The 57,671-nt window shown below is 72.6% G+C and carries 5 protein-coding genes (2 of these 5 running past the window's edge); all 5 read left to right on the forward strand.

Annotated elements, in window-relative coordinates:
* On the forward strand, positions 1-899 hold the final stretch of the coding sequence (locus FFT09_RS23375) for a type I polyketide synthase (protein WP_244231418.1). 37,981 nt of this gene lie to the left of the window's left edge; only the last 899 of its 38,880 coding nucleotides appear in the window; its start codon lies off the left edge, out of view; it ends in the stop codon at positions 897-899.
* 246 nt (positions 900-1,145) lie between these two features.
* On the forward strand, positions 1,146-11,189 hold the full coding sequence (locus FFT09_RS19210; protein ID WP_138383531.1) for a type I polyketide synthase: 10,044 nt from the start codon (positions 1,146-1,148) through the stop codon (positions 11,187-11,189).
* A gap of 6 nt (positions 11,190-11,195) precedes the next feature.
* On the forward strand, positions 11,196-34,958 hold the full coding sequence (locus FFT09_RS23380) for a type I polyketide synthase (RefSeq protein ID WP_138383532.1): 23,763 nt from the start codon (positions 11,196-11,198) through the stop codon (positions 34,956-34,958).
* 45 nt (positions 34,959-35,003) lie between these two features.
* Positions 35,004-50,597 carry a type I polyketide synthase gene (locus FFT09_RS23160; RefSeq protein WP_208544457.1) on the forward strand — a complete coding sequence of 5,198 codons (15,594 nt, stop codon included), beginning with the start codon at positions 35,004-35,006 and terminating at the stop codon, positions 50,595-50,597.
* A 2-nt stretch (positions 50,598-50,599) separates the two neighbouring features.
* Positions 50,600-57,671, forward strand: the 5' portion of a protein-coding gene (locus tag FFT09_RS19245; protein ID WP_138383533.1) for a type I polyketide synthase. Its footprint extends 3,734 nt past the window's final position; 7,072 of the gene's 10,806 nt are visible here — the first part of the coding sequence; it begins with the start codon at positions 50,600-50,602; its stop codon lies off the right edge, out of view.

Consider the following 57,671-nt stretch of genomic DNA (forward strand, 5'->3'; position numbering starts at 1 on the left):
GGGGCTCCGGGCTCCAGGCCGCGTACGCCGCCGCCAACGCCTACCTCGACGCGCTGGCCCAGCAGCGCCGCCGACGCGGCCTCACCGCCACCGCCGTCGCCTGGGGCCCCTGGGCCGACGGTGGCATGGCGGACGGTGACGCGGGCGAGCACCTCGTTCGCCGTGGCCTGCCCGCGATGGCACCCCGGCTGGCGATCACGGCGATGCACCGAGCGATCAGCGGCGACGACCCGCTCGTCGTCGTCGCCGACGTGGAGTGGTCGCGGTTCGCTCCCGCCTTCTCCGCCGCGCGCGCGTGGCCGCTGTTCGAACAGCTGCCCGCCGCGCGGGCGCTGGACGGTCTCGGCGGGACCGAGCCGGACGGTGACCACGTCGCCGCGCTGCGTTCCCGACTGGCGGGCATGACGGCCGACGACCAGCACGAGCACCTGCTCGAGCTGGTCCGGGCCGAGGCCGCGGCCGTGCTCGAATACGCCGGTGCGGAGGAGGTGCAGCCCGATGCCGTGTTCCGCGAGCTGGGCTTCGACTCGCTCACCGCGGTCGAGTTGCGGGGCAGGCTCATCGCCGCGACCGGGCTGAGCCTGCCTGCCGGGCTGGTGTTCGACCACCCGAGCCCCGACGCTCTCGCCCAGCACCTCAGGCAGGAACTCGCGCCCGACGCCGCGTCGGACGCCTCCGGTCTGCTCGCCGAGCTGGACCGGCTGGAGGCGGGGCTCGGTGACGCCGCACCCGACGAGCTCACCAGGGCGAAGGTCGCCGTCCGGCTCCAGGCGTTCCTCGCCAAGTGGACGGGTGAGGCGGGCAACGGCGACGACCCCGGGGTGATGGACACGCTCGGGGACGCCTCGGACGACGAGATCCTCTCCTTCATCGACGGTGAGCTGGGCCGTGATACGTGACCTGCTGACCGGGACCCGCTGACTGGGGGCGGGGCCGGGACCTTAGGGGTGTTGGGCGTCCGGGGCATCACATAACTTTCCCTACGTCGCGATGAGGGGCCGGCCCGGAGAGTCCGGTGCCGTGAAGGCGGTGTTACCCCCGTGGTTACCGAGCCGTCCGGAAGTGGTGTCCGGCGAGCCCGGCAACCCTGCCCGTCGCGGAAACCGCGATGCACGCGCTGTGCTCGGTCGACTCGGTGGGGTTGAATGGCGAACGAAGAGACTCTGCGGGACTACCTCAAGTGGGTCACCGCGGAACTGCACCAGGCCAGGCAGCGAGTGCGGGACCTGGAGGCGGGCGAGAGCGAGCCGATCGCGATCGTGGCGATGGCCTGCCGGTACCCGGGTGGCGTCGACACACCCGACGACCTGTGGCGGCTCGTGACCTCGGGCACCGACGCGATCGCCCCCTTCCCCGGTGACCGGGGCTGGCAGCACCAGCTCGACTCGATCGGCGCGCGCGAGGGCGGTTTCCTCGACGACGCGACCGGTTTCGACGCGGAGTTCTTCGGCATCTCGCCCCGCGAAGCCGTCGCCATGGACCCCCAGCAACGGCTGTTGCTCGAACTCTCCTGGGAGGCGATCGAGCGCTCGGGTATCGCTCTGGCTCCCCTGCGGGGCACCAGCACCAGCGTGTTCGCGGGAGTCACCAGCCAGGACTACGCCGGTGTGCTGAGCCAGTCGCCGGACGGCTCAGCCGGACACGCGATGACCGGAACCTCGCCGAGCATCGTCTCCGGACGGATCGCCTACGCGCTGGGGCTGGAGGGCGGGGCCGTCTCGGTCGACACCGCCTGCTCCACGTCGCTGGTCGCGATGCACCTCGCCGCCGCGGCGCTGCGGCGCGACGAGTGCTCACTGGCCATCGCGGGCGGGGCCAGCGTGATGGCCACCCCGACCGCGTTCCTCGGTTTCGACGAGCAGGGCGGGCTCGCCGCGGACGGCCGCTGCAAGCCCTTCGCCGCGTCCGCCGACGGCACGTCGTGGAGCGAGGGCGCGGCCGTCGTGCTGCTCGAACGCCTCTCCGACGCGCGCAGGGCGGGCCACCAGGTGCTGGCCGTCCTCCGCGGTTCGGCGGTCAACTCCGACGGCGCGTCCAACGGTCTCACGGCCCCGAACGGACCGGCACAGCAGCGCGTCATCCTCTCGGCACTCGCCGACGCCACCCTGTCACCCTCCGAGGTGGACGCCGTCGAGGCGCACGGCACCGGAACCGCGCTCGGCGACCCGATCGAGGCGGACGCGCTGCTCGCCACCTACGGTCAGGACCGCCAGGACGACCGGCCGTTGCTGCTCGGCTCGGTGAAGTCCAACATCGGCCACGCCCAGGCTGCGGCCGGAATCGCCGGCGTGATCAAGATGGTGCTGGCCATGCGGCACGGCGTGCTGCCGCGAACACTGCACGTCGACGCCCCGACCCCGCATGTGGACTGGAACTCGGGCGGGGTCGAGCTGCTGACGGAGCAGGTGCCGTGGCCGGAGACGGGCGGGCTCCGGCGCGCCGGGATCTCGGCGTTCGGCATGAGCGGGACGAACGCCCACCTCATCCTCGAACAGCCCTCCGACGAGGACTCCGACGGAAACTCCGACGAAGACTCCGTCGTGCCGCCGGTGCTGCCCTGGGTCATCTCGGCGCGAACGGATGCCGCGCTGCGGGAGCAGGCGGAACGCATCAGGTCCTACGTGGAGGACACGAGCCCGCGTGCCGTGGACGTGGGTGCCGCCCTCGCGAGCCGCACGCCGTTCGAGCACCGTGCCGTCGTCTTCGAACCCGGCCAGCTCGGCACCCTCGGCAGGGGCGCCGTGCGTGGCACGGCGTCGGCGGGGCGAACGGCCTTCCTGTTCACCGGGCAGGGCGCGCAGTGGAGCGGGATGGGCAAGGGCCTGTACGAGGCGTTCCCCGCGTTCGCGGAGGCGTTCGACGCGGTGTGCGCGGAGCTGGACGGCCCGCTCGGCAGGCCGGTGCGGGACGTCGTCTTCGACGGCGGCGAGCTGCTCGACCAGACGGCCTGCACACAGGCGGCGCTGTTCGCGTTCGAGGTGGCGTTGTTCCGGCTCGTCGAGTCGTGGGCGGCGACCCCGGACTTCGTGCTCGGCCACTCGATCGGCGAGGTGGTGGCCGCTCACGTGACGGGCGTGCTGTCGCTGGCCGACGCCTGCACCCTCGTGGCCGCCCGTGGCAGGCTGATGCAGGCGCTGCCCTCCGGCGGAGCGATGGTGTCGCTGCGGGCACGCGAGGACGAGGTCCTGCCGCTGCTGACCGACGGGGTGTCGCTGGCCGCGGTGAACGGGCCCGACTCCGTCGTGCTGTCCGGTGACGAGGACGCCGTGGCGGCGCTCGTCGCACGGTTCGCCGACCGGAGTTCCAAGCGGCTGTCGGTCAGCCATGCGTTCCACTCCCCCCGGATGGACGGCATGCTCGACGACTTCCGCGCGGTCGTCGAGGGCCTGTCGTTCGGTACGCCGACGATCCCGCTCGTGTCCAATGTGACCGGTGAGCTGGCCGGGCCGGAGCTGGGCACCGCCGACTACTGGGTCCGGCACGTGCGCGAGACCGTGCGGTTCGCCGCAGGGCTGGAGTGCCTCGCGGGCCGTGGCGTCACCCGCTACCTGGAGGTGGGGCCGGACGCCGTGCTCACGGCCCTGGGACAGGACTGCCTTCCCGACGCGCTGTTCGTGCCCGCCGTACGCAGGGACCGGGACGAACCCGAGGGGCTCGTCGTCGCCGCCGCCACGGTGTACTGCGACGGCGCGAACGTCGACTGGAGTGCCTACTACGGGCACCGCTCGGGCGCGCGCGTGGAGTTGCCGACGTACGCCTTCCAGCACACCCGGTTCTGGCCGACGGTCCTGGAGCGTCCCACCGGGCACGACATGGACCCCGCCGACGTCCGCTTCTGGGAGGCCGTCGAGGCGGAGGACAGCGCCGCGCTGGCGCGGGTACTGGACGTCGACGACGTGGCCTCCGTCGCGGGCACGCTTCCCGCGCTGTCGTCGTGGCGCAGGCGGCGGCGCGTCGACGACACCATCGGCTCGTGGCGGTACCGCGAGAGCTGGCGTCCGGTGACCGTGACCGGAGACGCGGCGCCCGCGGGGACGTGGTGGGTGATCAGCCCGGAGTGGCGGGCCGACGACGCGATCACGGCGGTGGCGAACGCGCTGGCGGAGGGCCTGTCCCGGTCCGGTGCCGACGTCGTGCCGCTCGCCGTCCCGTGCGACGCCGCCGACGAGCTCGCCGCGCGGTTGGCGGGGGCGCCGGAACCGGACGGTGTGATCTCGCTGCTGGCGCTCGCTGACCACCAGCCGGACGGCGGAGGGCAGACCGCGGCCGACGCGGTTTCCGTCGGCCTGGCCGCCACGGACGCCCTGGTGAAGGCACTCGGCGGCAGCGAGCGAAGCGCCCCGTTGTGGTGCGTGACGAGGTCCGCGGTCTCGGCGGGCCGGTGGGACGAGGCCGTCGATCCGGTGCAGGCGATGACCTGGGGCTACGGCCGGGTGGCCGCCCTCGAGCTGCCCACCGTGTGGGGCGGCCTGCTCGACCTGCCACAGCAGCTCGACGACCGTGCCGTCACGCGCGTGTGCGGCGTGCTGTGCGGCACGGAGGACCAGGTGGCGGTCCGGGCCTCCGGAGTGCTCGCGCGGCGGCTGGAACGCGCGCGGGAACCGGGCCGTGCCGGGACACCAGAGACGCCAGCGACACCCTGGACCCCGCGTGGCACCGTCCTGATCACCGGCGGCACGGGCGGCATCGGCGGGCACCTGGCCCGCTGGCTCGCGAGCGCGGGCGCCTCCCATCTCGTGCTCACCAGCAGGCGCGGCGCGGACGCGCCCGGCGCCGCCGAGCTGACCGCCGAACTCGGCGAACTCGGCGCGCGCGTCACGGTGGCCGCCTGCGACGTCGCGGACCGCGACGCGCTCGCCGACCTCGTCGCCGGGCTCCGCTCCGACGGCGAGACGATCTCGGCCGTCGTGCATGCGGCGGGCGTCAGCCAGCAGAGCCCGATCGGCGAGACCGGTCGCGCCGAGTTCGCCCGTATCGCGTCGGGCAAGGTCGCGGGTGCCGCCAACCTGCACGCGCTCTTCGCCGACGAGCCGCTCGACGCCTTCGTGCTCTTCTCGACGGTCGCCGCCGCGTGGGGAAGCGCTGGGCAGGGCGCGTACGCCGCCGCGGGCGCCTACGTCGACGCGCTCGCCACCCGACGGCGGGCGGCGGGGCTGCCCGCGACCTCGGTCGCCTGGGGCCTGTGGAGCGGCGGCGGAATGGCCACGGGGTCGACGGAGGAGCACCTGGCCAGGCGTGGCCTGCGCGCCATGCCCGTCGAGCTGGCGGTCACGGCACTGCGCAAGGCCGTCGAGGGCGGCGAGGCCACCGTGACCGTCGCCGACGTGGAATGGGAGCGGTTCGCTCCCTCGTTCGCGTCGGTCCGGCCGAGCCCGCTGCTCGCCGACCTGCCCGAGGTCAGGGACGCGCTCGACACCGGGGACCAAGACACGGGCGAGCAGTCCTGGCTCCGGCGCGAACTGGCCGCGGCGAGGCCGCGCGAACGCGACGACGCCGTTCTCGAACTGGTCCGTACCGAGGCCGCCGCCGCGCTCGGCTACGCCTCGGCCGGGGAACTGCCAGCCGACCGCGCCTTCCGTGACCTCGGCTTCGACTCGATCACCGCGGTGGACTTCCGCAACCGCGTCAACGCGGCGACCGGCCTTCGCCTGCCGACCACGCTGGCCTTCGACCATCCCACAGCGGCCGAGGTCACGGCACGGGTCGTCACCGAGGTCTTCGGCACCGACCCGGCGGGCGAGCACGCGGTGGTCCCCGGCGACGGGGTCCTCACCCACGAGGACGATCCGGTCGTCATCGTCGGCATCAGCTGCCGCTTTCCCGGCGGCGTGCGTTCTCCCGAGCAGCTGTGGCGGCTGCTGGCCGACGGGGTCGACGCGGTGGGCGAGTTCCCGTCCGACCGGGGCTGGGACGTCGACGCGCTCTTCGACGTCGACCCGGACAAGCCGGGCGGCTCCTACAGCACGCAGGGCGGCTTCCTCGACGGCGCCACGGAGTTCGACGCGGGCTTCTTCGGCATCTCGCCCCGCGAGGCGCTGGCCATGGACCCCCAGCAGCGGCTGCTGCTGGAGTTGTCGTGGGAGGCCTTCGAGCGGGCGGGTATTCCACCGGGCAGCGCGCGGGGGAGCCGGACGGGCGTGTTCGTCGGCGCCTCCCCGCAGGGGTATGGCAACGGTGTCGCCGACGTGCCCGACGGGGTCGCCGGGTACCTCATGACGGGCACCTCCACCGCGGTCCTCTCCGGCCGGATCGCCTACACGATGGGTCTTGAGGGCCCTGCGGTCACGGTGGACACCGCGTGCTCGTCGTCGCTGGCCGCGCTCCACCTCGCGGCGCAGGCACTGCGGGGCGGCGAATGTGCGCGGGCACTGGTGGGCGGGGTCGCCGTGATGGCCACTCCGGGAACGTTCGTGGAGTTCAGCAGGCAACGCGGCCTCGCGGCGGACGGTCGCTGCAAGGCCTTCGCCGACGCGGCGGACGGGACCGGATGGTCCGAGGGCGTCGGCGTGCTCGTCGTCGAGCGGCTGTCCGACGCACGAGCGCACGGTCACGAGGTGCTGGCCGTGGTCCGCGGGTCGGCGGTCAACTCCGACGGTGCCTCCAACGGCCTCAGCGCCCCGAACGGACCGTCGCAGCGCCGGGTGATCCAGCAGGCGCTCGCCGCGGCGCGGCTCACGCCGGAGCAGGTGGACGCCATCGAGGGCCACGGCACCGGCACCACGCTCGGCGACCCGATCGAGGCGCAGGCACTGCTGGGCACCTACGGCCAGGGCAGGCCCGCCGAGCGGCCCGCGCTGCTCGGCGCGATCAAGTCGAACCTCGGTCACACGCAGGCCGCCTCCGGGCTCGCCGGAGTGATCAAGATGGTGCTGGCGATGCGGCACGGCGTCCTGCCACGCACGCTGCACGTCGACCGGCCGACCTCCGGGGTCGACTGGTCCACGGGTGCGGTGTCGCTGCTGACCGAGCAGGTCGACTGGCCGGACACGGGCGAGCCCAAGCGCGCCGCGGTGTCCTCGTTCGGCGTCAGCGGCACCAACGTCCACACGATTCTGGAGGAAGCTCCCCCCGTCACGGACCCGGCGAACCAGGCGGGCGAGCAGACCGGAGCCCCCGAGGCCAGGGTGACGCCGTGGCTGCTGTCCGCGCGCACCGAGCAAGCACTGCACGCGCAGGCGAGCCGCCTGCTGTCCGAGCTGGACGGGCTGTCCGCCGCCGACGTCGCGTACTCGCTCGCGACGACGAGGGAACACCTCGAACACCGCGCGGTGGTGCTCGCCGACGACGTCCCGGGCCTGCGCGACGCGCTGGCGGCACTCGCGGCAGGCGCGACCGGCTCGGCCGGTGTCGTCCGCGCCTCGGGCAAGCCGGGGTACACGGGCTTTCTGTTCTCCGGCCAGGGCTCCCAGCGGGCGGGGATGGGCAGGGAACTCTACGACGCCTATCCCGCGTTCGCGGACGCGTTCGACGCGGTGTGCGCGGAGCTGGACCGCTATTCGGACCGGCCGGTCGCCGAGGTCGTCTTCGGCGGCGACGGACTCGACCGGACGGGCCGCACCCAGACGGGCCTCTTCGCGCTGGAAGTCGCGCTGTTCCGGCTTCTGGAGTCGTGGGGCGTGCGAGCGGACTTCCTGCTCGGCCATTCCATCGGCGAGCTGGCCGCCGTGCATGTCTCCGGTGCCCTGTCGCTGCCCGACGCGGCGGCGCTCGTCTCGACGCGGGCGCGGTTGATGGACGCCCTGCCCACCGGTGGGGCGATGGTGTCGTTGCGGGCGACCGAGGCCGAGGTCGAGCCGCTGCTGTCCGGTGCGGTGTCGCTCGCCGCCGTCAACGGACCCGGAACCGTCGTGGTCTCCGGCGACGAGGACGCGGTTGACGCCGTCGAGCGGCATTTCTCCGAGCAGGGGCGCAGGACCAAGCGACTCGTCGTGAGCCACGCCTTCCATTCGCCGCGCATGGAGCCGATGCTCGACGAGTTCCGGCAGTTCGCCGCGAGCCTGTCGTTCGGCACGCCGCGCATCCCGATCGTGTCCACGGTGACGGGACGCCAGGTCAGCGCCGAGGAACTGGCCGATCCCGGCTACTGGGTACGCCAGGTGGCCGCTCCCGTGCGGTTCCTCGACGCCGTGCGAGCCATGGACGAGCGCGGGGTCACCGCCTTCGTCGAACTCGGCCCCGACGGCACGCTCACCGGGCTGGCACCGGACTGCGTCTCCGATCCGGACGGCTCGGCGTTCGTTCCGGTGCTGCGTGGCGGCCGCACCGAGCCGCTGACGCTCGGCGGCGCGCTCGCCCGGCTCCATGTCGAGGGACGGCACGTGGACTGGGCCGCCTACTTCTCGGGTTCCGGCGGCAGGCGGGTGGATCTGCCCACGTACCCGTTCCAGTCCGAGCGTTTCTGGCTGACCGCCGACGACGGCGCGACGGCCGTCGCGGCGGGCTTCACGGGGACGGGCCACCCGCTGCTCACCGGCATGGTCGAGCAGGCGGGCACCGGCGGCGTGCTGGGTACGGGAACACTGTCGCTGTCCACGCATCCCTGGCTCGGTGACCACGCGGTGCTGGGCACCGTCCTGCTCCCGGGCGCGGCGTTCGTCGAACTCGGACTGCAGGCGGGAAGCCCACTCGGGTGCTCGCGGATCGAGGAGCTCACGATCGAGGCGCCACTGGTGCTGCCGCCCGACGGGACCGTGCTGCTCCAGACCTGGGCGGGACCCGCCGACGACGACGGCAGCCGGACGTTCACGGTCCACAGCAGGCCCGGGGGCGCCGACAACGCCGCCAACGCCGACAACGCGCCGTGGACCAGGCACGCCAGCGGCGTGCTCGTCGCCGGAAAGCCGGAACGCGGTGACGCGCCCGCCGAGTGGCCGCCCGCCGGCGCCTCACCGGTGCCGATCGACGGCTTCTACGACACGCTCGTCGAGCTCGGGTACGGCTACGGTCCGGTGTTCCAGGGGCTGCGCGCGGCGTGGGTGCGCGGTGACGAGGTCTTCGCCGAGGCGGCGCTGCCCGACGGCGACGCCGCGGGATTCGCCCTGCACCCGGCCCTGCTCGACGCGGCGATGCACGCGATCGGCCTCGGCTCGCCGGAGGAGAACCGGGCTCGGCTCCCGTTCGCGTGGGAGGGTGTCACCGCGTACGCCTCCGGCGCGGGGGCCGTGCGGGTACACATCACTCCGCGCGGCGGGGACGCGGTGTCGCTGACGCTGACCGACACCGCGTCTCGCCCGGTGGCCGAGATCGACTCGCTGGTGCTGCGGCCGGTGAACACCGCCCAGCTCGGCGACGGGCGGCCGTCCCGGCAGGATTCGCTGCTGGTGCTCGACTGGTCGCCGGTGCCGCCCGCCGAACCCGGCGCGGTGACCTTCGTCGGGGACACCCCGTTCGTCGGGGGCACCGAGTTCGTCCGGTGCGCGGGACTCGACGAGCTGGCCGAAGTCGCCGAGCCGGGAATCGTGGTGACGAGCTTTCCCGCCGAGGCGGAGGAACCGGCCGCGACGCACGCGGCTGTCCTGGCGGCACTGGAGTTCCTGCAAACCTGGTTCGCCGACGAGCGCTTCACCCACCTTCCGCTGGCCGTGCTGACCCGGGGCGCGGTCGCCGTCGATGAGGACGGTAACGAGACCGACGGTCTCACGCAGGCCGCGCTGTGGGGGCTGCTGCGGTCGGCGCAGTCGGAACATCCCGGCCGCCTCGTGCTCGTCGACGTCGACGACACGACGGAGTCGGCGCGCGTGCTGCCCGCCGCGCTCGCGACGGGACACGACCAGCTGGCCGTGCGGGCAGGCACCGTGTCCGTGCCGACACTCGCCCGCGCCGCCGCCGACCCAGCCGAGCAGGCGCCGCTCGATCCCGAGGGAACCGTCCTGGTCACCGGTGGTGGTGTGCTCGGCGGACTGGCCGCCCGCCATCTCGTCGGCAGGGGCGCCAGGCAGGTGCTGCTGGCGAGCCGTCGGGGTGCGGAGGCGCCCGGCGCCGCCGAACTCATGGCCGAGCTCACGGAAGCGGGCGCGGCCGTCCGGTTCGCCTCCTGCGACCTGGGTGACCGGGACAGCGTCGAGAAACTGCTCGACACCGTCGCGGACGAGCACCCGCTGACCGCCGTCGTCCACACCGCGGGCGTGCTGGACGACGGTGTGCTCTCGTCGCTGACCCCCGAGCAGGTGGACACGGTGCTGCGGCCGAAGGTGGACGCCGCATGGCACCTGCACGAGCTGACGGCGGAACTGGACCTGTCGGACTTCGTCCTGTTCTCCTCGACCGCCGGAACGCTCGGCAGTCCCGGGCAGGCCAACTACGCGGCCGCCAACGCCTTCCTCGACGCGCTCGCCAGGCACCGTGCCGGGCTCGGACTGCCCGCCGTGTCGCTGGCGTGGGGACCGTGGGCGGCCAGCGGGATGCTCGGCCGGCTCGACGCCGCCGGAGTGAACCGCCTCGCCAGGACGGGACTGGCTCCGCTGTCGGACGAGCAGGGAATGGCACTGTTCGACCTGGCGCAGCGGCTGCACCGGCCCGCCGTGGTGGCCGCGCGGCCCGTCACGGGCGCCGCGCAGGTGCGGGTCGACGCGGTACCGCCGCTGCTGCGCCCCCTGGTTCCGCTGCCCACGCTTCCGGCGGCGCAGACCGGGGCGGAGTCCGCGTCCGCACTGCGCCTTCGCCTCTCGTCGGCGACCGCCGAGGATCGCGACCGGATCGCCTACGAGGTGGTGGCCGGGGCCGCGGCCGAGGTGCTCGGGCACGCGTCGCCCGACGCGATCGAGCGCGGTCGTGGGTTCCTCGACATCGGTTTCGACTCGCTCACCGCCGTCGAGTTGCGCAACCGGCTCGGCGTCGTCACCGGGCTTCGCCTGCCCGCCACTCTCGTCTTCGACTATCCGACGCCCGAGGCGCTCGCGGAGCACGTCCGCGACGAGCTCGTGGAAGGCGGCTCCGTACCCGCGCTGTGGCTGGTCGGCGAGCTGGACCGGCTCGCCGACGCGTTCGCGGCCGTGCGCACGGACGACGACGACAGGGCTCGCGTGACCGAGCGACTACGCGGACTGCTGTCGGCATGGACGGCGCAGGCGCCGTCGGCCGAGGACACCGATGGCCTGCAGGAGGCCACCGCCGACGAGCTCTTCGACCTGCTCGACGAGGAACTCGGCACCGGGTCCGACGGCGGCCCCTCGACCACCCCGAAGGAGTGACGCCACATGGCGAACGAGGAGAAGTTTCTCGACTACCTCAAGCGCGCCACCGCTGACCTGCGGGAGACCCGGCGGCGGTTGCGTGAGGTCGAGGAACGCGACTCCGAACCGATCGCCATCGTCGGTATGAGCTGCCGGTACCCCGGCGGGGTATCGAATCCCGAGGAGCTGTGGAACCTGGTCGCCGCCGATGGCGACGGCGTCGGCGAGTTCCCCTCCGACCGGGGCTGGGACTTCGACCGCTACTACAGCGCCGACCCCGAGCAGGATGCGGGATCGTACGTCAAGGAAGGCGGTTTCCTCGACGGCGCCACCGAGTTCGACCCGGCGTTCTTCGGCATCTCCCCGCGCGAGGCGCTGGCCATGGACCCGCAGCAGCGGGTGCTGCTGGAGGCGTCCTGGGAGGTGTTCGAGCGCGCCGGCATCACGCCGGCGAGCGTCCGTGGCAGCCGGGTCGGCGTCTTCGCCGGCCTGATGTACCACGACTACCTGCCGCTCGTCCAGGCCGCGCCGGACGGCTCCGAGGGCTTCCTCGGCACGGGCAACTCGGGCAGTGTCCTGTCCGGCCGGATCGCGTACTACTTCGGACTGGAAGGACCCGCGGTCACCGTCGACACGGCCTGCTCGTCCTCGCTGGTCTCCCTGCACCTCGCCGTCCAGGCACTGCGCAAGGGCGAGTGCTCGATGGCGCTCGCCGGTGGTGTCACGGTGATGTCGACACCCGCGACCTTCATCGACTTCAGCAGGCAGCGCGGGCTGGCGCTGGACGGCCGGTGCAAGTCGTACGCCTCGTCGGCCGACGGCACCGGCTGGTCGGAAGGCGTCGGCATGCTGCTCGTGATGCGGCTGTCCGACGCTCTCGAAGCGGGGCACCGGGTCCAGGCCGTCGTGCGCGGCACCGCCGTGAACTCCGACGGCGCGAGCAGTGGGCTGACCGCACCGAACGGGCTGTCGCAGCAGCGGGTCATCCGGCAGGCGCTCGCGGACGCGCGCGTCGCGCCCGAGCACGTGGACGCCGTCGAAGGGCACGGAACCGGCACGACGCTCGGCGATCCGATCGAGGCCCAGGCGTTGCTCGCGACGTACGGGCAGGACAGGGACCGCCCGTTGTGGCTGGGGTCGGTGAAGTCGAACCTGGGCCACACGCAGGCCGCCGCGGGTGTGGCCGGCGTGATCAAGATGGTGCGGGCCATGCACGAGGGTCTGCTTCCCCGGACCCTGCACGTGGACGAGCCGACGCCCGAGGTGGACTGGGGCAGCGGCGCGGTGGAACTGCTGACCGAGCCGGTCGCCTGGCCGGAGACGGGACGCCCGCGCAGGGCGTCGGTGTCGTCGTTCGGCATCAGCGGCACCAACGCGCACGTGATCCTCGAACAGGCACCGGTGGTCGAGGAGGCGGCGAGCGACGTCGAGGCGACGCGGCCTCCGCTGCTGCCCTGGGTCCTGTCGGCGAGGACCCCCGAAGCCTTGCGGGCACAGGCCGAGCGCCTGCTCGACCGGGTGGACACGGCGGAGACCGATCCGCTCGACGTCGCCTACACCCTCGCGACCGCGCTGACCAGGTTCGAGCACCGCGCGGTACTGACCGGGACGAACACCGGCGAACTGTGCGACGGCCTGCGTGCGCTCGCGGCGGGAACGGCGGACGGCGTCGCCGCGACGGGCAGGACGGCGTTCCTCTTCACCGGCCAGGGTGCGCAGCGTGCCGGGATGGGCCAGGGGCTGTACGAGGCGTACCCGAGGTTCGCCGAGGCGTTCGACGCGGTGTGCGCGGAGCTGGACGCCCGGCTCGACCAGCCGTTGCGCGACGTCGTGTTCGGCGACGAGGGCGAACTGCTCGAGGGGACCGACTACGCGCAGGCGGCGCTGTTCGCCTTCGAGGTGGCCCTGTTCCGGTTGCTCGAGTCCTGGGGCGCCACGCCGGACTTCGTGCTGGGGCATTCGATCGGCGAGCTGGCCGCGGCTCATGTGTCGGGTGTGCTCTCGCTGGAGGACGCCTGCGTGCTGGTGGCTGCCAGGGGCAGCCTCATGCAGGCCCTGCCGTCCGGTGGCGCGATGGCGTCGGTGCAGGCGAGCGAGGCCGAGGTCTCGCCGTTGCTGACCGACGCGGTGTCCCTCGCAGCCGTCAACGGGCCCGAATCCGTCGTGCTCTCCGGCGACGAGGAAGCCGTCGCCGCGGTGCTGTCGCGCCTGGAAGGGCGGAAGTCGACGTGGCTGCGGGTGAGCCACGCCTTCCACTCGGCCCGCATGGAGCCGATGCTGGACGAGTTCCGCGCGGTGGCCGAGAGCGTGACGTTCGAGTCGCCCAGGATTCCGGTCGTGTCCAACGTGACCGGCCGCGTCGCGGGTGACGAGCTGTCCACGGCGGACTACTGGGTGCGGCACGTGCGCGAGACCGTGCGCTACACCGACGGCCTCGCCACGCTGCGCGCCGAGGGAGTGACCACCCTCGTCGAGGTCGGCCCCGACGGCGTGCTCACCGCGGCAGCCGGTCAGGAGTTCGACGCCGTCGCACTGGCCCGCAGGAACCACGACGAACCGGCCAGGTTCGTGACCGCTCTCGCACAGGCGCACGCCCACGGGCTGCCGGTGAACTGGGAGCCGTTCTTCGACGGCACGGGGGCGCGGCGCATCGAGGTGCCCACCTACCCGTTCGAGCACCAGCGTTACTGGCCCGCCATGCCGACCGGGTGGTCGGGCGACGTGTCGGCGGTCGGCCAGCGGTCGGCGGAGCACCCGCTGCTGGGTGCCGGTGTCGGCCTGGCCCGCACGGACGAGTTCCTCTTCACCGGCAGGTTGTCGGTGGAGTCGCAGCCCTGGCTCGCCGACCATGTGGTCGCCGGTTCGATACTGCTTCCCGGAACGGCGTTCGTGGACCTCGCCGTGCGCGCGGGCGAGCACTCCGGTTGCGCGACCGTGGACGAGCTGACCATCGAGGCTCCGCTGGTGCTGCCCGAGCGGGGTGGCGTCGCGATCCAGGTGTTCGTGGCCGGAACCCGGGACGACGGGCGGCGCGAGATCACCATCCATTCGAGCGTGGCCGAGGACGAGCACTGGGTGCGGCACGCCTCCGGAGTGCTCGCACCGGCAGCGGGCGGTGCCGAGCTGGCCGGGTCGCTGGCCGCGTGGCCACCGGCCGACGGCGCCGAGGTGGACGTGGCGGGACTCTACGACGAGCTCGCCGAGGCCGGCCTGGGATACGGGCCGGTGTTCCAGGGACTGCGGCGAGCCTGGCGCGCCGACGACGCCGGTGCGGCGTTCGTGGACGTGGCCTTGCCCGCAGGTGTACCGGCCGACGGGTTCGGCGTGCATCCGGCACTGTGGGACGCGGTGCTGCACGGCATCGGCCTGCTCGACACCGAGGGCGAGGGGACAGGACTGCCCTTCGCCTGGTCGGGAGTGTCGGTGCTGGCGGTGGGAGCCACGGCCGTACGGGCGCGGATCACGCGCTCGGGTTCGGGCTTCGGGCTGTTGCTGGCCGATGGGGCCGGCGACCCGGTGGCCGTCGTGCGGCAGCTCACGCTGCGCCCGGTGGGCCCCGAGCTCGCGCGCACCCCGCGAGCGGACTCGCTGCTCGGTCTGGAATGGACACCCGCTCCCACCGACGCCGTGGCGGCGGGCGAGGACGTCGAGGTGGTGCGCCTGCCGAGCGGCGGCGACGTGTCCGAGCGGGTGGTGGAGGCACTGGAGCTGGCACAGGGCTGGCTGGGTGACGACGTCTCCAGGGTGATCGTCACTCGTGGTGCCACCGACGGCGGCGACCTCGCACAGGCCGCCGTGTGGGGACTGCTGCGCTCGGCCCAGTCCGAACACCCCGGTCGCTTCACCCTGCTCGACCTCGACCCTGGTGCGGACACCGACGACGCTGATCTGTCCGAGGTGGTGCCGGGTCTTCCGGCGGGTGAGCCGCAGGTGGCGGTGCGGGACGGGCAGGCATGGGTGCCCCGTCTGGTGCGCGGGGCTCCCGGGGCTGACAGCCCGGCGCTCGATCCGGACGGCACGGTGTTGGTGACCGGTGCCAATGGTGCGTTGGGCCGGTTGGTGGCGCGTCATGTGGTGTCGGCGTATGGGGTGCGGCGCCTGGTGTTGGTGAGCCGCAGCGGTGGTGGTGCGGATGCCGTGGCTGACCTGGATGTGGATGTGCGGTCGGTGGCGTGTGACGTCGCGGATGGGGATGCGCTGGCCGGGGTGCTGGCTGACATTCCCGCTGAGCACCCGTTGGTGGGTGTGGTGCATGCGGCGGGTGTGCTCGACGACGGGGTGATCTCGTCGTTGACGCACGAGCGGGTCGAGGCCGTGCTGCGACCGAAGGTCGATGGCGCGCGCAACCTGCACGAGCTGACGCAGGGTATGGATCTGTCGTTGTTCGTGTTGTTCTCGTCGGTGGCGGGTGTGTTGGGCTCGCCCGGGCAGGGCAACTACGCGGCGGCGAACGCCTACCTGGACGCACTGGCACAGCACCGCCGCAGCCAGGGCCTGCCGGCGCAGTCGCTGGCCTGGGGCCTGTGGGAAGAGGGCGGCATGTCCGGCGCCCTCACACCCGCCGAGACCGACCGGCTCCGCCGCGCGGGCTTCCCGCCACTGTCCGCCGAGCAAGGGTTGCGGCTGTTCGACACCGCACTGGCCGACCAGCGAGCCGTGGTGACGCCGGTGAAGCTGGACCTCCCGGTGCTGCGCACCCTGGCCGGCACGCAGGGTGTGGCGCCGGTGCTGCGGTCTCTGGTGCGGGTGGCGCCCCGGCGGACGGCCCGCGGCGACGCGGGCCTGGCCGCGGAGCTCGCCGACTTGGACGAGGCACAGCGCTCGGCGCGGATCCTGCAGGTGGTGCGAACCCAGGTGGCCGCGGTGCTCGGGCACGCTTCCGACACGGCCGTGCGCCCCCAGGACGTCTTCAACGAACTCGGTTTCGACTCGCTGACCGCCGTCGAACTGCGCAACCGGCTCGGTGCCGTCACCGGACTGCACCTTCCCGCCACCCTCATCTTCGACTACCCGACGCCGACCGTGCTGGCCGAGTACGTTCTCGCCGAGCTGCTCGGCCAGCAGGCCGCCGCCACCCCGGCCGTTTCGGCGGCCGTCGCGGACGAACCGATCGCCATCGTGGGAATGGGCTGTCGCTTTCCGGGCGGCGTGGCCAACGCGGGCGCGCTGTGGGACCTGGTCGCCACCGGCGGTGACGGGGTCGCGAGCCTGCCCACCGATCGGGGGTGGGACATCGAGCGGATGCTGGGTGTCGCACCGGAGAAAAGGGGCACGGGAAAGAGCTACGAAGGCGGCTTCCTGTACGACGCCGCCCAGTTCGACGCCGGCTTCTTCGGGATCTCGCCGCGCGAGGCATTGGCGATGGACCCGCAGCAGCGGTTGTTGCTGGAGGTCTCGTGGGAGGCGTTGGAAAACGCCGGAATCGACCCGACCGGTTTGCGCGGTAGCAGCACGGGCGTGTTCGCCGGGCTGATGTATCACGATTACGGCAGGAATGCGGAGAGCATTCCTGACGGTGTCGAGGCGTTTTTGGGGTTGGGTAACACCGGCAGTGTTCTGTCGGGTCGGGTGGCGTATTCGTTTGGGTTTGAGGGTCCTGCGGTGACGGTGGATACGGCGTGTTCGTCGTCGCTGGTGGCTCTGCATTGGGCTGTGCAGGCGCTGCGTTCCGGTGAGTGTTCGATGGCGCTTGCCGGTGGTGTGACGGTGATGGCCTCGCCGGGCACGTTTGTGGAGTTCGACCGCCAGGGTGGCTTGGCTGGTGACGGGCGGTGCAAGTCGTTCGCGTCGTCGGCGGATGGCACGGGCTGGTCCGAGGGTGTGGGTGTGCTCGTGGTGGAGCGTCTTTCCGACGCTCGGCGGTTGGGTCATGAGGTGTTGGCGGTGGTTCGCGGGTCGGCGGTGAATCAGGATGGCGCGTCGAACGGGCTGACCGCGCCGAATGGTCCCTCGCAGCAGCGGGTGATCCGCCAAGCCCTGGCCAACGCCGGACTCGCGCCGTCCGAGGTGGATGCGGTCGAGGCGCATGGCACGGGCACCACGTTGGGTGATCCGATTGAGGCTCAGGCGTTGTTGGCGACGTATGGGCAGGATCGTGAGCGGCCGTTGTGGTTGGGTTCGATCAAGTCGAACCTGGGTCATACGCAGGCTGCTGCCGGGGTTGCTGGTGTGATCAAGATGGTGCAGGCCATGCGCCACGACACCCTGCCGCAGACTCTGCATGTCGATGAGCCCACTTCTGAGGTGGATTGGTCTGCGGGTGCGGTGCGCCTGTTGACTGAGCCGACGGGTTGGCCGGAGGTGGATCGGCCGCGTCGGGTGGGTGTGTCCTCGTTCGGGATCAGCGGCACCAATGCCCACGTGATTCTTGAGCAGGGCGCGCAGTCCGTTCACGATGACGGTTCCCGGCGTGAAGTGCCGGTGGTGCCGTGGGTGGTGTCGGGCAAGACCGAACACGCCCTGGACGAGCAGATCTCTCGTGTTCGGTCGTTCGCCGGGGCGCGTGAGCTGGCTCCGGTGGATGTGGGCTACTCGCTGGCTACCAGGTCGGTGTTCGAGCACCGTGCGGTGCTGCTGGATGACGGTGTGGTGCGTGGCAATGCCGCGGTGCCTGGTGGTGTGGCGATGCTGTTCACGGGTCAGGGTGCGCAGCGGGCCGGGATGGGCCGGGAGTTGTATGCGGCGTTCCCGGTGTTCGCTGAGGCTTTCGATGCGGTGTGTGCCGAGTTGGACCGCCATCTCGATGCTTCGGTGCGGGACGTGGTGTTCGGTGGCGGTGAGTTGCTGAACGAGACGATGTGGGCGCAGGCCGGGTTGTTCGCCGTTGAGGTGGCGCTGTTCCGGCTGGTGGAGTCGTGGGGTCTGAGCCCCGATTTCGTGGTGGGGCATTCGATCGGTGAGATCGCCGCTGCGCATGTGGCTGGTGTCTTCTCGTTGGTTGATGCGTGTCGGTTGGTGGCGGCTCGGGGCCGGTTGATGCAGGCCCTGCCCTCCGGTGGGGTGATGGTCTCGTTGCAGGCCACCGAGGCCGAGGTTGCGCCCTTGCTGTCTGAGGGTGTGTCGTTGGCGGCGGTGAATGGTCCGTCGTCGGTGGTGCTGTCCGGTGACGGCGATGCCGTTGCCGCGGTCCTTGCCGAGTTCGAGGGCCGGAAGAGCAAGCGGTTGACGGTGAGTCATGCGTTCCATTCGGCGCGGATGGAGCCGATGCTGGACGAGTTCCGCACCGTCGCCGGAGCACTGTCGTTCCAGCCGCCGCAGGTGGCGCTGGTGTCGAACCTGACCGGTGGCGTGGTCTCCGATGAGGTGTGCTCGCCCGACTATTGGGTGCGGCATGTGCGCGAGACCGTTCGGTTCGCCGAGGGCATGAACACGCTGCACGAGCAGGGCGCGACCCGCTTTATCGAGTTGGGCCCGGACGGTGTGCTGTCGGCGGCGGGGCAGGACTGTGTCTCCGACGCCGTGTTCGCCCCGGCGATGCTGCGTGGGCGGGATGAGGCGGCCACGCTGGTGCGGGCTGTGGCGGAGATGTTCGTTCACGGCACTGATCTCGACTGGGCCGCCCTGTTCGCCGGTTCGGGTGCGCGGCGGGTCGAGCTGCCCACCTATGCCTTCCAGCGAGAGCACTACTGGCTGCGCTCCTCCGGCATTCCGGTCGGTGACCCCACGAAGCTCGGCCTCGGCGACACCGCGCACCCGCTGCTCGGCGCGGTCACCGAGCTCGCGGGCAGCGGAGCGCTGGCGTTCAGCGGCAGGGTGACGTTGGATGCCTGGCCGTGGCTTGCCGACCACGCCATCGGTGGCACCGTGCTCGTGCCCGGGAGCGTGTTCGTCGATCTGGCTCTGCACGCCGGGCAGCAGGTCGGCTACTCGACCGTGGACGAGCTGACGCTCGAAACCCCGCTCGTCCTCGACACCGGCCGGGCGCCGGTCATCCAGGTCACCGTGGAGGACGGCGAGGAGCCCGGCTACCGCACGATCACCGTCCACTCCCGGCTCCACGACGAGGACGAATGGACGCGGCACGCCTCGGGCACGTTGACCCGGGACACCGCCCGGACGGCGAGCCTGCCCGTCGAATCGCCCTCGACCGCCACGACGGAGGTCGACGTCGAGGGTCTGTACGAGGGACTGTCGGCGGCGGGACTGGAGTACGGGCCCACGTTCCGCGGCGTGTACCGGGCGTGGCACGGCGACGACGAGAGTGTCGTGGACGTCGCGCTGCCCGACGACGTGTCCGTCGAAGGATTCGGCGTCCACCCCGCGTTGCTGGACGCGGCACTGCACGGGATCGGCCTGTTGCGGGGTGACGGCGACGAGGGGCCCACGTTGCCGTTCGTGTGGTCGGGCGTGTCGGTGCTGGCGGTGGGCGCGACCGCGGCTCGGGCGCGGATCACGCGGTCGGGCTCCGGTTTCTCGCTGGTACTGACCGACACCACAGGGCAGCCGGTGGCCGTGGTGGACTCGCTGGTGCTGCGGCCCGTCGGGCCGGAGCTGGCCCAGGCCACCCGCACCGACCCGTTGTTCGGCGTCGACTGGGTTCCGGTCGCGTCCAGCCCCGCCGATTCCGCTGTGGACGGCGAATTGGTCGAGTTGCCCTCCGGCGGGGACGTCGCACAGCGGGTGATCGAGACTCTGGAACTGGTGCAGGGCTGGTTGGGTGACGAGCGCCAGCGGGTCGTGGTGACCCGGGGTGCGACCGACGGCCGGGACGTGGCCGCCGCCGCCGCGTGGGGGTTGCTCCGGTCGGCGCAGTCCGAACACCCTGGCACGTTCGTGCTCGTGGACCTCGACGGCGCTGACACCGAGGTACCGAGTGTCCTGCCGTTCGGTGAGCCGCAGGTGGCGGTGCGGGACGGGCAGCTGCTCGCGCCGCGCCTGGTGCGGGAGACCGCCGAGCCCGCGCCGGAGCTGGACCCGGAGGGCACCGTGCTCGTCACGGGCGCGGGCGGTGCGCTGGGGCGCCTGGTGGTCCGGCACCTCGTGCTGGAGCACGGCGTGCGGCACCTGGTGCTGGCCAGCCGTCGTGGCGGTGACGTGGGCGAGCTGGCCGACCTGGACGCCGACGTGCGGTCGGTGGCGTGCGACGTCGCCGATCGCGATGCCCTCGCGAGGACGCTCGCCGAGATCCCCGCCGAACATCCGCTGGTCGGCGTCGTCCACGCCGCCGGAGTGCTCGACGACGGTGTGGTGTCGTCGCTGACGCCGGAGCGGGTTGAGGCCGTGCTGCGGCCCAAGGTCGACGGCGCCCGCAACCTGCACGAACTGACCCAGGACGCGGACCTGTCGCTGTTCGTGCTGTTCTCCTCGGTGTCGGGAGTGCTGGGCTCGCCGGGGCAGGGCAACTACGCCGCGGCGAACGCCTACCTGGACGCCCTGGCCCAGTACCGGCGCGCCCGGGGCCTGCCGGGTCTCTCGCTGGCCTGGGGTCTGTGGTCCGACAGCGGTATGGCAGGTGGGCTGTCGGACGCCGAGGTCGACCGGCTGCGCCGGGCCGGGTTCCCCCCGCTGACGGCGGACGACGGCCTCGCACTCTTCGACGCCGCGCTCGGCAGCGACCGTCCGATGCTGGCTCCGGTCACACTCGATTTGCCGCAGCTCCGTGCCCGCGCCACCACCGACGGAGTCGCACCGCTGCTGCGCGCGCTGGTCCGGGCACCGAAGCGGCGCGTCGAGCGGGGCGAGGCCGGGCTGGTCGCGGAACTCGAGCGCCTGGACGAGGGGCAGCGCTCGGCGAAGGTGCTCGACCTCGTGCGTGGCCAGGTCGCCGCCGTGCTCGGGCACGCCTCGGGCGAGGCCGTCGAGCCGCACCGGGCGTTCACCGAGCTCGGTTTCGACTCACTGACCGCGGTCGAGCTGCGTAACCGGCTCGGTGCCGCCACCGGCCTGCGGTTGCCCGCGACTCTCGTCTTCGACTACCCGACACCGTTGGCACTGGCCGAGTTCGTGCTGGGCGAGCTGACCGGTGCGCAGGCCGTGGCCGCCGCGTTGGCACCCACGGTCCTCGGCACCGACGAGCCGATCGCGATCGTCGGTATGAGCTGCCGCTACCCGGGCGGGGTCTCGAACCCCGATGAGCTGTGGGAGCTGCTGGTGTCGGGCCGCGACGTGGTCAGCGCCTTCCCTGCCGACCGGGGCTGGGACATGGAGGGAGTGGGCGGTTTCCTCACCGGCGCCGCCGACTTCGATCCCGGATTCTTCGGCATCTCACCCCGCGAAGCGATCGCGATGGACCCCCAGCAGCGGTTGTTGCTGGAGGCGTCCTGGGAGGCCTTCGAACACGCGGGCATCGACCCGCTGGCGTTGCGGGGCAGCCGGACCGGCGTGTTCGCCGGGCTGATGTACCACGACTACGTCGCCCAACTGCAGGGCATCGAGGACACCGAGGGCCACAGCGGCACCGGGAACTCGGGCAGCGTGCTCTCCGGCCGGGTGGCCTACTCGTTCGGGTTCGAGGGCCCGGCGATGACCGTGGACACCGCGTGCTCGTCGTCGCTGGTGGCGCTGCACCTGGCGGTGCAGGCCCTGCGTTCGGGCGAGTGCTCGATGGCACTGGCCGGCGGCGTGACCGTGATGGCCACCCCCGCGACGTTCGTCGACTTCGGGCGCCAGGGCGGCCTTTCCCCCGACGGCCGGTGCAAGTCTTTCTCCGTGTCGGCGGACGGCACGGGCTGGTCCGAGGGCGTGGGCGTGCTGCTGGTGGAGCGGCTGTCCGACGCGCGGCGCCACGGCCACGACGTGCTGGCCGTGGTGCGTGGCTCGGCGGTCAACCAGGACGGCGCCTCGAACGGCCTCACCGCGCCGAACGGTCCCTCGCAGCAGCGGGTGATCATGCAGGCCTTGGCGAACGCCGAACTCGAACGCTCCGAGATCGACGTCGTCGAGGCACACGGAACCGGCACGACCCTCGGTGACCCGATCGAGGCCCAGGCGCTGCTGGCGACCTACGGCCAGGACCGGGACCAGGCGTTGCTGTTGGGCTCGGTGAAATCGAACCTCGGCCACACGCAGGCCGCGGCGGGCGTGGCCGGTGTGATCAAGATGGTCCAGGCCATGCGGCACGGTGAGGTGCCACGAACCCTGCACGTGGGCGAGCCGACGCCGGAGGTGGACTGGTCGTCCGGCGCGGTCGAGCTGGTGACCGACACCGTGCCGTGGCCGCAGTCGGCCCACCCGCGCCGGGCGGGGGTGTCCTCGTTCGGGATCAGCGGCACCAACGCCCACGTGATCGTGGAAGGGTTCTCCCCGGACGAGCCGCCCGCTCCCGAGCCGATGCCGCTGGTGCCGTGGGTGCTGTCGGCGAGGTCCGAGCGAGCGCTGGACGACCAGATCGCCCGCGTTCGCTCGCACGCGGAGGCGCGTGGGCTGCATGCCGTCGACGTCGGGTACTCGTTGAGCGGCCGGTCGGTGTTCGAACACCGTGCGGTGCTGGTCGACGACGGCGTCGTTCGGGGCAGCGTGGTGCCCGGCGGGTCGGCGTTCCTGTTCACGGGGCAGGGTGCGCAGCGGACCGGGATGGGCCAGGAGCTGTATGCGGCCTATCCGGTGTTCGCGGAGGCTTTCGACGCGGTGTGCGCCGAGTTGGACCGCCACCTTGATGCTTCTGTGCGGGACGTGGTGTTCGGTGGTGGTGACCTGCTGAACGAGACGATGTGGGCGCAGGCCGGGCTGTTCGCCATCGAGGTCGCGCTGTTCCGGCTTGTGGAGTCCTGGGGTCTGAGCCCGGACTACGTCCTCGGGCATTCGATTGGTGAGGTCGCTGCTGCGCATGTGGCGGGTGTGTTCGATCTGGTGGATGCGTGTCGGTTGGTGGCGGCTCGGGGTCGGTTGATGCAGGCCCTGCCCACTGGTGGGGTGATGGTGTCGTTGCAGGCCACCGAGGCCGAGGTCGCGCCCTTGCTGTCCGAGGGTGTGTCGCTGGCGGCGGTGAATGGTCCGTCGTCGGTGGTGCTCTCCGGTGACGAGGACGCTGTCACGGCTGTTGTGGACCGGTTCGAGGGTCGTAAGAGCAAGCGGTTGACGGTCAGCCACGCGTTCCATTCCGCGCGGATGGAGCCGATGCTGGACGAGTTCCGCACGGTCGCTGAGGGCCTGTCGTTCGCGGAGCCGACGATTCCGCTGGTGTCCAATGTGACGGGACACCGTGCCGGGCCGGAGCTGGCCACGGCCGAGTACTGGGTGCGGCACGTGCGGGAGACCGTCCGCTTCGCCGAGGGCATGGCCGCACTGACCGAGGCCGGAGTGTCGCGGTTCGTGGAGCTCGGTCCGGACGGCGTGTTGTCGTCGGCCGGGCAGGACTGTGTCCCGGAAGGCGTGTTCGTGCCCGCCCTGCGGCGCGATCGCGACGAGCCCGCGCATCTCGTCCGCGCCGTGGCCGAGGCGTTCGTGTGGGGCGCCGAGGTGACGTGGGCCGACTTCTTCGCCGGGTCGGGAGCGCGGCGGGTGGAGCTGCCGACGTATGCGTTCCAGCACGAGCGCTTCTGGCCGGAGCCCGTGTCGGGACCGGCCGCGGGGTCGCCGGTCGACGCCGAGTTCTGGGACCTCGTGGAACGCGAGGATCTGTCGGCGCTGGCCGAGACGCTCGGCGGCGGCGAGGCCGCGTGGGACACGGTGCTGCCCGCGTTGAGCGCCTGGCGGCAGAGCCGCCGGGAACGTGCGGTGCTGGACTCCTGGCGGTACCGGGTGGTGTGGCGGCCGTGCGCGGTCGCGGAGGCCACCCCTGCCGGTGGTCCGCTGCTGGTGGTCGTTCCGGCCGGACATGTCGACGACCCCACGGTGGCCGCCGTCCTCGCCGGGCTCACCGGTGCCGTGTCGTTCGTGGTGAACGACGACGAGCTGGACCGCGCCGCGTTGACCGCCCGCCTGGAACAGCGGCCGGAACCGGCGGGCGTGGTGTCGTTGCTGGCCCTGGACGAGCGGCCGGTGCCGGGCGTGCCCGCGGTGCCCTCGGGGTTGGCCGGCACGGTGACGCTGGTGCAGGCGTTGGGTGCTGCGGGGATCGCGGCGCCGCTGTGGTGTGTCACGCGCGACGCGGTGGCCGAGGCGGCCGACGAGGTGCCTCACGGCGGCCCGTGGCAGGCGGCGCTGTGGGGGCTCGGGCGCGTGGTCGGCCTGGAACACCCCGATCGCTGGGGTGGCCTGATCGACCTGCCGGAAACGGCGAGCGATCGGGTGCTCGGCGTGCTGGCCGCGGTCATGGCCGGTGGCGCGGGCGACGAGGATCAGCTCGCGATCCGGGAGCGCGGAACGTACGCGCGGCGGCTGACCAGGGCCCCGCTGGGTGAGAACGAGCCGGAGCGGGCGTGGACGCCCCACGGCACGGTGCTGGTGACCGGTGGCACCGGCGCGATCGGCGGTCACCTCGCGAGGTGGCTGGCGGCGCGCGGCGCCGCGCACGTCGTGCTGACGAGCCGCCGGGGTTCGGCCGCGCCCGGTGCCGCGGAGCTGCGCGACGAGCTCGCCGACTCCGGCACGCGCGTGACGTTCGCCGCCTGCGACGTGGCGGACGCCGCCGCGCTGGGCGCGCTGGTGGACGGTCTGCGACAGGACGGCGAGACCATCACGGCGGTGCTGCACGCGGCCGGTGTCGAACGTGCGCAGCCGATCGGCGAGGCCGATGCCGCCTCCCTCGGCGACGTGTTCGAGGCCAAGGTGCTCGGTGCCCGGCACCTCGACGAACTGTTCGCCGAGGACGACCTGGACGCGTTCGTGCTGTTCTCCTCCAACGCCGCCACCTGGGGCAGCGGTGGGCAGGCGGCCTACTCCGCGGCCAACGCCTACCTGGACGGGCTCGCGCGGGACCGGGCGGCCCGCGGTCTCGCGAGCACGTCGGTGGCGTACGGCGTGTGGGGCGGTGGCGGTCTCGCGGCGGGTGACGCCGCCGACGAGCTGCGGCGGCGGGGCCTGCCCGCGATGGACCCGGCGATCGCGATCAGCGCGCTGCACGAGGCGGTCAGCCACGGTGAGACGTGCCTCTCGGTCACCGACGTCGATTGGGACCGGTTCGTGCCCGCCTTCACCTCGGCACGGTCCCGGCCGTTGATCGAGGATCTGCCGGAGGTGCGGCGTGTCCTCGCGGAGCGGGAACGTGCCGACGCCGCGGCGGGCGAAGCCGGATCGGCCCTGCGGGGGCGGCTCGCCGGGCTGTCGACGGCCGACCAGGAACGCATGCTGCGGGATCTCGTCCGCACGGAGGCCGCCGACGTCCTCGGCCACGGCTCCGCCGAGCCGGTCCGCGCCGACCGTCCGTTCCGGGAACTCGGATTCGACTCCCTGACCGCGGTCGAGTTGCGGACCCGCCTCAACAGGGCCACGGGCCTGCTGCTGCCCACCACACTGGTCTTCGACTACCCGAGCCCGGAGGAACTCGCCGCCCACCTGCGCGTCGAGCTGCTCGGCCTCGCGGACACCGGACCCGTGGTCGCCGCCGTCCACGACCCGGCCGACCGCGACGACCCGATCGCGATCGTCGCCATGAGCTGCCGCTACCCGGGCGGCGTGAACTCGCCCGAACAGCTGTGGGATCTCGTGCGGGACGGGGTGGACGGCATCTCGGCCTTCCCCACCGATCGCGGATGGGACAACCCCCTGTTCGGCGGCGACGGTTCACTGACGGGAGAGGGCGGGTTCCTGCACGACGCGGGCGACTTCGACCCGTCGCTGTTCGGGATCTCGCCGCGCGAGGCGCTTGGCATGGACCCGCAGCAGCGGCTCCTGCTCGAGGTGACGTGGGAGACCTTCGAACGCGCGGGCATCGACCCTGCCGCGACCCGCGGTTCCGACGTCGGCGTGTTCGTCGGCGCCGCCCCCTCGGGGTACGGCAACCCGCCGCAGCAACTGTCCGAGGACGTCCAGGGGCACCTGCTGACCGGCACCGCGAACAGCGTCGTCTCCGGCAGGCTCGCCTACACCTTCGGGCTCGAAGGACCCGCCGTCACGGTCGACACCGCGTGTTCGTCGTCGCTGGTCGCGTTCCACTGGGCGATCCGCTCCGTGCTGTCCGGCGAGTGCGGGATGGCGCTGGCCGGCGGCGTGACCGTGATGGCGAACCCGCGCACCTTCTCGGCGTTCGACCGGCAGGGCGGCCTGGCCGCCGATGGCCGGTGCAAGTCCTTCTCGGACGCCGCCGACGGTGCGGGCTGGTCCGAGGGCGTGGGCATGGTGCTCATCGAACGACTCTCGGACGCGCGCCGCAACGGGCACGACGTACTGGCGGTCGTGCGGGGTTCGGCGGTGAACCAGGACGGCGCGTCGAACGGGCTGACGGCCCCGAACGGGCCGTCGCAGCGCCGGGTGATCCGGCAGGCGCTGGCCAACGCCGGTCTGTCGGCCGGGGACGTCGACGTCGTGGAGGCCCACGGCACGGGAACGCGGCTCGGCGACCCGATCGAGGCGCAGGCCCTGCTGGCGACCTACGGCCGGGACCGTGCCGCGGACCGGCCGCTGTGGCTGGGGTCGATCAAGTCGAACATCGGTCACACCCAGTCGGCCGCCGGTGTCGCCGGCGTGATCAAGATGGTGGAGGCCATGCGACACGGCGTGCTGCCGAAAACGCTGCACGCCGACCAGCCGTCGTCGCATGTGGACTGGTCGTCCGGTGCCGTGTCGCTGCTGACCGACAGCGTCGAATGGCCTGCCGAGGGCAGGCCACGGCGCGCCGCGGTGTCGTCGTTCGGGATGAGCGGGACGAACGCGCATGTGATCGTGGAGCAGGCGCCGGAGTTCGTGGCGGAGCAGGCCGTGGAGGCCGAGCCGGTGCTGAGCGCCGACGCGGGCGTGTGGGTCGTGTCGGGGCGCTCGGAACAGGCGTTGCGCGCGCAGGCGGGACGCCTGCGGTCGTTCGTGGCGCAGCGCCACCCCGGCGTCGAGGACGTGGGTTTCTCACTGGCGACCTCGCGGGCGGGGCTGGAGTATCGCGCGACGGTGGTCGGTTCCGGCGTGGAGCTGGAGCGCGGGCTGAACGCGGTGGCCGACGGTGTGCCGTCGGCGAACGTGGTGTCGGCGGTGGCCGAAGGCGGCGCGTCCCGCCCGGTTCTGGTGTTCCCCGGACAGGGTGCGCAGTGGGTGGGGATGGGTCGTGGGCTGTTGTCCGCGTCTGGAGTGTTCGCGGAGTGGATGGGCCGGTGTGGTGCGGCGCTGGCGCCGTACGTGGACTGGGATCTGCTCGAGGTGCTGGGCGACGAGGAGTCGCTGTCCCGGGTGGACGTGGTGCAGCCGGCGTTGTGGGCGGTGATGGTGTCGCTGGCCGAGCTGTGGCGTGCGGTCGGGATCGAACCGGCGGGCGTGATGGGGCATTCGCAGGGTGAGATCGCCGCCGCTGTCGTGGCCGGTGGGCTGTCGTTGGAGGACGGCGCGCGGGTCGTTGCTTTGCGTAGTCGCGCGTTGCGGCGGTTGGCCGGTGCCGGGGGCATGGTGTCGGTGGCCGCGTCCGAGTCCGAGGTGGCCGCCCGGCTGCGGGATGGATTGTCGATCGCGGCGGTCAACGGACCGGGCTCTGTCGTGGTCTCCGGAGCGCCCGAGGCGCTGGATGCCCTGCTGGCGGAGTGTGAGAGCGACGGTGTCCGCGCCCGCCGGGTCGCGGTGGATTACGCCTCTCACTCCGAGCAGGTCGATGGTCTGGAGGCCGAGCTCGCTGAGGCTTTGGCGCCGATCAAGCTGGTGTCGGCCGAGGTCGCGGTGTATTCCACGCTGACCGGGCGGGCGTTGGACACGGCCGAGATGGATGCCGGGTACTGGTTCCGGAATCTGCGCAACCCGGTGCGGTTCGACGACGCCACACGGAGCGCGATCGCCCAGGGGAACCGGACGTTCCTGGAAGTCAGCCCGCATCCGGTGCTGACGATGAGCATCCAGGAACACCCCGACGCCGTCGCTCTGGAAACCCTGCGCCGCGACGAGGACGAACCACACCGGTTCCTCACCGCGATCGCCCAGGCACACGCGCACGGTGTGGCCCTCGACTGGCGTGCCCTGTATCCGGGGGCGCGCCGGGTCGAGCTGCCGACGTACGCCTTCCAGCACCAGCGTTTCTGGCCGGAGTCCGTTGCCGCCTCCGAGGCGGTCGCGGCCGAGGACGGGCCGTTCTGGGACAGCGTCGAGCAGGGTGATGCCGCGCAGCTCGCGGACGCGCTGGCCGTGGACGAGGCGGCGCTGGCGACGGTGCTGCCCGCGTTGTCGCGATACCGGCAGGCGCGTCGTGCCCGCTCGGCGGTCGATTCGTGGCGGTACCGGATCAGCTGGAAGCCGGTCACGCTCACCGCGGGGACACCGGACGGGCGCTGGCTGGTGGTCGTCGCCGAGACCCAGGCCGACCACCCCGTGGTCACGCGGGTCGTCGAGGCCCTGCCCCAGTCCACCGTTCTCACCGTCGACACCGGCGGCGCCGACCGCGCCACCCTCGCCGGCCTGCTCGACGACAGCACCGATCTCGCCGGGGTGGCGTCGCTCCTCGGCGTCGAGGACGACACCGATGCCGGAAACCCGGTTCCCGCCGGACTCGGCACCACCGTGCTGCTGGCCCAGGCACTCGTCGACGCCGGTACGTCGGTCCCGCTGTGGATGGTGACCAGCGGTGCGACCGGCGAGGCCCCGTCGCCAGGGCAGGCCGCGTACTGGGGTCTCGGCCGGGTGCTGGCACTGGAACAGCCGCAGTTGTGGGGCGGGTTGGTCGACCTGCCCGCCGCGGCGTCCGACGATGCCGTGGCACGGCTGGCCGCTGTGCTCGCCGGGGGCGCGGGTGTGGAGGACCAGCTGGCGATCCGCGACCGTGGCACGGTCGCTCGCAGGCTCGTGCGGCACCCGCTGGGGGAACGCGGCCCGGACGGGGACTGGACCCCCCGGGGCACCGTGCTCGTCACCGGCGGCACCGGCGCGATCGGGCGTCACCTGGCCCGGTGGCTGGCGGAGCACGAGGCCGACCACGTGGTCCTGCTCGGCAGGAAGGGGCCGGACGCGCCCGGCATGTCCGACCTGAGCGCCGAACTCGTCACGAGCGGAACCCGGCTCACGGCGGTGGCCTGCGACGTCACCGACTTCGCCTCGTTGCGAACCGTGGTGGACGACCTGCGCGACGCGGGCGAGACGATCACTGCCGTCCTGCACGCCGCGGGCGCGGGACAGAACAACCCCTTCACCGACCTCACGCTCGCCGAACTCGACGACGTCCTCAGCGCGAAGGTGCTCGGCGCGCACCACCTCGACCGGATCTTCGGTGCGGACGCCGACCTCGACGCCTTCGTCCTCTTCTCCTCCAACGCCGCCACCTGGGGCAGCGGCGGGCAGGCGGGCTACGCGGCCGCCAACGCCTACCTCGACGCCCTGGCCGAGCGACGCAGCGCGGCGGGCAAGCCCGCGACCTCGATCGCCTGGGCGGGCTGGCAGGGCGACGGGATGTCCGGCGGCGACGCCGGAACCAGGCTGCGCAAGCGGGGCCTTCCCCCGATGGACCCCGCGCTGGCGCTCACCGCGCTGCGCGAGGCGGTCGGAGCGGGTGAGGTGTGCCTCGCCGTCGCCGACGTCGACTGGGACCGGTTCGTCCCCGCCTTCACACTGGCCCGGCCACGGCCACTGCTCGACGACATCGCCGACGTCCGGCGCGTCCTCGCCGAGCAGGAACGATCGGCCACCGACACCGGTGCGGGCGGATCGGAACTGCGCGGCAGGCTGGCCGGACTCTCGCCGTCCCAGCAGGAACGGCTCCTGGTGGATTTGGTGCGCGCCGAGGCCGCCGTCGTGCTCGGCCATTCCGACGGCAACGCCGTGCCACCGAACCGGGCACTGCGGGAACTCGGCTTCGACTCGCTGACCGCGGTCGACCTGCGAACCCGGCTCAACGCGGCCACCGGACTGCGCCTGCCCGCCACCATCGCCTTCGACCACCCGACGGTCACCGCGCTCGCCGCCCGAATCCTCGCCGACCTCACCGGGGCCGAGCAGGACACGCCGGCACCGCACTCCGCCGGGGTCGCGCCGGACGACGATCCGATCGCCATCGTGGGCATGAGCTGCCGCTTCCCCGGTGGAGTCAGCTCGCCGGAGCAACTGTGGGACCTCGTGGCGGGCGGTGTGGACGCCGTGGGCGGGTTCCCGACCGAACGTGGCTGGGTGTCCGACTTCTACAGCGCGGACGGGGAGCGTGAGGGAACCTCGTACACCAACCAGGGCGCGTTCCTCTACGACGCGGGCGACTTCGATCCGTCGCTGTTCGGGATCTCGCCGCGCGAGGCGCTGAGCATGGACCCGCAGCAGCGGCTGCTGCTCGAAACCACCTGGGAACTGTTCGAACGCGCGGGCATCGACCCCCTGTCCCTGCAGGGCACCCCGACCGGCGTGTTCACCGGCACGAACGGCCAGGACTACGCCACCGCGCTCCTGCTCGCAGGCGGGACGAGCGCGGCCAACGTCACCAGCAACGCGGCGAGCGTCGTGTCGGGCCGTCTGTCCTACACCTTCGGACTCGAAGGGCCCGCCGTCACGATCGACACCGGCTGCTCCTCGTCGCTCGTCGCGCTGCACTGGGCCGCGCAGGCGCTGCGGCAGGGCGAATGCACGCTCGCGGTCGCCGGTGGGGTGACCGTCATGGCGACACCCGCAGCCTTCATCGAGTTCAGCAGGCAGCGAGGGCTGGCCGCCGACGGGCGGTGCAAGTCGTTCGCCGACGCCGCCGACGGCACCGGCTGGGGCGAGGGCGTCGGCCTGCTCCTCGTGGAGCGGCTCTCGGACGCGCGGCGCAACGGGCACGACGTGCTGGCGATCGTGCGCGGATCGGCGGTCAACCAGGACGGCGCGTCGAACGGGCTGACCGCTCCGAACGGGCCGTCGCAGCGTCGCGTGATCCGGCAGGCGCTCGCCAACGCCGGACTCTCCACGGAGGACGTCGACGCCGTCGAGGCGCACGGCACGGGAACGCGGCTCGGTGACCCGATCGAGGCCCAGGCCCTGCTTGAGACCTACGGTCGCGACCGCGCCGCCGACCGGCCGCTGTGGCTGGGTTCGATCAAGTCGAACATCGGTCACACGCAGGCCGCCGCGGGCGCGGCGGGCGTGATCAAGATGGTCCAGGCGATGCGACACGGCGTGCTGCCCCAGACGTTGCACGTCGACCAGCCGACGTCGCATGTGGACTGGTCTGCCGGTGGCGTGTCGCTGCTGACCGACCGCGTCGAGTGGCCCGACGGCGACAGGCCGCGCCGCGCCGGAATCTCGTCGTTCGGCGTCAGCGGGACGAACGCGCATGTGCTGGTGGAGCAGGCGCCGGAGGCGGAGCTCGTGGTCGAGTCGTCGGTGGTGGATCCGATGGCGAAGTCGGTGGAGCCGGTCGAGCCGGTGGTGTCTGGTTCGGTGGGTGTGTGGGTGGTGTCGGGTCGGTCGGAGTTGGCGTTGCGTGGGCAGGCGGCGCGGTTGCGGTCGTTTGTGTCGCAGGGCGAACCCGGCGTCGAGGACGTGGGTTTCTCGCTCGCGACCTCGCGCGCGGCGTTGGAGTATCGGGCGGCGGTGGTGGGTTCGAGCGCGGAGTTGGAGCGTGGGTTGGGTGCGGTGGCTGAGGGTGTGGTGTCGGGGAATGTGGTGTCGGGGTTGGTGGAGGGTGGTGTGGTGTCGCCGGTGTTGGTGTTTCCGGGGCAGGGTGCGCAGTGGGTGGGGATGGGTCGTGGGTTGGTGGCGGAGTCTGAGGTGTTCGCGGGGTGGATGGGTCGGTGTGGTGCGGCGTTGGCGCCGTTTGTGGAGTGGGATCTGCTGGAGGTGTTGGGTGATGAGGAGTTGTTGGCTCGGGTTGATGTGGTGCAGCCGGTGTTGTGGGCGGTGATGGTGTCGTTGGCGGAGTTGTGGCGTGCGGTGGGTGTGGAGCCTGCGGGTGTGATCGGTCATTCGCAGGGTGAGATCGCGGCGGCTGTGGTGGCGGGTGGTTTGTCGTTGGAGGACGGCGCGCGGGTGGTGGCGTTGCGTAGTCGGGCGTTGCGGCGGTTGGCTGGTGCTGGGGGCATGGTGTCGGTGGCGGCGTCGGAGGCGGAGGTGGCCGCCCGGCTGCGGGATGGGTTGTCGATCGCGGCGGTCAACGGGCCCGGATCGGTGGTGGTCTCGGGTACGCCGGAGGCGCTGGACGCGCTGCTCGCTGAGTGCGAAGGCGACGGTGTTCGGGCCCGCCGGGTGGCGGTGGATTACGCCTCTCATTCCGAGCAGGTGGATGTTCTCGAAGCCGAACTCGCTGAGGCTTTGGCGTCGATCAGGCCGGTGTCGGCCGAGGTGGCGGTGTATTCCACGTTGACTGGGCGGGCGTTGGACACGGCGGAGATGGATGCGGGGTACTGGTTCCGGAATCTGCGGAATCCGGTGCGGTTCGATGAGGCGACGCGGTCGGCGATCGGTGAGGGTCACCGGATGTTCCTTGAGGTGAGTCCGCATGCGGTGTTGACGATGAGTCTTCAGGAGCATTCTGAGGTTGTGGCGTTGGATACGTTGCGGCGAGGGGAGGAGGAGTCGCGCCGGTTTATGACGGCGGTGGCGGCGGCTCACGTGCATGGTGTGGCGGTCGACTGGCATGCTGTGTATCCGGGGGCGCGCCGGGTTGATTTGCCGACGTATGCCTTCCAGCACCAACGCTTCTGGCCCGAAGGCGAAGCGCCCTCGCAGAACACGGAGCCGAGCGCGGACGCTGACTTCTGGAACGCCGTCGAACGCTCGGATCTGGCCGAGCTCACCGGAACGCTCGACCTCGACGTCAACGCCGAAGAAGCACTGACCACAGTGCTTCCCGCCCTGGCCCAATGGCGCCAACGACGGGACAGGCAGTCCACGATGGACAACTGGCGCTACCGGGTCGAGTGGAAACCGGTCGTCGCGGACACCACGCCGGTGCTGACCGGGACCTGGATTCTCGCCGTGCCTGCCGGGTACGCCGACGAAGCCATGCTCGACGCCTGCGCCAAGGCACTGTCCAGCCACGGGGCCACAACGCTCACCATCGCGATCGACGCGACCCGAGAGGACGCGCTGACCATCGCCGACCACCTCCTCGACCTGGTCCCCGAAGGACCACCGGTCGCCGGAGTGCTGTCACTGCTCTCCCTGGACGAACAGCCGCACCCGACTCACGAACACCTGCCCGCAGGGCTGTTCGGGTGCCTCAACCTCATCCAGGCCGCGATCGAGGCCGAACTCGCCGCGCCCATCTGGTTCGCCACCCAGGGCGCCGTGTCGATCTACGACGCGGACCCGCTCACCCACCCCGAGCAGGCCCAGACCTGGGGCATGGCCCGCGTGGCCGCCCTCGAACTGCCGGACCACTGGGGCGGGTTGGTCGATCTGCCCGAGACCGTGGACGGCGACGTGCTCACCCGGCTCGCCGGGGTGCTCGCGCAGACCGGTGGCGAGGACCAGGTCGCCGTCCGGCAGGCCGGCGTCTTCGCCAGCCGCCTCACACCGGCACCGCTGGGCACCAGCAAGCCCGCACGAGCGTGGAAACCCAGGGGCACCGTGCTCGTCACCGGCGGCACCGGAGCACTCGGCGGGCAGGTCGCACGCTGGCTCGCGTCGATCGGAGCCGAGCACCTCGTGCTGGCCAGCCGCAGCGGCATCGACGCGCCGGGAGCCACGGAACTGGCCGACGAGCTCACCGCCCTCGGCAGCAGGGTCAGCGTCGAGAGCTGCGACGTCGCGGATCGCGACAGCGTCGCCGACCTCGTCCAGCGCCTCGCCGAGGCGGGCGATCCGATCCGCTCCGTCATGCACACCGCGGGCATCGGAGGACTCGCCCCGGTCGCCGGATCAGGCGTCGGCGAGTTCGGCTACATCGCCACCGGAAAGGTCGCGGGCGCGCGGCACCTGGACGAGCTCCTCGATCCCGCCGAGCTCGACGCGGTCGTGTACTTCTCGTCCATCGCCGCCGTGTGGGGCGTCGGCGATCACGGCGCCTACGCCGCGGCCAACGCCTATCTCGACGCGTTCGCCAGGCAGCGCCGTGCTCAGGGTGTCCCGGTGCTATCCGTCGCGTGGGGGCCGTGGGCGGCGGGCGGCATGGTCCGCGACGAGGAGACCGAACAGCGACTGCGGCGCCAGGGCGTTCCCCTGCTCGTGCCCGAACAGGCCGTGCTCGCGCTGGGCCTGGCACTCGACAACGACGACGCGGAGATCGCGATCGCCGACGTCGACTGGGCACGCTTCGTGCCGATCTTCACGTCGGCGCGGGCCCGTCCGCTCATCGAGGACGTGCCCGAGGTGCGGGCGCTCGTCGCGTCGGAAACCACGACCGACGCCGACGCGAGGGAGGCGCCCACCGCGCTGCGGGCCGAGCTCACCGACCTCCCCGACGACGACCGCGACCACGTGGTGCTCGACATCGTGCGCGCGCACGCCGCCGCCGTGCTCGGCCACGACTCGGCCGACGACGTCGAGTCGGGCCGGGCGTTCCGCGACTTCGGGTTCGACTCGGTCACCGCCGTCGAGCTCCGCAACCGGCTCGCCGGGGCGACCGGCCTGCGGCTGCCCGCGACGCTGGTGTTCGACCACCCCACCCCCACCGAGCTGGCCGCGCACCTGAAGGCGGAGGTCATGCAGGAGCAGGTGGAGGCGGACCTGCCCGACCCGGCCGAGTTCGAACGCCTGGAAGCCGCGCTGGCGCAACGCGCCCACGACGACGTCGACCGCGTGCGCGTGGTGATGCGGCTCGAATCGCTGCTGTCCCGGCTCGGCGCGAAGCAGGAGACCTCGGCGGGCGGGCCGGGCGTGTCGGACCAGCTGAGTACCGCGAGCAACGACGAGCTGTTCGACCTGATCGACAAGGACCTGGGGATCTCGTGATGCGAACGGCGGCCATCCCACACTTCGGACTGGAACGGGTATTGCATGTCGGATGAACAGAAGCTTCGCGACTACCTCACACGTGTTGTCGCCGAGCTCCAGCAGACTCGGGAACGCCTGCGTGCGGCGTCGGCCCAGGAGCCGGAGCCGGTCGCGATCGTCGCGATGAGCTGCCGCTACCCCGGAGACGTGACGACGCCGGAAGAACTGTGGGAGTTGCTCGCCGACGGCACCGATGCCGTGACCGAGTTCCCCGCCGACCGGGGCTGGGATCTCGACGCCCTCTACGACCCGGAGCCGGGCAAGCCGGGGAAGGTCTACGCGACCGAGGGCGGGTTCCTCCACGACGCACCCCAGTTCGACGCGGGCTTCTTCGGCATCTCACCGCGCGAGGCGGTGGCGATGGACCCGCAGCAGCGCCTGCTCCTGGAGACGTCGTGGGAGGCGTTCGAGCGGGCGGGCATCCCCTCGGAGCAGGTGCGCGGCAGCTCCACCGGGGTGTTCGTCGGCGCGTCGACCCAGGGCTACGGCATGCCCGAGGGCTCGTCCGGCTCCGAAGGACACGTCCTCACCGGCAACGTCACCTCCGTGCTGTCCGGGCGGGTCGCCTACACGTTCGACCTCGACGGGCCCGCCGTCACCATCGACACCGCGTGCTCGTCGTCGCTGGTGGCGCTGCATCTCGCGGTGCAGGCGCTGCGCAACGGTGAGTGCTCCATGGCACTGGCTGGCGGCAGCACCGTCATGGCGGGGCCCGGCGGGCTTCTCGAATTCGCCCGGCAGCGCGGCCTCGCCCGCGACGGCCGGTGCAAGGCCTACTCCGACTCGGCCGACGGCATGGGCATGGCCGAAGGCGTCGGCGTGCTGCTCGTCGAACGCCTGTCCGACGCGCGCGCCAACGGCCACCCGGTGCTCGCCGTCGTCCGCGGGTCCGCGGTGAACTCGGACGGCGCGTCGAACGGGCTGACCGCGCCGAACGGGCCGTCGCAGCAGCAGGTGATCCGGCAGGCGCTGGCCAACGCGCGGCTCAGCGTCGACCAGGTCGACGTCGTCGAAGGCCATGGGACGGGCACCGAGCTGGGTGACCCGATCGAGGCACAGGCCCTGCTGGCGACCTACGGCAGGAACCGGGAGCGCCCGCTGTGGCTCGGCTCGGTGAAGTCCAACATCGGGCACACCCAGGCCGCCGCCGGTGTCGCCGGTGTGATGAAGATGGTGCTCGCCCTCCAGCACGGTGTGCTGCCGAGGACGCTGCACGCCGACGTGCCGTCGTCCGAGGTCGACTGGTCGACGGGCTCGGTCTCGTTGCTGACCGAGCCGGTGCCGTGGCCGGACACCGGCGAGCCCCGCAGGGCCGCGGTGTCGTCGTTCGGGATCAGCGGGACCAACGCGCACGTGGTCGTGGAGTCGGCCCCCGCTGAGGAACCCGTCGCGCGACCGGCGCGGCAGACGCTGCCGGTCGTTCCCTGGGTGCTGTCGGCGAAGTCCCGGGAAGGTCTCGACGCGCAGGCGGACAAGCTCAAGTCCTATCTGGACAGAATCGGCACGGAGGACGCCGGCGCCGTTGATCCGGTGGACGTCGGCTACTCGCTGGCAGCGACCAGGACCGCGTTGAGCCACCGGGCTGTGGTGTTGGATTCGGCTGGTTTGGTGGGGTTGTCGTCGGGTGTGGTGCGGGGTGTTGTGGGTGAGGGCAAGGTGGGGTTCTTGTTCTCTGGTCAGGGTGCGCAGCGTGTGGGGATGGGGCGTGGGTTGTATGAGGCGTTTCCGGTGTTTGCGGGGGTGTTTGATGAGGTGTGTGGTGAGTTGGATGGGGTTGTGGGTGGTTCGGTGAGGGAGGTTGTGTTTGGGGGTGGTGATGGTTTGTTGGATGACACGTTGTTTACGCAGGTGGGGTTGTTTGCGTTTGAGGTGGCGTTGTTTCGGTTGGTGGAGTCGTGGGGTGTGGTGCCGGATTATGTGTTGGGTCATTCGGTGGGTGAGGTCGCGGCTGCGCATTGTGTGGGTGTGTTGTCGTTGCGGGATGCGTGTGTGTTGGTGGGGGCGCGGGGTCGGTTGATGTCGGGGTTGGCTTCGGGTGGGGTGATGGTGGCGTTGGAGGCGTCGGAGGCCGAGGTGGTGCCGTGGTTGTCGGAGGGTGTGTCGTTGGCGGCGGTGAATGGTGTGGGTTCGGTGGTGTTGTCGGGTGATGAGGATGCGGTGTCGGCGGTGTTGGTGGGGTTTGAGGGGCGGAGGCATCGGCGGTTGCGGGTGAGTCATGCGTTTCATTCGGCTCGGATGGAGCCGATGTTGGGTGAGTTTTCTTCGGTGGTGGAGGGGTTGGAGTTTTCGGCGCCTCGGGTTCCGGTGGTGTCGTCTGTGTCGGGTGGTGTGGTGTCGGGGGAGTGGTGTGATCCGGGGTATTGGGTGCGGCAGGTGCGTGAGACGGTGCGGTTTGCTGCTGGGGTGGAGTGTTTGGTGTCTCGTGGTGTGGTGCGGTGTGTGGAGATCGGGCCGGACGCGGTCCTCACCCCCATGGCCGCCGACCAGGTCGAGGTCATTCCGGCACTGCGCGACGGCAAGGACGAGCCCCGGAGCCTGATGGCCGCGCTGGCCGAGGTTTGGGTGCGCGGTTCGCGGGTCGACTGGGCGGCGTACTTCGACGGCGTGGGCGCGCGTTCGGTCGAGCTGCCCACGTATGCGTTCCAGCGAGAGCGGTACTGGCCCGTCGTCGAGGCGCCCGACGGTGACGGCACGGGTGCTGAGCAGCTCTCCGCCGACGACGCGCGGTTCTGGGCCGCCGTCGAGCGGGGTGATGTGGCCGCGCTCGCCGAGGACGTGGAGGTGTCGGAGGACGAACCGCTGAAGGCCGTGTTGCCGAAGCTGTCGTCGTGGCGCCGGAAGCGGCATCAACTGTCTGTTGTGGATGGCTGGCGCTACGCGGCGGACTGGCGCAGGCTGGCCGGCGTCTCCGGCGGTTCCGTCGGCGGATCGTGGCTCGTGGTGAGCTCGGCGGGACAGCAGGAGCATCCGCTGGTGACGGCACTGCGGGCGCGCGGGGCGCGGGTCGTGCCGGTGACCGTGGACGAGGGGCTGGACCGGACGGGCCTGGCCGGGCTGCTGGAGTCCAGCGCTGCCGAGCACCCGGATCTGGCGGGTGTGGTGTCGCTGCTCGCCCTGGCCGAGGAGCCCGTGGCGGGCGCCGAGGTGCTGCCCGCGGGCCTCGCGGGCACGCTGTTGCTGGCGCAGGCCATGGACGACGTGGCGCTGTCGGCACCCTTGTGGTGTGTCACGTGCGGCGCGGTGTCGGTCAACCGGGCCGATGCGCTGACGAGTGTCGTGCAGTCCCAGGTGTGGGGCCTCGGCCGGGTGGTGGGCCTGGAGCAGCCACAGCGGTGGGGCGGACTGCTGGACCTTCCCGGCGACCCCGACGAGCGGGCTCTCGACCGGGCCTGCGGTGTGCTCGGTGGTGCCGAGGACCAGGTGGCGGTGCGGTCGTCCGGCGTCTACGTGCGCCGCGTCGTCGAGGCGCCCGCGAACACGGTCGAGCCGATCGCGTTGCGGGGCACCGTGCTGATCACCGGCGGTACCGGGGCGCTGGCGGCCCGGGTCGCGAGGTGGGCGGTGGCTCAGGGCGCGGACCGGGTCGTACTGGTCAGCCGTCGCGGAGCCGACGCTCCCGGCGCGACCGAGCTGTGCGCGGAGCTGGAGGCTTCCGGGGCGCGGGCCGAGGTCGTCTCCTGCGACGTCACCGACCGTGCGGCGCTGGCGAGTCTCGCGAGTGGCCTTGAGGCCGAAGGTGAGCGAGTGCGCGCGGTCGTGCACACGGCCGGTGTCGGACAGCTGACGCCGTTGAGCGAGGTCACGGTCGAGGAGTTCGTCCACGTGCTGCACGCGAAGGTGCTCGGCGCGGCGAACCTCGACGCGGTCTTCGGCGAGCACACGCTGGACGCGTTCGTGCTGTTCTCCTCGATCTCCAGCATCTGGGGTAGCGGGTTGCAGGGGGCCTACGCGGCGGCGAACGCCTATCTGGATGCCTTGGCGCAGCAGCGCAGGCAGCGCGGTCTCGTCGCGACCGCGGTCGCGTGGGGGCCGTGGGCCGACGGCGGTATGGCGGCGGGACACGCGGGTGAGCACCTGCTCCGCCAGGGCCTTCCCGCGATGGCTCCCGAGCTGGCGGTCATCGCGATGCACCGGGCGATCAGTGGTGCCGCGCCGGTCGTCGCGGTGGCCGATGTGGACTGGTCCCGCTTCGCTCCCGCCTTCTCCTCCGCGCGGGCGTGGCCGCTGTTCGACGAGCTGCCGGAGGCCAGCGCGGCGCTGGAGGGCACCGGCGAGGCCGACCAGGACGGCGAGCAGTCCTCCGCGCTCCACACCCGGCTGGCGGGGATGACGGCCGAGGACCGGCACGAGCATCTGCTCGAGCTGGTCCGTACCGAGGCCGCCGGCGTGCTGGGGCACTCGTCGATCACCGCCGTCGAGCCCGGCCAGGCGTTCCGTGAGCTGGGTTTCGACTCGCTCACCGCCGTCGAACTGCGCGGCAAGCTCACCGCCGCGACCGGACTGGCCCTGCCCGCCACCCTCGTGTTCGACTACCCGACCCCGGCCGTGGTGGCCGAACACCTGCGGTCGCTGCTGTTCGGCGAGGACCCCGCCACGCTGCCCGCCACGCTGCCCGCCACCGTCACGACGCGCGGCGCGGACGACGACCCGATCGCGATCGTCGCGATGAGCTGCCGCTACCCGGGCGGCGTCGCGTCACCCGAGGATCTGTGGCGGCTGGTGTCCTCGGGCGGGGACGCGGTGACCGGATTCCCCTCGGACCGGGGCTGGGACCTCGAACGGCTGTTCAGCGACGACCCCGAGCAGCCGGGCACGTCGTACTGCCGCGAGGGCGGCTTCGTCGACGGCGCGACCGAGTTCGACGCCGACTTCTTCGGCATCTCGCCCCGGGAGGCGCTGGCGATGGACCCGCAGCAGCGGGTGCTGCTGGAAGCCACCTGGGAGGTCTTCGAACGCGCGGGCATCGCCCCCTCGTCGAACGAGGGCGCTCCCGTCGGCGTGTTCATCGGAACCAACGGGCACGACTACCAGAACCTTCTGGCCATGTCGCCCGAGGCGCTGGAAGGTCACCTCGGCACCGGCAACGCCGCGAGCGTCGTCTCCGGGCGCGTGTCCTATGCCTTCGGTCTCCAGGGGCCCGCCCTCACCGTCGACACCGCGTGCTCGTCGTCGCTGGTCGCGCTGCACCTCGCGGCCCAGGCGCTGCGCGCGGGCGAGTGCTCCATGGCGCTCGCGGGCGGCGTGACCGTCATGGCGACGCCCTCCACCTTCGTCGACTTCAGCAGGCAGCGCGGACTGGCCACCGACGGCCGGTGCAAGTCCTTCGGCGGCGCGGCGGACGGCACCGGGTGGGCGGAAGGCGTCGGCGTGCTGCTCGTCGAGCGGCTGTCCGACGCGCGCCGGAACGGGCATCCCGTGCTGGCCGTGCTCCGCGGCTCGGCGGTGAACTCGGACGGCGCGTCGAACGGGCTGACCGCGCCGAACGGGCCGTCGCAGCAGCGGGTGATCCGGCAGGCGCTCGCCGACGCGGGACTCTCCGCGTCCGAGGTGGACGCCGTCGAGGGGCACGGCACCGGCACCGTGCTCGGCGATCCGATCGAGGCGCAGGCCGTACTCGCGACCTACGGCCAGGACCGGCCCGACGACCGGCCTCCGCTGTGGCTGGGTTCGTTGAAGTCCAACATGGGGCATGCCCAGGCCGCCGCCGGGGTCGGCGGCGTGATCAAACTGGTGCTGTCGATGCGGAACGGCATGCTGCCCCGCAGCCTGCACATCGATGAGCCGACGCCGCACGTGGACTGGTCCGCCGGTGCCGTGTCGCTGCTGACCGAGGCCGTGCCGTGGCCGGAGACCGGGACACCGCGCAGGGCCGCCGTGTCGTCGTTCGGGGTGAGTGGCACCAACGCGCACGTGATCCTCGAATCGGTGCCCGACGAGCAGGCCGAGCCCGTCCCGGCGGCGCGGGAACTGCCCGTCGTGCCGTGGCTGCTGTCGGCGAGGACGCCCGCCGCGCTCAGCGCGCAGGCCGAATCCCTCGCGCGGCAGGTGGATTCCTACCCCGAGGACCTGCGCCCTGCCCGCGCCGACATCGGCTACTCGCTGGCGACCGGCCGGGACGCGCTGTCGCATCGTGCCGTCGTGTTCGACGCGGCAGATCTCGTCGAACTCGGCACCTCGCCGCACGTCGTCCGTGGCACCGTCGAACCGGGCAAGCTCGCCTTCGCGTTCTCGGGTCAGGGCGCGCAGCGGACCGGGATGGGCCGTGAGCTGTATGCGGCTTTCCCGGTGTTCGCGGACACTTTCGACGCGGTGTGCGGTGAGTTGGACCGGCACCTTGAGGTGTCGGTGCGGGAGGTGGTCTTCGGTGGGGACGAGCGCGTTCACGAGACGATGTGGGCGCAGGCCGGGCTGTTCGCCGTCGAGGTGGCGTTGTTCCGGCTCGTCGAGTCCTGGGGTGTGAACCCGGACTTCGTGGTCGGGCATTCGATCGGTGAGATCGCCGCCGCGCATGTGGCTGGTGTGCTCGACCTGGTGGATGCGTGCCGGTTGGTGGCGGCGCGGGGTCGGTTGATGCAGGCCCTGCCCACTGGTGGGGTGATGGTGTCGTTGCAGGCGACCGAGGATGAGGTCGCCCCCTTGCTGTCGGACGGGGTGTCGTTGGCGGCGGTGAATGGTCCGTCGTCGGTGGTGCTCTCCGGTGACGGCGATGCGGTCACGGCTGTGGTTGCGCAGTTCGAGGACCGCAAGCAGAAGCGGTTGACGGTGAGTCATGCGTTCCATTCGGCGCGGATGGAGCCGATGCTGGACGAGTTCCGCACCGTCGCCGAGGGCCTGTCGTTCGCGGAGGCGGGTGTGTCGGCGGTGTCCACGGTGACGGGGCACCAGGTCCTTCAGGAGTGGCGTGAGCCGGAGTACTGGGTGCGGCAGGTCCGCGAGCCGGTGCGCTTCGCCGACGCCGTGTCCACGCTGCGCGAACACGGCGCCACCACCATCCTCGAAATCGGACCGGACGGTGCGCTCGCGGCCCTGGCCGACGGCGATGTGATCCCGTCGCAGCGCAGGGATCGCGACGAGCCGAGGACTCTCGTCGGCGCGCTCGCCGAGCTGTACGTCCGTGGCCGCACCGTCGACTGGGAGGCGTTCTTCGCCGGTTCGGGCGCGCGACGGACCGACCTGCCGACCTACCCCTTCCAGCACGAGCGGTTCTGGCCCTCGGGCACCACGATCTGGAGCGGTGACCCGACCTCGTTCGGGCTGCGCTCCGCCGAGCACGCCCTGCTGGGCGCCGCCATGACCCTCGCCGAGGACGACAGCCTCGTGCTGACCGGGCGGCTGTCGGCGGGCACTCACCCGTGGCTCGCCGAGCACGTCGTACTCGGCTCCGTCCTCGTCCCGGGCACGGCCTTCGTCGAACTCGCACTGCACGCCGCCGCGCAGGTCGGCTGCGGGCTCGTGGAGGAGCTCACGTTGCAGGCCCCGCTGCCGCTGACCGAGCGGGAGGGCGTGGCGGTCCAGCTGACCGTCGGCGCACCGGACGACAGGGGCCGGCGCTCGCTGAACGTGCGGTCGAGCACCGATGCCGACGAGCAATGGCGCCTGCACGCCACCGGTGTCGTCGCGCCCGCGCCCGCCACGGTCCCCGACGGGCTGCGCGAATGGCCGCCGAGCGATGCCGAAGCCGTGGCCGTCGACGACTTCTACGCCGGTCTCTCGGAGGCCGGATTCGACTACGGGCCCGCGTTCCGGGGCGTGCGGTCGGTGTGGCGCCGGGGCGCGGACACCTTCGCCGAGGTCGCCCTGCCCGACGACGTCGAGGTCGATGGGTTCGGTATCCACCCCGCGCTGCTGGACGCCGCACTGCACCCCATGTCGGTGGCGGGCACCCAGTGGGGACTGCCGTTCGCGTGGTCCGGTGTGACGCTGACAGCGGTCGGAGCCCGCACGGTCCGCGTCCGCGTCACGGACGTCTCGGACACGGCCTCGGGCTGCGCGGTGCTGCTCGCCGATGCCGAGGGCGCACCGCTGGCCACGGTGGACTCGCTGGCACTCCGGCCGCCGCAGCAGGCAGGCACACAGTCCTCCGACGGCACCGACCGGTCGATGCTGCACCTGGCATGGCCGCCGCTGCCGCTGCCCGAGGGCGTGCCCGACGACCGCATGGTGGTGCTCGGGGAGCCCGGCCGGCTCGCGCCGCTCGGCCTCGACTCGTACGCCGAGCTGGCGGAGATCGCCGCCCTCGCGGGCACGAGCGCGATGCCGTCGTCGGTGCTCGTCGCGATCGGGCAGCGAGCCGCCGACCCGGTCGCCGCCGTACACGAGAGCACTGAGACCCTGCTGACGCTGGTCCGCGACTGGCTCGCCGCCGACGGTCTCGACTCGGCGCGGCTGGTCGTCGTGACGTCCGGTGCCACGGGCAACGAGGCCGTCACCGACCTGGCGGGCTCGGCCGCGTGGGGCCTCGTCCGCTCGGCACAGACGGAGAACCCGGGCAGGCTCGTCCTCGTCGACCTGGACACCCACCCGGCGAGCGCCTCCGCGCTGCCTGCCGCGCTGGCCACGGGAGAACCGCAGCTGGCGCTGCGGGCGGGGGAAGCCGCCGTCCCGCGGCTGCGGCGTGCGTCGGCGGCGGCTCTCGTGCCACCGGAGGGTGCGTCCTGGCGGCTCGGCACGACCGGCGGGGGAACGCTCGACAACCTCACCCTGGCCCCCGACGACACCGTCACCGAGCCGCTGACCGGTGCCACGGTGCGAGTCGGGGTCCGTGCGGCCGGGGTGAACTTCCGGGACGTGCTCATCGCGCTCGGCATGTATCCCGGCGCGGCGACGATGGGTATCGAGGGCGCGGGCGTGGTGCTCGACGTCGGCCCCGACGTCGAAGGGTTCGCACCCGGCGACCGCGTCATGGGACTGCTCACCGACGGCTTCGGCCAGGTGGCACAGACCGACTACCGGATGCTCGCGCGGATTCCCGACGGCTGGTCGTTCGCGCAGGCGGCCTCGACGCCGGTCGCGTTCATGACCGCCTACTACGCTCTGGTCGAGCTCGGCGGGCTGCGACCGGGGGAGTCCGTCCTCGTCCACTCGGCCGCGGGCGGCGTCGGCATGGCCGCCGTGCAGCTGGCCCGGCACCTGGGCGCCGAGGTGTTCGCCACGGCGAGCCCGGCGAAGTGGGACACCGTGCGCGACCTGGGCGTCGACGACGAGCGGATCGCGTCGTCGCGGACCCTCGACTTCGAACAGCGATTCCGCGAGGGCACGGGTGGTCGCGGCGTCGACATCGTGCTCAACTCGCTGTCCGGCGAGTTCATCGACGCCTCGCTGCGGCTGCTGGCCGACGGCGGCCGGTTCCTGGAGATGGGCAAGACCGACCCCCGGGCTCCCGAGGGCGTCGCGTACCGGGCCTTCGACCTCGTGGAGACCGGCCCCGAGCGGACCGGGCGGATCCTGGCCGACGTGCTGGCCCTCTTCGAGCAGGGCGCACTGCGGCCACTGCCCACGCGCACCTGGGACCTGCGGCGCGCACCCGAGGCGTTCCGGCACATCTCGCAGGCGCGCCACGTCGGCAAGGTCGTGCTGACCGTGCCCGGCCCCGCGCCACAGCACGGCACCGTGCTGGTCACCGGTGCCACCGGTGAGCTCGGCGGTCGCGTGGCTCGCCACCTCGTCGCCGAACACGGCGTGCGCAGCCTGGTGCTCGCCGGGCGCAGGGGTGCCGAGGCCCCCGCCGCGCGGGAGGTCGCCGACGAGCTCCGCGACGCGGGTGCCGACGTGGTGCTCGCCGCCTGCGACGTCGCCGACCGGGACGCGCTGGCCGGGTTGCTGGCCGCCATCCCCGACGACCGCCCGCTCACCGGTGTGGTCCACGCGGCCGGTGTGCTCGACGACGGTGTCGTGACCGCGCTGACCCCCGAACGGCTCGCCGCCGTGCTGCGGCCGAAGGTCGACGCCGCCTGGCACCTCCACGAGCTGACCGCGCACCTGGACCTGTCGCTGTTCGTGACGTTCTCCTCGGTCGCGGGTGTCTTCGGCGCGCAGGGACAGGCGAACTACGCCGCCGCCAACGCCTTCCTCGACGGGCTCGCCGAGCTGCGTGGCGCGCGGGGACTCGCCGCGACCTCGGCGGCGTGGGGGCCGTGGGCGGCCGGGGGCATGATGGGCGCGCTCGGCGACGACGGCGAGCGGGTCAGCCGGTCCGGCATCGTCTCGCTGCCGCCCGAGCGGGGACTGGCGCTGTTCGACGCCGCCCTCCGGGGTGCTCGCCCCGCCGTGGCGCCGGTCGAGCTCGACCTTCCGACCCTGCGTGGCCGCGCCGCGAGCGGCGGTGTGCCGCCCGTGCTGCACGAGCTGGTCCGCGTCGACGGCAGGCGGCAGGCCGGCACGGGCGAGGGGTCGGCGTGGACGCAGCGGCTGGCCGCACAGTCGCCGGAAGAACGTGCCCGCACGATGCTCGAACTCGTGCGCGGCTACGCCGCCGCCGTGCTCGGCCACCCGGGTCCGGACGCGATCGACGCGACGCGACCGTTCTCGGAGCTGGGTTTCGACTCGCTGACCGCCGTGGAGCTGCGCAACCACCTCGCCGACGCGACCGGGCTGCGGCTGCCCGCGACCCTGGTCTTCGACCATCCGACCCCGACGGCGCTGGCGGAGCTCCTGCTCGGCGAGCTGATCGGCGTCGAACAGACCCACACCGTGGAGGCGGCTCCCGCCAGGGCCGAGGACGACGATCCGATCGTGATCGTCGGCATGAGCTGCCGGTTCCCCGGCGGGGTCGCCTCGCCCGGTGAGCTGTGGCAGCTCGTGCTCGACGGCGAGGACGCCATCGGCGCGCCGCCCACCGACCGTGGCTGGCGCATCGACGCCGACGACATCCCGCCGTTCTCGGGCGGGTTCCTCGACGGCGCGGGCGAGTTCGACGCCGGATTCTTCGGTATCTCGCCGCGTGAGGCACTGGCGATGGACCCGCAGCAGCGGCTGTTGCTGGAGACCACCTGGGAGAGCTTCGAGCACGCGGGTATCGACCCGGCCGAGCTGCGGGGCAGCCGCACCGGCATGTTCGTCGGTGCCGCCTTCTCCTCGTACGGCAGCGGCAGGATGACCTCGGAGGAAGTGCAGGGCCACGCCCTCACCGGCACCGCGACGAGCGTGATCTCCGGCAGGGTCGCGTACACGTTCGGCTTCGAGGGGCCCGCGGTGTCGGTGGACACCGCCTGCTCGTCGTCGCTGGTCGCGCTGCACCTGGCCGCGCAGGCGCTGCGGTCGGGCGAGTGCACGCTCGCGGTGGCGGGCGGCGTGACCGTGATGGCGACCCCCGGCGTGTTCGCGGAGTTCAGCAAACAGCAGGGACTGTCTCCGGACGGCCGGTGCAAGGCGTTCTCGGACGCCGCCGACGGAACCGGATGGTCCGAAGGCGGCGGTGTCCTCGTGCTGGAGCGGCTCTCCGACGCGAGGCGCAACCGGCACCGCGTGCTCGCCGTCGTCCGCGGCTCCGCGTCGAACTCCGACGGCGCCTCGAACGGACTGACCGCCCCGAACGGCCCTTCCCAGCAGCGCGTGATCAGGCAGGCACTGGCCAACGCCGCGCTGTCCACGGCGGACGTCGACGCGGTCGAGGCACACGGCACCGGCACGGCGCTGGGCGATCCGATCGAGGCGCAGGCGTTGCTGGCCACCTACGGCAGGGATCGGGACACCGACCGGCCGCTGTGGCTCGGCTCGATCAAGTCGAACATCGGGCACGCACAGGCCGCCGCGGGCGTCGCCGGGCTCATCAAGACCGTGCTGGCACTGCGCCACGGCGTCCTGCCGAGGACACTGCACGTCGACGAGCCCTCGTCGCAGGTCGACTGGTCGGCAGGCGCGGTGTCGCTGCTGACCGAGCAGCTGCCGTGGCCGGAGACCGGCAGGCCGCGCCGGGCGGCGGTGTCGGCGTTCGGGATCAGCGGAACCAACGCACACGCCATTCTCGAACAGGCTCCCGAACCCGAACCGTGGCCGGAGTCCGGCGAGCCGGTGCTCGACAGCGACGCCGTGTCGCTGCTGCTCTCGGCCCGCTCGTCCGACGCGCTCGTGGCGCAGGCGCGGCGACTGCGGTCGTACCTGGCGGACAACGCGGACGCGAGTGTCGGCGCCGTCGGCCACGCGCTCGCGCTGGGCCGGGCCAGTCTCGACCACCGCGCCGCCGTGGTCGCCGCCGGGCGCGACGAGGCGCTGCGGGCGCTGGACGCGCTGCTCGACGACCGCGAGGCACCGAGGGTGGTCCGCGGCCGTGCCGGGACGCGGCCGAAGCCGGTCTTCGTCTTCCCGGGTCAGGGCTCGCAGTGGGCGGGCATGGCGGTGGCGCTGCTCGACTCCGCGCCGGTGTTCCGTGCCGAGCTCAAGGCGTGCTCCGACGCGCTGGAGGTCCACCTCGGCTGGTCGGTGTTCGACGCGCTGCGCGACGGTGAGGACATCGGAGGCGAGCCCGGCCGGGACGGCGACAGCCCCGATGAGGTTGATGGGGTCGACCGGGTCGACCGGATCCAGCCGATCCTCTTCGCGGTCATGGTGGCGCTGGCGAAACTGTGGCGGGCCCACGGCGTCGAGCCCGCCGCGGTGATCGGTCATTCCCAGGGCGAGATCGCCGCGGCCTGCGTCAGCGGCGCGCTGTCCCTTCAAGACGCAGCCAAGGTGATCGCCCTGCGCAGCAGGGCACTGCTCGCCCTGTCCGGGCGCGGCGGCATGCTCTCGGTCCGCGAGCCGGTCGACCGGGTCCGGGCGAGGATCGAGCGCTCGGGCGGGTCGCTCTCGGTCGCGGCGGTCAACGCGCCGGGGATCGTGGTGGTGTCGGGACCGCAGGACGCGTTGGACGAGTTCGCCGCAGGATGCGCCGAGGACGGCGTGCGGACGCGGCGCATCGCCGTCGACATCGCGTCGCACTCGGCGCAGGTGGACGAGATCGAGACCGAGCTGGCCGAGGCGCTCGCCTCCGTCACCGCGGGGCCCGGCGAGGTGCCGTGCTTCTCGACGGTGACCGGCGAGCGGTTCGACACCAGCGGCATGGACGCGGGCTACTGGTTCCGCAACCTCCGCAGGCCGGTCGAGTTCGAGGCCGCCGCCCGCGCGGCACTCGCCGAGGGACACGAGGTGTTCGTCGAGGTCAGCCCGCATCCCGTGCTGACCGTCGGCCTGGAAGAGGTCTTCGAGGACACCGAGGGTGCCGAGGGCACCGACGGCACCCTGGGTACCACAGCCGCGGTCGCCGTCGGCACGCTGCGTCGCGACGACGGGGGAGCCGACCGGTTCCTCACCTCGCTCGCCGAGGCACACGCACACGGCGTCGACGTCGACTGGACCCGGGTGTTCGGCGGCCACGACCCGCTGACCGCGCGGGCGCTCGACCTGCCGACCTACCCGTTCCAGCGGGCCAGGTACTGGCTCGAGAGCGGCGCCCGCGGCAGCGGCGCCGGGACCGCGCTGGACGGGGCGTTCTGGGAGGCCGTCGAGCACGCGGACCTCGACACGCTCGCGAGCACGCTCGATCTCGCCGACGAGGCCACCAGGTCCTCGCTGGGGGCCGTGCTCCCGGCGCTGGGCTCGTGGCACCGGCAGCGCAGCGCACGGTCCACCGTGGACGGCTGGCGCTACCGGCCCGCCTGGCAGGCCGTGTCACCGGCACCCGGTGCGCACGTCGGTGGACGGTGGTTGCTCGTCGTTCCCGCCTCGGGCAAGGGCGACGAACTCGTCGACGTCGTCGAGAGCGCGCTCGCGGACCACGGGGCGGACGTGGTGGCGCTGACCGTCGACGACGCCGGGCTCGACCGCGCACACGTCGCGGAGCTGCTGGGCGAACTCGCGGCCGAACCGGCCGGGATCGTGTCCCTGCTCGCGCTCGCCGAGGAACCGGCTGTCGACACGCCGGAGGTCCCCGCCGGGCTGGCCGCGACACTCACGCTCGTGCAGGCCCTCGGCGATGCCGGGCTGACCGCACGCCTGTGGTGCCTCACCCGGGGTGCCGTCTCGACGGGAGACACCGACCCCGTCACCAGCCCCGCGCAGGCGGCGGTGTGGGGACTCGGCAGGGTCGCCGCACTCGAACATCCCGATCGCTGGGGCGGTCTCGTCGACGTCGCGCCCGACCCCGCGCACGGGTACGCCGCCTTCGCCGAGCGGCTGTGCGCGGTGCTCGGCAGTGTCGACGGCGAGGATCAGCTCGCCCTGCGCCGGTCCGGTGTGCTGGCCCGGAGGCTGCGCCGCGCCCCGGCCAAGGCCGGTCCCGAGTGGACCCCCGAGGGCAAGGTGCTGGTGACCGGCGGCGCCGGTGCGATCGGCGGCACCCTCGCCCGTTGGCTGGCCGCTCGCGGCGCGGAACACCTCGTGCTGGTCGGCCGTGGGGGCGATACCACGCCAGCGGCAGTGCGGCTGCGGGACGAGCTCGTCGCCGCGGGGACCCGCGTGACCTTCGCCGCCTGCGACGTCGCCGACCGGGACGCGCTGACCGCGCTCGCGCGGGGCGAGGACGACGGCGTACCCGTTCGGGCCGTGGTCCACGCGGCCGGGGTGCTGGACAACGGCATGCTCGACACGATCAGCGGCGACCAGCTCGCCACGACCCTGCGGGGCAAGGCGGTCGGTGCGCGGAACCTGCACGACGCGGTGGCCGGGCTCGACCTCGACGCCTTCGTGCTCTTCTCCGCCTTCGCCGGGGTCATGGGCGGCACGGGGCAGGGACCCTGCGCCGCGGCGGACGCCTTCGTCGACGCGCTGGCGGAACAGCGCAGGGCGGCCGGACTGCCCGCCACGTCGATCGCGTGGGGCAGCTGGGCGACCGGCGAGCCGGAAGCCGAGGGCGAATCGCAGGGCTCCGGCTGGCTGCTCGAACGGGGCCTTCCGGCGCTGCCCGCCGAGACCGCGCTCGCGGCCCTGGCGGGGATCGTCGGCCGTGCCGAGGCGCCGCTGCTCGTCGCGGACGTGGACTGGCAGCGCTTCGCGCCCGCCTTCACCGCCGCGCGGGCGAGCACGGTCATCGGGGACCTTCCCGAGGTCAAGGCGCTCGACGCCGGTGGAGGGGACGACGGGCCCGCGGGGGCGCAGCGCGCCGCGGCTTTCGCGGACACGCTCGCCGGGCTGTCGGAGGCCGAAGTGGACCGGACGTTGCTCACCCTCGTGCGCACCGAGGCGGCCGGCGTGCTCGGCTACGACGGTGTCGACGAGGTCGAGCCCAAGAAGCCGTTCCGTGACCTCGGTTTCGAGTCGCTCACCGCCGTGGAGCTCCGCAACCAGCTGAGCCGGCGAACGGGGCTGCGGCTGCCGGTGACGCTGGTGTTCGACTACCCGTCACCCGTCGAACTCGCGGCGTTCCTGCGGGGCGAGGTGCTCGGCGACACGCAGCCGTCGTCGACCTCGGTCTTCGACGAGCTCGACCGGCTCGAGGCGACACTGGCCGACTTCGCCGAGGACAGAACGGCGCGAGGAAGGGTCAGTGCGCGCCTGCGCAGCCTGCTGTCTACCTTGGATGAACCCGCGGACGCCGACGAGAAACGGGAAGTGGCGGGGCGGCTCGACTCCGCCTCAGCCGACGAAGTACTGGCGTTCATCGACAACGAACTCGGAGCGTCCTGACCATGGCCAACGAGCAGAAGGTCCTCGACTACCTCAAGCGCGTCACCGCCGAGTTGCACGAGACTCGCCAGCGACTGCACGAGGTCGAGGGTGGCGAACCCGAGCCGATCGCGATCGTGTCGATGAGCTGCCGGTACCCCGGCGGCATCCGGACCCCGGAAGACCTGTGGCGGCTCGTCTCCGACGGCACCGACGCCGTCTCGCCGATCCCCGACGACCGGGGGTGGGACGTCGAGCGGCTCGCGGGCGGGCAGGGCGGGTTCGTCAGCGGAGCCACCGAGTTCGACGCCGGGTTGTTCGGGATCTCGCCGCGGGAAGCGCTGGCGATGGACCCGCAGCAGCGACTGCTGCTCGAAACGTCGTGGGAGGTGTTCGAGCGGTGCGGCATCGACCCGATGTCGTTGCGCGGGGAGCGGGTCGGTGTCTTCGCGGGCGCCATCAACCAGGACTACGGCATGCTGTTGCAGCAGGCGCGCGAGGACGTCGAGGGCTACACGCTCACGGGCACCACGAGCAGTGTGGTCTCCGGCCGGGTCGCGTACACCTTCGGCCTCGAAGGGCCCGCGGTGACCGTCGACACGGCGTGCTCGTCGTCGCTGGTGGCGCTGCACCTCGCCGTGCAGGCGCTGCGGCAGGGTGAGTGCTCCCTCGCGCTCGCCGGTGGTGTCACGGTCATGGCCCTGCCCGGCATCTTCGCGGAGTTCGACCGCCAGGGCGGCCTGTCCGCCGACGGCCGGTGCAAGGCGTTCGCCGCTACGGCGGACGGCACGGGCTGGGCCGAGGGCGCGGGCGTGCTGCTGCTGGAGCGGCTCTCCGACGCACGCGCGGGAGGCCACGACGTGCTCGCCGTGGTGCGGGGCAGCTCCGTGAACTCCGACGGCGCGTCGAACGGGCTGACCGCCCCGAACGGGCCGTCGCAGCAGCGGGTGATCCGGCAGGCGCTGGCCAACGCGGGTCTGTCGTCGAAGCAGGTCGACGTGCTCGAAGCGCACGGCACCGGCACCGTGCTCGGCGACCCGATCGAGGCGCAGGCGGTGCTCGCGACCTACGGCCAGGAGCGGGAACGGCCGCTGCTCATGGGGTCGGTCAAGTCGAACGTCGGCCACACGCAGGCGGCGGCTGGCGTCGCGGGCGTGATGAAGATGGTGCTGGCGATGTCGCACGGGGTCGTGCCGAAGAGCCTGCACATCGGCGAGCCGACACCGCACGTGGACTGGTCGGCCGGTGCGGTGTCGCTGCTGACCGAGGCCACGCCGTGGCCGGAGACGGGCGGGCCGCGCCGCGCCGCCGTCTCGTCGTTCGGGGTGAGCGGCACCAACGCCCACACGATCATCGAACAGGCGCCGCCGGTCGACAGGGACACCGCCGACACCGCAGACACCGCCGAGCGCGCCGAGCCCGTGGCCGCGCCCGCGATGCCGTGGCTACTGGCGGGCCGCACGGAACAGGCGCTCACCGCACAGGCGGCGGCGCTGCTGTCCGAGCTGGAGTCCCGGGACGCCACGGCACTGGACGTCGCGTACTCGCTGGCGACCGGACGCGGCGCGCTGGAGCACCGGGCCGCGGTCGTCGGCGCGGACGCGGACGACTTGATGCGCGGGCTGCGCGCGCTCGCCGTCGGTGACGACGCGCCGAACACGGCGCGGGGCGTGAGCTTCGAGGACACGCGCCTGGCGTTCGCGTTCTCGGGCCAGGGCGCGCAGCGGGCCGGCATGGGGCGTGAGTTGTGTGCGGCGTATCCGGTGTTCGCGGCGGCCTTCGACGCGGTGTGCGAGGAGCTGGACCGTCTGCTCGGCGACGGCCCCGGTGTTCGTGCCGTGGTCTTCGACGGCGCTGCCGGGCTCGACGAGACGATGTGGGCGCAGGCGGGGCTGTTCGCCGTCGAGGTCGCGTTGTCCCGGCTGCTGGAGTCCTGGGGTGTGACTCCGGATCTCGTGGTGGGTCACTCGGTCGGCGAGATCGCCGCCGCGCATGTGGTGGGTGTGCTGTCGTTGGCGGATGCGTGCCGGCTCGTGACGGCGCGGGGGCGTCTGATGCAGGCGCTGCCGCCCGGCGGTGCGATGGTGTCGCTGCGTGCCACCGAAGCCGAGGTGACCCCGTGGTTGTCGGAGCGGGTGTCGCTGGCGGCGGTCAACGGCCCGTCGTCGGTGGTGCTGTCCGGCGACGAGGACGCGGTGGCCGCGGTGGTGGAGCGCTTCCCCGGGCGCAGGCAGAAGCGGCTGCGGGTGAGCCATGCCTTCCACTCGGCGCGGATGGAGCCGATGCTGGCCGAGTTCCGCGCCGTGTGCGAGGGGTTGAGTTTCGCGGAGCCGACGGTGGCGGTGGTGTCCACCGTGACCGGGCACCAGGTCTCCGGGCAGTGGGGCGAGCCGGAGTACTGGGTGCGGCAGGTCCGGGAACCGGTGCGGTTCGCCGACGCTGTCACCACGCTGCGCGAGAACGGCGCCACCACCATCCTGGAGATCGGGCCCGGAGCCACCCTGACGGCCGCGGCCGGAGAATGCCTGGCCGAGGACACCGTCGGCTGCGTGCCGAGCCTGCGGGCTGACGGTGAGGAGCCGGTCGCGGCGGTGCTCGCACTGTCCGAACTGCACACGCGCGGGCATGCCGTCGACTGGGCGACGTTCTTCGCGGGCACCGGCGCGCGACGGACCGGACTGCCGACCTACGCCTTCCAGCACCGGCGGTACTGGCCCGAGATCGCCGGGGAATGGACCGGCGACGCCACCGCGTTCGGGCTCGGCCCCGCCAAGCATCCCCTGCTCGGCGCCGCCGTGAGCCTCGCCGACGGCGGGGGAATGCTGTTCACCGGACGGCTCTCCGCGCGCACCCACCCGTGGTTGGTGGACCACACCATCATGGGATCGGTCCTGTTGCCCGGGACCGCGTTCGTCGAGCTGGCCGTGCGCGCGGGAGACCACCTCGGCTGCCCGCACGTCGCCGAGCTGACCCTGCAGACGCCGCTCGTGCTCCCGGAACACGGCGGCGTCACCCTCCAGCTCGCGGTCACCGACGCCGACGACACCGGCGCCAGAACGATCAACCTCTACTCGCGGCCGGACGGCGACGAGCACACCGAGCCGGACGATCCGTGGACGCTCAACGCCACCGGGCTGCTCACCCCCGACGGCGACGACGAGACCGACTGGGCGCCCTTCGCCAGCTGGCCGCCGGAGGGCGCGATCGAGGTGCCGATCGGGGACGGCTTCTACCCGAACCTGGCCGAATACCACTACGACTACGGCCCCGGGTTCCAGGGGCTGCGGGCCGTGTGGCGCCGCGGCGACGACGTGTTCGCCGAGGTGTCGCTGCCGGAGGAGACCGCGGCACAGGCCGGGGACTTCGGCCTGCACCCCGCGCTGTTCGACTCGGCCATGCACGCCATCGCGGCGATGGACGCCGACGGCACGGGCGAGGCTGGCGGCACCCCGCTGCCGTTCTCGTGGAACGGTGTGACCCTGCACGCCACCGGTGCGTCGGCGCTGCGGGTCCGTCTTTCCCCCGCGGACAGCGGCGCGCTCACGGTCGCGCTCGCCGACGAGACGGGCGCCCCGGTCGCGTCGGTCGCGACGCTCGTGCGCAGGGCCCTCACCTCGGCGGCGCTCGGCGCCGCGCAGAACCGCCACCACGACTCGCTGTTCCGCGTCGCCTGGCCCGCGCTGCCCGCGGCGGCGACGGCGGCGAGCGCGGACAGTGTCCTCGTCGGGCCTTCCGGACCCGACGAGGCCGGTCTGCCCGCGGGCGGCCACTTCGCGAGCCTGGCCGAGCTCGGCGCGCACATCGACTCGGGCGCCCGCGCGCCGTCCAACGTGCTCGTCGACTTCGCGCCCGCGTCCGGCCACGAGCACGAGCTCGGCGAGGCCGCCCACGACGCCGCACGGCGGGCGCTGGCACTGGCACAGGAGTTCCTCGCGGACCGCCGGTTCGACGCGAGCCGGCTCGTGATCGTCACGCACGGAGTGCTCGCCACCGACGGCGCCGACCGCATCGCGGACCTCGGGTCCTCGACCGTGTGGGGGTTGCTGCGCTCGGCGCAGTCGGAGAGCCCCGAGCGGCTGGCCCTGATCGACCTCGACGCCACGTCGGCGTCGGCGGCCGCACTGCCGGCCGCGCTCGCCGCGGGCGAGCCACAGCTCGCGATCCGCAACGGCCAGGCGAGGCAGCCCCGGCTGGAGCGGATCACCGCCGCGCCGAGGGAGAACCTGCCGGAGCTCGGTGGCGACGGGACCGTACTGATGACGGGCGCGACCGGCGCGCTCGGCCAGGTACTCGCCCGCCACCTCGTCGCCGAACACGGTGTGCGCCGGTTGCTGCTGGTGAGCCGTCGCGGCGCGCGGGCCGAGGGAATGGCGGAACTGCGCGCCGAACTCGCCGAGCTCGGCGCGACGGTCACCTTCGGAGCCTGCGACGTGGCCGACCGCGACCGGCTCGCGTCCGTGTTCGCGTCCATCCCCGACGCGCACCCGCTGACCGCGGTCGTCCACGCGGCGAGCGTGTCCGACGACGGCGTCCTCACCTCGCTCACCGCCGAGCGCGTCGACTGGGTGCTGCAACCCAAGGTGGACGGCGCGCTGGCGCTGCACGAGCTCACCAAGGACATGGACCTGTCCGCGTTCGTGGTGTTCTCGTCGGTGGCCGCGCAGTTCGGGGGCGCCGGTCAGGGCAACTACGCCGCCGCGAACTTCTTCCTCGACTCGCTGGCCCGCTACCGCAGGGACCACGGGCTGCCCGGGACGTCGCTGGCCTGGGGGATGTGGGCCGAGCGCAGCGGCATGGCGGGCCAACTTCACGAGCAGCACCTCGACCGGATCAGCCGGTTCGGCATCGTCGCGCTGTCCGCCGAGGAGGGCGCCGAGTTGTTCGACGCCGCCTGCGCGGCGGACGAGTCGCTGGTCGTGCCCGCCCACCTCGACATGGCGACGCTGCGCTCCTCGGCGGTGGCAGGGGGGCTCACCCCGCTGTTGCGAGGTCTGGTCAGGACACCGCAGCGACGGGCCGCCGCGACCACGTCGTCGATCGGGGACAGCCTCGCCGGGCTCGGCGAGACCGAACGGGTCGCCGCCGTGCTCGACCTCGTCGTCGGGCAGGCCGCCTTCGTGCTGGGGCACGACTCACCGGCGGAGATCGAACCACAGCAGGCGTTCACCGACCTCGGGTTCGACTCGCTGACCGCGATCGAGCTGCGCAACCGGCTGAACGGGGCCACCGGCCTTCGCCTGCCCGCGACGCTCGTCTTCGACTACCCCACCCCCGCGGTGCTGGCCGAGTTCCTCGCGGCGGAGGTCGCGGGCACGCCGGCCACGGATACCACGAAGGCCCCGGTCACGGCGCGCTCCCGGTACGACGAGCCGATCGCGATCATCGGCATGGGCACCCACCTTCCCGGCGGGGTGCGCACACCCGAGGACCTGTGGCGGCTGCTCTCCGAGGGCGAGGACGCGATCGGCGACGTGCCGGCCGAACGGCACTGGGGCATGGAAGGTCTGCGCGGCGGCTTCCTCGACGCCCCGGGTGACTTCGACCCGGACTTCTTCGGTATCTCGCCGCGCGAGGCGATCGCGATGGACCCCCAGCAGCGGTTGCTGCTGCAGTTGAGCTGGGAGGCGTTCGAACGAGCGGGCATCGACGCGGAGACCGTGCGGGGCTCGCGCACCGGCGTGTTCGCGGGCGCGAGCGGCCTGGACTACGCGGGCCTGCTGCAGCGGGCCGCTGAGGGCAACGAGGGTTACATCCTCACCGGCACGACCGCGAGTGTGATCTCCGGCAGGATCTCCTACACCTTCGGGCTCGAAGGGCCCGCGGTCACCGTCGACACCGCCTGCTCGTCGTCGCTGGTCGCCCTGCACATGGCGGTGCGCGCGCTGAACGAGGGCGAGTGCTCGCTCGCGCTGGTCGGCGGTGTGCTCGTGATGGCGACCCCTGCCGGGTTCGCCGGTATGTCCGGTCAGGGCGGGTTCGCCTCCGACGGCCGGTGCAAGTCGTTCTCCGACTCCGCCGACGGCACCGGGTGGAGCGAGGGCGCCGGAATGCTGCTCGTCGAGCGGCTGTCCGACGCGCAGCGCAACGGGCGCCGGATTCTCGCGGTGGTCCGGGGCACGGCGGTCAACTCCGACGGCGCGTCGAACGGGCTGACGGCCCCCAACGGGCCGTCGCAGCAGCGGGTCATCCGCGAGGCGCTCGCGGCCGCCGACCTCAGGCCGAGCCAGGTGGACGCGGTCGAGGGCCACGGCACCGGCACGGTGCTCGGCGACCCGATCGAGGCGCAGGCCGTGCTGGCGACCTACGGGCAGGACCGGCCCGCCGACCGGCCGGTGTACCTGGGCTCGATCAAGTCGAACATCGGGCACGCCCAGGCCGCCGCCGGGGTCGCCGGGGTGATCAAGATGGTCCTCGCGTTGCGGTACGGGATGCTCCCGCGCAGCCTGCACCTCGACTCGCCCTCGTCCAAGGTGGACTGGTCGAGTGGTGCCGTGTCGTTGCTGGACGAGCGGACTCCGTGGCCGGAGACCGGTGAACCGAGGCGGGCCGCGGTGTCGTCGTTCGGGATCAGCGGCACCAACGCGCACGTCGTGCTCGAACAGGCACCCGCCGGTGCCGTCCCGGCCGCGGACGAGCCGACCGACCCCGGCGGGCCCGTCCCGTTCGTGCTGTCGGGCAAGACGGCGGACGCCCTGCGGGAGCAGGCCGTCCGGCTGCGCGCGTACCTCGACGACCACACCGATCTCGCGCTCGCCGATCTCGGGCTGTCACTGGCCACCACCAGGACCAGGCTGGAGCACCGAGGGATCGTCGTCGCGGAGGACCGGCCCGCCCTGCTGCGCGGGCTCGACGAGCTCGCGGACGGCGGCGAGTCGGCCGACGTCGTCGTCGGCTCCGCGCGCTCGGCCGTGAAGCCGGTCTTCGTGTTCCCCGGTCAGGGCTCGCAGTGGCCGGAGATGGCCACGGCCCTGCTCGATGCCTCGGAGTCGTTCCGCGACGAGCTGTTCGCGTGCGACGAAGCGCTGTCCCGGCACATCGGCTGGTCGGTACTCGACGTGCTGCGCGGCCTGCCGTCCGCGCCGCCGCTCGAACGCA

Source organism: Saccharomonospora piscinae, assembly GCF_005862235.1.
GTDB lineage: Bacteria > Actinomycetota > Actinomycetes > Mycobacteriales > Pseudonocardiaceae > Saccharomonospora > Saccharomonospora piscinae.

Bases quoted from the DNA above. Each gene is read 5' to 3' on its own strand.
- FFT09_RS23380 (WP_138383532.1), top strand. From the start codon at position 11,196: ATGGCGAACGAGGAGAAGTTTCTCGACTACCTCAAGCGCGCCACCGCT.
- FFT09_RS19210 (WP_138383531.1), top strand. From the start codon at position 1,146: ATGGCGAACGAAGAGACTCTGCGGGACTACCTCAAGTGGGTCACCGCG.
- FFT09_RS23160 (WP_208544457.1), top strand. From the start codon at position 35,004: ATGTCGGATGAACAGAAGCTTCGCGACTACCTCACACGTGTTGTCGCC.